Raw genomic sequence first — 57,671 nt, 5'->3', positions numbered from 1 at the left:
TGAAGGCATGCCATAACTTACCTTTAATTATATAGTTAGCAATATCTTTAACTTTTTCATCACCTAACTGGCTATCTCGAAGGCGAGATACTGCATCATATTCATAAAGGCCTTGCTGGGCTTTAGTGGTTGATTTTATATGCCATGGAATAAGATCTACTTGTAAACTTGCTGCTAGCTCTTCAGCTAACATAGTTTTACCTGTGCCTGGCTCCCCTTTGATTAATAACGGACGCTCTAGGGCGATTGCAGCATTCACTGCTAATTGTAATTCACTTGATGCTATATAATTAGTTGTACCTTGAAATGCGCTCATTGTATTTTCCAAAATCGATTATTTTTATATTAGGGTTCACCCCTAGCTATTCATAGCTAGAAAAGCTTTTATATATTCCATAAAAGCATATAAGTTATAACAAAATATAACTTCTTTTTCTGTCATAAGAGGCTAATCTTAACAAATATAATTAAGTGAACATAGTCACAGGATCTAACCATGTCTAACATATTTAAAGATAACTCTACCTCTATTGGTAATACTCCCTTAGTAAAACTTAACCGTGTAATTGCTAGTGAAAATAGTGATGGCACTCCTACAGCTACTGTTTTAGCCAAAGTTGAAGCAAGAAACCCTAGCTTTAGTGTTAAGTGTCGAATTGGCGCTAGCATGGTTTGGGATGCTGAAGAGAAAGGTTTATTAACAGAAGGTTGTGAGATTGTTGAGCCAACCAGTGGTAATACAGGTATCGCATTAGCTTTTGTAGCAGCAGCTAGAGGTTATGCTATCACCTTAACTATGCCAAGTACCATGAGCTTAGAGCGTCGTAAACTTCTTACTGCACTAGGTGCAAAAGTTGAATTAACTGATGGCGCAAAAGGTATGAACGGTGCAATTGCTAAAGCGCAAGAAATTAAAGACTCAAACCCTGAAAAGTATGTATTATTAGGTCAGTTTGATAACCCAGCTAACCCACAAATTCATGAAAAAACTACAGGTCCAGAAATCTGGAAAGATACTGAAGGTAATGTAGATATCTTCGTTGCTGGTGTTGGTACAGGTGGTACTATCACAGGTACTAGTCGTTATCTTAAGCTTACTAAAGGTAAAGCAGTTACTTCTGTAGCCGTTGAGCCTGTTGACTCACCTGTTATCGCCCAAAAGCTTGCTGGTGAAGAATTAACACCGGGCCCTCATAAAATTCAAGGTATTGGTGCTGGTTTTATCCCTGGAAACCTAGATCTTGAAATGATCGATGCTGTAGAGCAAGTATCAAATGATGATGCTATGGCAATGTCACATCGCTTAATGAAAGAAGAAGGTATCTTAGCGGGTATTTCTTCAGGTGCCGCGGTTATAGCAGCTAAACGCCTTGCAGAAAAACCAGAAAATTCAGGTAAAACCATTGTTGTTGTACTTCCAAGTTCAGCAGAGCGTTACTTATCAAGTGCTTTGTTCAGCGATAGTTTTTCAGAGAAAGAATTAGTACAGTAAAGTAAAAACACTTTACTAGTTAAAAAGGTGCTTCGGCACCTTTTTTATTTTTTACTAATTGATAAGCTGTTGTTATTACAAAACATAGGTTATGCTTGAAAAATGATATTTAACATTAAACTTCTAACAAGTATGTTCAAAGCAAAGCTATTTATTCTTCCTCTTATTTTTCTCATTAGTGCTTGTGGTGGTGATGAAAAAGAAATCACAAAAATTGATAATCCTGAGCTTGTCGCAGTCGCTTTTTTCAATGCCATATATAATGAAAAAAATACTAAAAAAGCAGCCTCTGTATGTGCCCCTAAGCTTGCTCGGTTAATCTTGCATTATAAATCTCCTAACGCCGTAGCTAGACACCTTTTTAACATGTCTTATGACAAAGTTGACATTAAGCCTGACGATAGCGGTGTAAAGCTGAGAGAGCAATTTAAAAACAAAGCAGTTATAACTCTGTATTTTGACGGTTACTACCAAGATGATCGTTTAAAAGACGTAAAACGTTTATCGTTAGTGCAAGTTGGTGGTGGAAAATGGGTAATTGAAAAGATTTTAAAAGATCCTTTTTAAGAGGTTCAAGGGTTTAATAATAAATGAACCCAAATGCTTGCTCCATAACCTAAAGCAATAATTGGCGTCCACTTCAAGTGGCCAAAAAAAGTATAAATACCTCTCGCTTGCCCCATTAACGCAACGCCTGCTGCAGAACCTATGGATAACATACTACCGCCTACTCCTGCAGTTAATGTGACTAATAACCACTGACTAGAAGACATTTCGGGATTCATCTGCAATACAGCCACCATGATAGGGATATTATCTAAAATAGCAGAAAATATCCCCACTAAAATATTGGCGATTGTTGGACCAAGCTCAAGATATAAATAATTCGATAAATGCGATAGATAGCCAATAAAACCCAAACCACCAACACACATGATGACGCCAAAGAAGAATAATAAAGTGTCCCACTCAGCACGGGCTACTTCGCGATAACTATCAAATGCGGCAACATCACCAACTTGCCCGTAGACAGGCACATCTTCTTTTAGAACCACATGTGTTTTTCGTAAGTAATAACCGAAAAACTTCAAATAAGCCAATCCGGTGATCATGCCTAAAAATGGTGGTAGGTGTAAGAAATTGTGGAAGGATATCGCGGTAATAATCGTTAGTAAAAATAACGTAATAATACGTTTAGCCCCCCTCTTCATCGTTACTTCTTCGGCAATAACGGTGGGCTTTTCATCCTTAATAGCAAATGACATCAAAATAGCGGGTACTAAGTAATTAACTACCGATGGAATAAATAAAGCGAAAAATGCAATGAAAGATAAATGTCCTTTTTGCCAAACCATCAAGGTAGTTATATCACCAAACGGACTGAAAGCACCACCAGCATTAGCCGCTACAACTATATTTACACAACTAATGCCGATAAAGTTGGTGTTACCTTTACCAACGGTTAGCACAACAGCACACATAACCAATGCCGTGGTTAAGTTATCAATGAGTGGCGAGAGAAAAAAGCTTAAAATACCTGTGATCCAAAAAAGGTGACGATAACTAAATCCTTGATTCACTAGATAACTACGCAATTTTTCAAACGCTTTTCTCTCACTCATCGCATTAACGTATGTCATGGCAGTGAGTAGAAATAAAAACAGCTCTGAAAACTCGACAAGAAAATGTCGCACAGCCTCTTCAACGATATGAGGATCGGAATAATCAGTATACTTGTATGCGACTAAAGCCCAAATGAGACCTGCGGCTAATAAGACAGGTTTAGATTTTCTAAGGTGAGTAAATTCTTCAGCAATTACTATAGTGTATGCCAAAGTAAATAAAAAAATTGCGCTATATCCAACCCAATGCGTAGTTAAATCCATAGTAAAATAGTTTTAATTCAATTCATCAGTCTTAATATTAAAAATAGACCAATTATTTCAAAGAGACAATATTGGCGGGCGATATACTCATTACTTTAGTCATAGCCAAACGTACAAAGCTTAGTGTTTCATTAACAATATAACCCTCCCAAATCTTCCCCCATATTATTCAATATAAATATATTGACCACATGGTCAAAATTAACATAACCTTCACTACGATGTAACAAAAATGAAACATCGTTCATTCACAGTTAGGTTGATTTTTTAAGCAAACATAATTTGTCAGCAAACAATTAATACCAACATGGAGAAATACAATGAATGCGTCTATTAAATGCCAACGCCGGCTTTTCGGTAATGGAAAATTAAAACTAAGCTTACTTGCAATGTGCGTTGCATCAAGCTTGACCAGTGGAAACGCCTTGAGTGCAGAAACCCTTTGGGCCGAAGATTTCAACGACAGTAGTCTTGACAATAAAGGGGCTATTTTTGACACCATAGATATGGATAACGTTAGCCGTTGGACCATTGACGTCAGTAATGCAGAGCTTAACGCTACCTCAGATTGGTTCAAAGTCACTTCTGGGGCTATAGAAGCTAGAGATATTGACGGTAGTGCAATTTGGCTATCTGAAGCAATCGATATTTCAAATCAGAGCAATGTCACTATTTCTTTAAATGCTAGTGAAATTGGTACTCATGAAGCCGCTGATTATTTTGATCTAGCTTATTCAATAGACAACGGAGAGTTTGTACTTATTGAGAACTGGCAAGGATTGGGTAATGAAAGCCATACTTTAATTGATGATTTTACTGAAGTGTCTATCGTTCAGGAAATACCAGCGGGCATGAGTTTACAAATTAAAGTTACCATGGCAAATAATTCAGGTAGTGAAAAGCTTCGTTTGGATAACATCCTAGTGACAGCTGGTAGTGTTATCGATGATGATGATAATAATAATTCAGAAACAGTCTCTAATGCTTGCTTTAATTGCCCTGATTTAACACGTATTGCCAGCGCTGAAGATTTTGATGATATGAGCTATTACGCGCCTGTTATTAATGCAATAAGTTCAGAGCAAAGTACCGAGGACATCAAAGCATATATTAATGAAGTCATCTCAGTTAACCATAAGCAATTAACCTACTCTGAAGCATGGACGGCATTAACAGTAACTGATGAAGATCCAATGGATAGTGACAATGTTATCTTGTTCTACCGCGGAATTTCAAAAGCTAAGTTTTCCAATGGTAGTGGCTCACAATCAACCGATCCTGATAACTGGAACCGAGAGCATGTTTGGGCAAAAAGTCATGGCTTCCCTAGCTCTAGTGCTTTAGCTTATTCAGACATACATCACCTTCGCCCTACCGATATTTCAGTTAATGCCTCACGAGGTAACTTAGATTTTGATAATAGCGATAACCCGTTAGCTGAATCACCCGAAAACCGTGTAGATGGTGACTCATTTGAGCCACGAGATGCAGTAAAAGGCGATGTAGCACGAATAGTCATGTATATGGACGTTCGTTATGCTGGTCTTGACTCCATCACACCAGATTTACAAGTTGTAGATAACTTAACATCAACTGGCGAAGCTAAATTAGGTAAATTATGTACTTTATTAGCCTGGAGTGAAGCAGATCCTGTTGATGAATTTGAACAACAACGAAATAACAGCATTTATGAATTTCAAGGTAACAGAAATCCATTTATTGACCACCCTGAGTGGGCTTCATTAATTTTTGGCTCAAGTTGCGATGATTCTACGCCAGAGGAGCCAACAGATCCGGTTGAGCCTCCGTCATCTGGTAGTGAACTATTTTTCTCTGAATATATCGAAGGCTCAAGTTTTAACAAAGCCGTTGAAATATATAATCCTAGTAATGAAGCTATTGCACTAGATAATTATCAATTTAATCTCTATTCAAATGGCAGCACAACTATAACCAGTAGCTATACACTCTCAGGTGAAATATTACCAGGAGACGTGGTTGTACTTGGCTCGAGTCAAATTAGTGACTCAAGTGCCCTAAATGCTTATATAGATTATTATGTCAGTGCAGTAAATTTTAATGGTGATGATTACATCGAGTTAGTACGTGATGGTAACGTTATTGATAATATTGGTACCTTTGGTGTTAGAGAAAATTGGGGAAAAGACAAAACCTTAGTTCGACTTGCTTCAGTGAGTACTGGAGACAACAACCCTAACGATACGTTTGATTTAACTGATGAATGGCAAGTTCATGACACAGATACATTCAATTTTTTAGGTAGCCACTTATCTGATGCTGAACCAACAGATCCTGAACCAGGAGAAGAGCCAGTTATCGGTATGTGTGGTGATGATGCTGATAAAATTCACGTTATACAAGGTAGTGATAATGAGTCATCGGTTATTGATGAAGTAAAAACGATTGAAGGAACAGTCACTTTAATCGCAGCAAGCTTAAACGGTTTCTTCATCCAAGAAGAACATAACGACATGGATGATAACGTACTGACCTCTGAAGGGGTGTTTGTTTACCTAAATGACAATAATAGTCTACCAACATTAGGCAATAAAGTAAGAGCTCAAGGTATCGTTGCTGAAAACTATAATCGCACACAGTTAACGGCAACCAATGGTTTCTTAGATTGTGGTGAAGGTGAAACTATCACCCCACTACAAGTTAATCTACCTGTTGAAACTAGTGATTACTGGGAGTCTATCGAAGGTATGTCAGTAAGCTTTACTAATACATTAAAAGTAACTGATACCTATAACTTAGCAAGATTTGGTCAATTAACGCTATCAAGCTCTCGTTTAATAATCCCTACTAACATCTATTCAGCAGGTAGCGAGCAAGCAATTAATTTAGCAGATAAAAATAGCCGCAATCGCATCATGCTAGATGATATGAACAATGCCCAGAACCCTGAATCTGTCATTTTCCCTGCCCCTGAATTGAGCTACCAAAACACCTTACGTTTAGGTGATTCAGTATCAGGATTAACAGGAGTAATAGACTACAGTTACAGTGAATACAGAGTATTGCCTAGCCAAGTGCCACAATTTCAAAGTACTAACGTCAGAGCAACTAAGCCAGAATTAGCCGACGGTTCATTAACTATCGCTAGTTTTAATGTTTTAAACTATTTTAATGGCGACGGTAACGGTCAAGGGTTTCCAACCGACCGAGGCGCTGATACGTTAGAAGAGTTTACTCGTCAAAACAGTAAAATTGTCGCTGCTCTAGTTGATATTAATGCTGATATTGTTGGCTTAATGGAGTTAGAAAATGATGGATTCTCTACCAATAGTGCAATTGCCAACCTTGTAGCTGAGCTTAACCTACAGTTAGGCGAAAACAGTTATGATTTTGTAAGTATAGACCAAGCAGGTGTAGGTGAAGACGCCATTGCGGTAGGCTTTATCTACAAACCCGCAACGGTTGCTTTAGTTGGTAATGCCATCACCACTACACAAGCTCCTTTTGATTACGGAAATCGTCAACCGCTTGTACAAACATTTAAAGAAATTGCCACAAAGGAAACACTAACGATTGCGGTAAATCACTTTAAATCTAAAGGTAGCTGTAGCAGCGCATCAGGTAATAACCAAGATATTGGCGATGGCCAAGGTTGTTGGAATGAACTGAGAACACAAGCAGCAAACACCTTAACGACTTGGTTAAACACAAACCCAACAGGCTCAGAAGATAAAGATTTTCTCATTATTGGCGATTTAAATGCCTATGGTAAAGAAGATCCTATTAATGCCATTACCTCGTCAGGCTATCATGATTTAGTTGCTAAACACTTAGGTGTTAGCGGGTATTCATACAGTTTTGGCGGCGAAATGGGTTATTTAGACCATGCACTGGCGAGTGATTCACTCGTAAGCCAAATAGTTGATGCAAGTGTCTGGCATATCAATGCTGATGAGCCACGTATTTTTGATTACAACACTGAATACAAGTCTGCAGAGCAACTATCGTCTTTCTATGGCAATGACGCTTATCGCGCCTCAGATCACGATCCTGTCATTATTGCGCTTAATTTAGCAAGCACTGCTGAGCTTATTGGTGATTTTGATGGTGATGCTGACATAGACAGTCAAGATGTTCGTCTGTTCTCATCAATGATCCGCAGCGGTGAAGCCAATGATAGCCGTTATGACTTCAATCAAGACAATCAAGTTAATAGCCGAGATGTAAGAGCGTTAATGAGCTTATGTACTCGTTCACGCTGCGCTACAGAATAATAATATAGAACTTTAAAGGAAATAATGATGAAAAAATTAATAGTACTACTGACAACTATCGTAATCTCATTAAACGCTCATGCAACGTTATTGTCTGTTGAGCTTAATCAAAATGATTATCAAGTTGGAGATGTGTTAACAGCTGACATTGTCATCTCAGATATTGAAGAAGATGCCTTTGGCTTTCAAAAGCTATTGGCAAGTTTTGACTTAGCTTTATCTTGGGATAACGCTATGATTAATTACACCTCAGCCTCTTTTGGCAGCAAGCTAGATGTTTACCCAGACCCTATGTTTGCAAGTGATCAATTTACTCTTGCCATGACTGATAGTATCTCACTATCAGAAGTCAGCTTTGCTTTTAGTGATGACTTATTTTTTGCTCAAGATGGACTTGATAGCTTTATTTTAGCGAGTATTAATTTTAACGTTATTGGCTCAGGTAACTCTAGCTTGTCATTTGATAGCTTTGATTTAGGCGATGATTTTGGTGATTCATTCACTATGACCACTTCAATGGACAAAAGCTATTCAGTTATGGATAACAACTCAGTTAGTGTGCCAGAGCCAAGTGCGTTAGCCTTATTGTTAATTGCTTTATTAATGCTAACAAGACAAGTAAGAGCTCGTCATTAAAAACGAGGAACGTTAAATCAATCGTTATATGATAAAAACTAAAAAGCCCTTATCAATCGGATAAGGGCTTTTTTATTTACTTAACTATTACTTTTTAACTGTTACAGCTTTAACAACATTTTACCGTTTCTTATACGCTGTGGATGATCTCCCACAGGAATACTCGCTATTTCTTTTGCTTCATCAAATGAGATCACCGAAACCCTATCTTGCTCACTGACAGAAACATAACAATATTTACCGTTTTCACTTTCCGTTGACCAATATGGCTTAGCCCCTAAAGGATCTTCTGATAATATTATTTGACGGTATTCAAACGTTTTTCTATCTACTATCGCAACATAACCAGACATTGTGGCTGCGACACATAATTTTGTCCCTTCTTGATTCATCGCTAAACCATGATGCGCTGAATTCAACTGATAATCACTATAATCTAATGCTTGAATTTTAGCTGGAATAGGTAATTCGAGTTTTCGCGTTATCTTATTTAACTGCATATCGTATTCAAAGAATCCATGAAAAAACGATACCTGTAAATACACAAAGCGTTCATCGGGTGCTAGCGCCATAGGTCTAATAGCTTTGTCTATCCATGGAAAACCAAACTCTTCAAGTTTCTCTCCCATATCAACGCGTGATATCACTTCCATAGTATTGGCATCAACTATTTGAAACCAGCGATCACCCTTTAACCAATCTAGCCATTCAGAAGAGATAAACACTTTACCAATACTGGCATGATAAATTAAGTTACCATCTTTGGAATAAGTACTTTCATGAGGTTGATCCCCAGATTCAAATTCAGCTCTAATTTTCCCCGTTGCAGTATCTATCGCTTGTACTTTACGCTCTGTCGATGCAGAAACTAAAAAGGTTTTACCATCAGGTGATATGGCTGAGTGATCAGCACGGTCCCCTGCTACCTTAGTACGCCAAACTATTTCACCACTATTGACATCAATTGCCACAACATCCGCTAAACTCGGTCGAGAGACAAAGAGCAAGCGTCCATCGTTAGAAGTAAACATATCATCAACTAATTGATCATTCCCTTCACCGATAACTTCTCTAATAAAGGTAGATTTAATACGAGGAATGATACCTGAATAGATTTCTTCCATTCTTTCTTTGCGGTCTGGCACTACATCTAAACGTTTAATTACTTCAAACGTATGTGGATCAAAAATATCAACTGTGCCTTCCCAGTTATTACCAACCATAACAACATCACGTAAAGAATCATCTTCACTCGCATGACTATTGAATGAAAACAATAACGTAAATAATAGTACAAACAAATGACTGCTCATCTTTATGCTTAATAGGGGGAATGTTTTATTCATAATTAACTTTATCTCTGTATTTTCTATGTTACTCGATATAACAAAACTAAATTTATATACATCGTAGGTTATATTCGATGTTACTGTGTGAACAGCCTCATTGCAAAATAAGTAAAAGCAATGTGCGATATTCCTCAAGTAAATGTTTAATTGTTAATAGCGACTTATGTACTTTTTATATCGTTTAGTTAGTTTGGCCATTCGCCATTGATCGATAATTAATACTACTGCGGCCGGTAATAAAGTATTTGTTTCTTTACCTTTTCCAATTCTACGTAAGTTACGCTTAACCATAGCCATCGTTGCTAACGCTTTGAGTGCTTTATTTTTCCATGATATTGAAATTACTGCTGCTTCAGCATTAGTATTTTCCTGCCACTGGTTAGGCAAGTTTGGCTGCATTGCTAAAGCGGTAGCAATTCCGACCAAGGATACATCATTGTTAAGTACATTTTCAGCAATTGGCAATCGACGTATTCCACCGGTAGTCATTACTGGAATCGACGTTTGTTTCGCTATTTGTTGAGCAAAAGATAAAAAATAAGCTTCACGTGCCAACGTACGACCATCAGAAGTTACTCCTTGCATTGCAGGTGTTTCATAACTGCCTCCCGAAAGTTCAACTAAATCGATATTTAATGGCTCTAGCATTTTAACTACTTTTAATGCGTCATCAATATCAAATCCACCTCGTTGAAAGTCAGCAGAGTTCAATTTAACAGCAACAGAAAAACCCTTACTCGTACGTGATTTAACTTCTTTAATAACACTGATTAATAACCGCGCTCTATTCTCAAGCACTCCTCCCCATTCATCTTGACGTTTATTTACCAAAGGAGATAAAAATTGCGCAAGTAAATAGCCGTGGGCGGCATGAATTTCTACACCATCAAAGCCAGCCTCCTCGGCTTTAGCTGCCGTATCACCAAAACGTTTAATAACGTCTTCAATCTGCTCAATAGTCATAGGTAAAGGCTCCCCAAATAAGGTGGATAACTTACCCATATTTAATCCAACATCTGAGGGCGCATAGACTTTACCTGCCATTTTTTTATACACCTGTCTACCAGGGTGACTAATTTGCATCCAAATCTTGGTATTATTTTGTTTAGCTTGCTTGGCCCATTTTTTAAATCGCTCTAATTGAGTAGCAGCTTCTAATGCCACTCCCCCTGGTCCTGTCATTGCCTGCTTATCAATCATCACATTGCCAGTTAGTAATAGCCCTGCCCCTCCTTTAGCCCAGTTAGCGTATAGATTAATTAACTCATCACTAGGCAGCAGTCTTTCATCTGACATATTTTCTTCCATCGACGCTTTGACTATTCGGTTTTTGGTTTCTTTACCATTTGGGAATGTGAAGGAGCTAAAAATAGGGCTATCTTGCATGTAAGTTTCTTCTATAGCTTATGAATATAAACATGATAACCTTAAAGTTAACTTTAAGGTCAAGGTGATTAAAGATGAAAATTAAACAAGCCTCTACGCTTGCCGATGTACCAACATCGACTATTCGATATCATGAGCAACGTGGCTTGCTACCAAGCACAACTAGAAATAGTAATGGTTATCGAGAATATACAGAGCAAGATGTTATAAAAATAAAATTAATTAAATTCTGCCAATCTCTTGGCTTTAATTTAACGGAAATAGCCGTGTTATTAAATGAAGAGCAAGCTAAAGATCATGAAAAAATACTCTTTAGTGTGAGCGAGAAACAAGCGGAGTTAAAAGTTGTTATTGAGCAAATGAGCCAAAAATTAATGCAATTAAGTCGTTTAGAAAAAACCTTAGCTGACAGTGGGAATGCCGGCCAATGTTTAACTACTCAAGAATTACAGTCATTAATGGATGATATAAGGGACTGTTGATCTTTCGCAGTTAAATTTTGTTCGAGATAAAAGCGTTTTAATCGCGGCGAGTAGTTTTTAGCCTAGTCATTCTAAGCAAATACTACTCAACAATGAGTAAAGCGCTTTTAGCCGAATCCTTCAGACAGCGTTTGTTGGGAGTTTTTACGGCGTTATCGCCTTTTTATGTGACGTCACATGGATGTGACTTATTAGATAATGCAGGAGCAATTATCCTGAACAACCACATGACAAAGGCTCTGCCTTGTATAAATACCCAACAATTCGCTGCAAAAACAATCTCGAAAGTTCAAAAGCCCCTAAGCAATAAGCTTTATTATTAGCTCATATTTATGGCGCATATCAATTTTAACTAAACCATAAAGATGTAACAATTCAGCACTTTAAAACTATAACCTTATAAGTTAATAACAATAAAAGGTGACCAGTAATAAGGCGGAATTGTGTAATTAAAATCTTTGATATTTTTATTTTCACCACTAATTCTTGTCAAACCTCTTGTTATTCCAATCTCAGCCATACTGCTGTTTATAGTTTCTTTATAAGCCAAGTTCATAGATTCATCAGTACTTTTACCATTCAACAAGTGTTTATAAAAACTCTGCATTGTGTTTACGGTTGTAACAGAGTCAACAGGCCATAAACTAACCACCAGTGTTTTTGCACCGGCAAGCGCAAAAGCATTAGCTAAGCCAGATATGCTTTCACCATAAAAATATTCACCACTTCCGGTATTGCAGGCAGATAAAACGACTAGCTCACTATCAATGCGTAGCTTTTTAATTTCTGATGCCGTTAAAAAGCCATCTATTTCTGTATGCCCTGTGAATGCAAGGGCTGGTTCATTTAAGTACTGGAGATCTCCATCTAAGAGTCCATGTGTGGCAACATGTATGACATTAGGTTTGAGAGTTAATTGTCTTAAAAAATTTACCTTTGTTGCCTTTTCACCCAATAAAACGGTAGAGCTATTTTTAAACTTTGTCGAAATTGATACTGCTTCATCTCTAGTCTCAGGTAAAGCAGGCAAAGACAAAGACTCATTAAGACCTAAATTTGACAATTGATATTCAAAGATAGGATCGGCAATAGCCAAAAATTTTGCATTTTCAAAACTGCTCAATCGTTTGTTTTGGCTATCTAAACTAACGAGGTAGCTGATTTGCTTGCTTACACCGATAGGGTCACCGGCATCATCAGGTAAAATACTAATTGGAAATGAGCTAAGTGAGCCATCAATGAGTAAATTTATTTTGGGGAAGCGCTTAATTTTACTCATAAATGGCTTGAGTAAAACATTTGACATAAACATCAGTTTGTCGTGCTCAAGAGTTTCTCTACTAACCACTTGATTTCGCAACTTCGACACAGATGACTGCCAATCGCTTGGTTTATCCATCAAACGCACATCTGCATCGCTCTTACTGAGTGCTATTAATGCCAAACTATCATCTAGATCAGAAATAATATAATAAAGTTCATCGTCTTTAATTCTCTCTACAATAGATTCATTATGTTCTAAAGATATTTTTAGGTAATCTTTGAGCTGTCTAGATCTCAGTCTTTCACTCGCATCAAGAACGGCTAAAAGGTTTTCTTCAGTTTTATTTCGTTGATAGATTTTTGCTTTTATTCTATATAACCCTAAGTAATTGTTTCTCAGTTTAGATCTAAAAAAATAATCTCTTAATTCTACGGGTATTGAACTTCTATTTTTTTCAGCCCAAACAATGTTTTCCAAGAATTTAGCCGCAGCCAAATCGAGTAAATCCATTTCCTCTGCTATAAGTGCTAGCACTTCATTCGCTTTAATTTTCTTTTCAACGAGTTGGTCTTGACCAAACAAAGCCGTTGACATATTTTCTAAATAAAACTGCTCAATTTTTTCTGATGTTTCAACTAAGGCGTTAGCTGTTACGAGTGCCTTTTTCATATCGTTTTTATGCAATAAGGTTATCGAGTCAATATATTCCTTATAATACTTTGCCAATTGCCTATATCTGACCCTGTTTAAAAATAAACTATCATACGACCCTGTGGTAATTTTGGAAGATAGTGTTTGCCCAAAAACAGGCATAACGGCATCAGTCGCGTGTACTTCAGCCGAGTTATTGTCAGCCCCGAGCCTAAGACTTGTTGGATCGCTCGCAAGTACCTTGAGTTTTGCTAAATTTTTATTAGAGAGCTCTGCTTCGATAACCAAATTATGATCTAGCCATACGGAGAGTAACTCATGAACTTCCAGAGCCTGCTTCCATTCTTGGTTACGTGAAAATTGTTCAAAGAGTTTAATCAGTAAATCGGTATTAATTGCAAGTTTTTGAGGATCATTTTCAAATAATTGACCAACTAAAACGGCTTCGCCTTGCTGATAGTGTGGGAAATAATACTTAAGGTAAATGTTTTTATTATATAATTTTTTTATTTTCTGCCAATGGCCTTTCCAGCTTTTTCGCTCTTGCTTAGCTAATTGACAGCTTAATTCTATTTCATATGACCGTAGTTGATTTGATAATAGTTGCAGCTTATTCCAGTGAGAGGCAGAGTCGATATCGATAAACATCAAATCTTCCTCAACCATACCTTTCCCTTCCACAGCCAGTGCATCGCAATCAGATAATTTACCGACAGAAGATAAAATATTTACTTTCTTAATTGCGTAATCAATAAATTGAAAAGTGCTGAGGCTATTCCTACTTTGTATGAGACCTTGCTCAATCAGCGGTATTGATAAAAACGGTTTGTTATGTGTACTATAAAACCAAAAGCCTGTATCAATAAACCTTCCTAAAGATAACTGGAAGTTCCAATATACATTCTCAAAGTATTGTTGTATTTCTGTCGAGGCACTAACTTGCTTGGCATACTCTTGTTGCTTTGTGGATATAAGCTGATGTGTTTTCTCATAGTTTTCTACCTGTTCACCAACGATTTTGACTGTATTTAGGACGTCGATGTTAAATCTATCCACTTCTCCTCGTTCCGCAAAAGTCGAGTAGCTTACTAAGGTAGAAAAAAAGGTTAACAATATTGAAAAGTTAACCCTATTTATCAAGTTATCTTTCATATAAGGGAGACATAAAGCGTACACTGATTTCGACAAAATCGCCTTTAGGCGAGCCTGTTCGGTATTCGAATAAACCGTTTGTGCCATGAATTTCTAATGTCTCGAACCGCCACCGTTTACCATAAGGGCTTTCTGGGTATTTCTTTAATTTTGACTTATCCACCCAGCCATATTTAGCGCCAAAGTCATCATCACTGTTAGCATTGTAATCTAAAGCTTTTTTAGCAAGACGGAATTCTTTATTAAGAGCAGGGTCTTTTATATCTTCAGCTTGGTATTGGCTTACATCAACCTTATCTATGGCATCCAATATTTCATAGAAAGTTGGCTCTTTCTCATCCATGTCATCTAACTGAGAATAATAAATTATACTTTTGAGTTTATCCAAGGGGTCGAGGGTTTTTCCTGTGACACCAACCCCATGTCGGAATAAATTAGCCCTACCAGAGCTTGGCCAGTAACCAGACTTTCTAGATAAATATTGGTGATCTTCTCCTAACTCTCTGACAAGCGCTCGACTTTGCTCTAACTGTGAAATAGAAAACGGAACCCTCATTACATAATCGCAATAGGTAACAGGAATTGTTCCATCTACATCACTATTAGTTTCTTCTCGAATGATCACCCAGCCCTCTGTTGCATCAAAGTCTAAATGTTTAACACTGAATATTTTAGCTTTATTTAAACTTCGAGCGTATTTTTTAGAGTTTCGTAAAACGGCATCCATATTTGGTGACGTTCTTGAATAGTGAGGCAAAGTTTCCTTATATAAATCAATATACTCTTTGATTATGATTTTCTTATTTGGATGCTCTTTAGCACCTAATAGCTTTTCCTTGAAACAAGTTTGCCCGTCACTTATCAGCTTTGAAAAGGTAGCCGCATTCGCATTCTTATTTTTCATCTTATTAGGTTGAATTAAATCAGGTGGATTATTAGGAAGCTTAATAAGCGAAGCACAGCCAGATAACATTAGTAACAAAGATAGAGAAGTTGCGGTCTTAATATTCATGGTATTCCTTCCTGTAACATCTTGATGAATATATAAATAGACGTTATAAGTATTATTTTTACTCAACAGAATAACAATTAACAGAATTTTTACAAGGTTAACTAACTTACGTCATTTTATAAACCTATCAATTTACAAATAGTTATTAGTCTCTCTTATGCTTTCATACTCCACATGCAACAGCGGTTATTAAAAAAATGTGTTAAGGCGAGCGCCTATTTCTAAGCAGCTTATGTTCAATTACAACTGTAAATATTAAGTTTAAAATCATAGGACAAACATATAAATGAGAGTTTGATTAACGTGGAGTATTAGCGAAACTAAATGTATTAGTGGTAATTTAATTAGATTAAAAGGTAGAAGTAATTTAAAGTAATGTTAAAGCAAGAATGTGATAATTATGATTTTCGAGGAAGGATATTTGATATAACTTATTGAGTTTTATAACATGACAGCTATTAAAGATGGTACCCGGAGACGGACTTGAACCGTCACGCTCTATGAGCGAGGGATTTTAAATCCCTTGTGTCTACCAATTCCACCACCCGGGCATCGGATAATACTTTTTATAGTAGGGTTTGGTTCCCTACTTTAACTTTGCATTAGAAACAAAATTAATATTGGAGCGGCTAACGAGACTCGAACTCGTGACATTCACGTTGGCAACGTGATGCTCTACCAGCTGAGCTACAGCCGCTTCATTAGAGCTATATACATCTTTCTCTTGGAGCGGTTAACGAGACTATTCTCATCAACATAAGTCGTGGCATTCACTTCGCTTTTGGCAATGTGATGCTCTACCAGCTTAAACCAGCCGCTTCATTAGAGCTTTTACATTTTTAGTGTCGGAAAAATCTAACACTTAAATACCTTAAATTGGAGCGGCTAACGAGACTCGAACTCGTGACATTCACGTTGGCAACGTGATGCTCTACCAGCTGAGCTACAGCCGCTTCGTAGATATTTATTCGTTCATTTCGTTAAAAATGAGCGCGCATTCTAGCGTAAGTAATTTTCTTTAACAAGACAAAATCAACACTAAAACGACTTTTTTACTCAACATCATTGTTGATGAAATGGTACCCGGAGACGGACTTGAACCGTCACGCTCTATGAGCGAGGGATTTTAAATCCCTTGTGTCTACCAATTCCACCACCCGGGCAAAATGGAGGCGGGTCCCGGAGTCGAACCGAGGTCCACGGATTTGCAATCCGCTGCATAGCCACTCTGCCAACCCGCCATTTTATCAACACGAGTTGAGTGATTTACAAACTAAAAATTGGAGCGGCTAACGAGACTCGAACTCGTGACATTCACGTTGGCAACGTGATGCTCTACCAGCTGAGCTACAGCCGCTTCATTAGAGCTTGCAATCAATCGAAATAAATTTCGATTCACATCCTTATAAATAACAACTCAGTAACAGTAACTTACTGCATAACCTGCTTTGCTTGTTGTCTCCCTGTCAACGGAAACGCATTCTACATCGAATTAAGTAACAGTCAACTATTAAATTCTTTTTTTATTTTAACTGCTCAAAAAGCAGCTAATTTGGTGTTTTTTTTTACCTTTAAGCTTGAAAATAGAGTTGTTCAAGCCATAAAGACTTGTTCGTTCCTAATTGCCTGTCTTTAATTCAGGCCATGCTGCTTTAAAATAGTCGACTAAAGTTGAAAGTGTTAATACTGTCGCAACAAAATAGAAAAAATAAGCGGCATAATTTATGACTTCATGGGGTAAATAGAATAACACTAATGGGATATCATAGTCTGGACGCCAAATTAAGCCCATAATACCTAACATCTGTGCAGCTGTTTTATATTTACCCATTTCAGACACTGCAATGACATCACGCTTACCACGAGAAGACATAAACTCACGTAAAGCACTGATAAATATTTCACGGGCAACCATAATAATGGCTGGAATAGCGACCAACCAACTTTGATAATCTTGAACTATCATCACCAAGGCGGCAACAACCATCAACTTATCAGCTACAGGGTCAATAAAGGCTCCAAAAGAAGACGACTGATTTAACTTTCTTGCTAAATAACCATCTAAAGCATCACTGATAGACGCTGTCCAAAAGATAGCAAATGCGCCAAAATGGCTCCAAGATAAGGGTAGATAAAAAACGAGAATAAAAACGGGGATCAAAACGATCCGAAATAAAGTGATTTGGTTAGGTATAGTCCACATGGCTTTTTACTTCAGCATTTAGCTTCACAGCAAGTATTTTGCACACTAGTTTACACAAGTTCACACGCTAGATACAATCACTTGTCATGCAAAGCATCATAAATATTTTTTGCTAATATTTTACTAATGCCTGGTACCTTTTCTAAATCTGCCAATTCAGCCTTATTCACTTCCTGCATACCACCTAAAAAAGTCAATAATGCTTGTCTTTTTTTAGCGCCTACGCCCTCGATTGATTCTAAAGTGGATTTTTTACTGGCTTTTTGTCGTTTTGCTCTATGACCGGTTATAGCAAATCGATGTGACTCATCTCGAATATGCTGAACTAGATGTAATGCCGGAGAAGTGGCCGGTAATGAAATTAACTGATGACTACCAGCTAGTATTAGAGTCTCCAGCCCCGGTTTTCTTGATTCTCCCTTGGCAACACCCACTAGTAGCGGTGTAACGGTTAGGTTTAATTGAGCAAAAAAATCTTCTGCTTTTGCTAATTGCCCCTTTCCCCCATCGATAAAAATGATATCAGGCATTTTTTTTAAAGAATCAATGTCATCAGCTTTAATTTTTCCATAACGCTTATTTAATGCAAAAGCCATTGCAGCATAATCATCCCCCGGTGTTATACCATGAACATTATAACGACGATAATCAGATTTTAATGGTCCTTCTTGGTTAAAAACAACATTAGAAGCAACTGTTTGCTGTCCCATAGTATGGCTTATATCAAAGCATTCAATGCGATGAATACCATTAGCAAGTTCAAAAACTTCATTCAAGGCGACAAAACGCGCCTGCATAGACTCTTTATGGCTATTTCGGGTGACCAATGCAGTTTGTGCATTAGTATTGGCTAACTTTAAATATTGTGCTCTCTCAGCACGCAATCGGTGGGATATCTTAACGTCATGCTCAGCTTGGTTAGACAATAACTCTGTTAACGTTGTATGTTGCTCTAGTGCTTCACTGACAACCACTTCTTTGGGGATATTTCCTTGACCATTATTTAAGGGCTCTTCAGATAAATAATGTTGAGCAATGAAAGCTTCATAAATATCATTGTCTGTTGATTGTGCTGGTACCGTCGGAAAGTAACTTTTACTCCCTAATATTTTATGCTCACGAATACACAATAAATGGACACAAACCTGCGATTTAAAACGGTATAACCCAAGTACGTCCATTTCTGCAGCAATACCACTCACATATTGTTGTTGTTGTACTTTTCTTAAGGTGGTGATTTGATCTCTAAATTTAGCCGCTTGTTCAAAATCTAATTGCTCACTTGCCTCCCCCATCCGTTTCACCAGTTGCTCAGTGACGGCAGAGCTTTTACCCTTTAGGAATAGTTTTGCTAAATCAACTTGTTGTTGGTAATCATCAATTGAAACTTTATCAACACAGGGGGCTAAGCAACGTCCTAATTGATGTTGAAGACACGGCCTAGAGCGAGCCCGATAATAACTGTCTTCACATTGTCTAATTGGAAATATTTTTTGCATTAACCGCAAGCTTTCCCATACAGCACCAACACTAGGGTACGGTCCGAAATAATCACCCTTAACTCGTTTACCGCCTCGATGTAATCCTAATTTAGGGTGTTTGTGTGCCGTGATCAGTAAATAAGGATATGACTTATCATCACGCAATAAAATATTATATTTAGGCTGATATTTTTTGATGTAGTTGTTTTCAAGTATTAACGCCTCCCCTTCTGTATGGGTGACGGTTACATCAATCGCGCAAATTTGGCTCACTAACACTTTAGTTTTTACTGAGCCGAGATCTTTTCGAAAGTAACTGGCTAAACGTTTCTTTAGTTGTTTAGCTTTACCGACATAAATAACCGTTTGCTCATCGTTATACATACGATAAACACCCGGTTGCTCTGTTACGGATTTAAGAAAAGCCTCATGATCAAAATTCGGTTTTTCGGTGGTACTTAAATCACTCAAAACTATAACTGTTCAGTTTTTAACATGCCATGGCGTATGGCTAAGTGAGTAAGTTCAACATCGTTACCAACATCAAGTTTTTCAAACATGCGATAACGATAGCTATTGATGGTTTTAGTGCTCAAATTAAGGTGCTCTGAAATATCAGGCACTTTCTCACCACGGGTGATCATTAGCATAATTTGTAACTCTCGATCAGACAGAGAGCTAAAAGGGTTTTCTTCAGCAGATTTAAATTGACTCAACGCCATTTGTTGAGCAATTTCAGCCGGTAAATAGCGTTGACCACTTTTTACCGCACGAATTGCATTAACCATTTCTTGCGGGGGCGTGCCTTTAGTTAAATAGCCAGAAGCACCTATTTGCATTACTTTAGTTGGAAAAGGATCTTCACTATGAGCTGTAAGTACAATAACTTTAGCATCAGGAGTAAAACGTAATATCTTTTTAGTTGCTTCTAAACCGCCCATTCCAGGCATATCCATATCCATTAAAATAACATCGGGCTCAGTTTGACGACAAAATTTTACCGCTTCTTCGCCAGTTTTACATTCATCAATGACCTTAAAGCCTTTTACTTCATTCAATATTTTACTGATACCAGTTCGCACTAACTCATGGTCATCAACTAATAATATATTTATCAATGGAATTTGCCCTTTTGGCTATTATTACAATTCATTATCTTTTAACCAACTGTTTAGTAGACCTATTTGTCCGTTTTTATATGCCGCATAAGTAAGTCTCACCGCGTTGCTCAATATAATTGAGTCAGACCAGTTAGTCTGTTCAGAAATAAGCTGATAGCATACTTTCGCCTCTGGCGTTAAGTAACCACGCATTTCTTGTTTGCCACGTTCTTTTTGTCGTTCACGATAACGTTTTTGCTTTTCAGCATTGGTCATCGCTTTTTTTTTCTTTTTAACCGTGTCGTCCATTTTAATCTCTATTACGATTTACCCTTCGACAATGACTCACTATGTTACTCTGCCTTGCTGAATTTGCAATAAAGTCTTTGATAAAATCAGTACAAATTAGGCACACTAAGAGATGATTTATGTCATGAAAATGTATTTTTTAACTGTTCAGAGTTGTTTAGTGTACAAGTGTTCGCTAAAGTAGCGACCTAGAAATTTATTCGATACTCAATGTAGGCAATTAATATGGCAATGGCACAACAGAATTCATACAGTAAAGAAGATTTAGTTAAAGCTGGTACTGGTGAAATGTTTGGTGAGGGTAACTCACAACTTCCTAGCGACAATATGTTAATGATGGATCGCATCGTTACTATTACCGAAGATGGCGGAGAACACGGTAAGGGTTATATCCTTGCTGAATTAGATATTACCCCTGATTTATGGTTCTTTGACTGTCACTTTAAAGGTGACCCTGTTATGCCAGGCTGTTTAGGCTTAGATGCTATGTGGCAATTAGTAGGCTTCTTTTTGGGCTGGTCAGGCGGCCCTGGTAAAGGACGTGCTTTAGGTGTAGGTGAAGTTAAATTTACCGGTCAGATTTTACCTACTGCTAAAAAGGTGACTTTTAAGATTGATATGAAACGCGTTATTAAGCGTAAATTATTTATGGGACTTGCCGATGGCAGCGTTAGCGTAGATGGTCGTGAAATATATACCGCTAAAGATCTTAAAGTTGGTTTATTTGCAGATACTACCAGTTTTTAATATTACGCATATTGTTTCATTGTAAAATTAATATGCTCTAATATGCTTATTAATCAATATTTACAATACACAAAAAATTAAGCCCAGCTGTTGCTGGGCTTTTTGCATCCAATAAATCTAATAGACTTAAAATCAATAAATCACTCGGTTGTTTATTTAAATAAGCCTTGCTGTTTATCTTCTATGGCTTCACGCCAACCGCCTAACCATTGTGACTTAATTGTTGCGCTCTGGTAAGGGCAATGTTCTTTTGAACGTCCAGATATACCTGCTTGGTAACCTCTTGTATGAGCCCTATCTTGGCGGTCTCGTTTTTGCCTTTTCATCATTAATTCACGCTCCTTTATTTTTATCATCTCCATACTAAACCTAGTTAAGGATCAGCTAAAAAACAACCTATCAAGGTGATAAAAGTTAAGAGAGTTATTAAGCATTTGATTGGCTGAGAAATTTATTTATAAATAAAAAAAAAGCACCTTAATGGTGCTTTTTAATAGAAACAATACTGAGTATTTCGAATCTAGTTAATTTAAGTACTTTCTACGGAAAGCTAAAATAGCGACTAATAACCATGCACTAGCAACACTAACACTTGCTCCTTGGCGTTTCACTTTTCCTTCCTCTTCAGCAGTACACACTTCACCTGTATCAGGGATAGGATTTAAACTAATAGCACGTACCACGTCTTCGCGTAATGGGTCACCGTTATCATCTAACATAACCTCACCTTTAGCATCACGGCGATCTTCTTTAACAATAGCTGTTGCTGAAATCAAACCTGAATCGGTGATACCTCGTGCTTCAATAATGTCATAAGTTTGACGTAACGCACATGGAATTTGATCATTTAAATTAGTGAAAATATCGTCATTCATATTGTAAACAAATGCCGCTGTTCGACGAGGGTTTATTACTTGACCATTAGAGATACTCTCTTGATGTGTTTCAATTTCACCTTCACCAACAATTAAACCGTTATTATTTATTGCTCTCGCCGTACTATCTGAGCCATTAAAAAAGTCATCCGGTAAAATCATTTCTACTTCATCTTGGCTGACGTTTGTATCTACATAAAAGAATTTATTAACTGCAGCGCCATTAATGGCTTTAGTAATATGACCTACGGCAATACCCGCATCGTTGATATCATATGCGCGCGAACTAGCTTCATCATTTTTATGTTCGCCGGATAAATCGATAACATCACCGTTTTTATATACCACGGCATAATGGTAGTTTCTTCTTTCATCCTCATCTGGATTTGTCACACTTTCGTCATTAAACCCATCTGCATAGCCAACTGCAACACCATTATTGTTTACGGCTAACGCATAGCTAGAATAAGGGCGAATATCATCAGGGTGTGGTGTTACTAATAAGCCAAGTTGCTCAACTACAGGGTCACCTGTCGGTGATAACGTCGCTTTTAATGCCATGGTATGAAAAATATCAGACGTGGCTCGTAGTTGCCTATCAGCAATACACGCTTCTAAAGTCATTGCACCTGGAACCACCTCAGGATCAGCACAACCACCATCATCACTGGTTATTGAATTATCAAAAGCTTCAGAAACTTTATAACTACTAAAGCCGACAGCGACACCAGATTCACTGACATCTAAAACCGCAGAAACACCACCCGTGTGAATAGTTTCAATTGGAACAATTTCGAAAATTTCAGCTCCTAAATTATAAGAGAAAAAACCTCGAATTCCATGTTCAGTAAGCCAGTATATATGCTCAACACCATCAGAGTCAGTATGTGGTTCACTAGGCAAATAAGGCGCTGTTGCAGTACCGTAAGAGATACCGCTATCGGTTATACCACTAACAATATCTACCGTTGAACGAGTCAGGGTATCTGTGCCATCAAATGTGACATCCCAAATTGAGTAGTCTTTACTTTCGCCGCCAGAGTTGGTCATGGGAATGGTATCGCCCACTTTCTGATATTCAAAGTCTAAGCCTTTACCGCCTGAGGTATCTTGTAACCACCTCACCACCCAAGCTAAGTCATTCGCCGTAGGGTCACCCGCTCTTAAGGCATCGCCATCTTCGATGAAATCTAAGCCATTAACACTAAGGTATCGAACAAAAACATATTGCTCTATAGCATCAAAGTCGTCTTCGTCTAAATAGTCATATTGCACAGGAAAGTTATATAAATTTGTGCCTGATATCGCCATTTCACCTGAACTATTTTGATGTTGTGCGTAAGAATACTTAAGTGTACTCACGGCCTGTTTATCAACTAATTCATAGGTAGCAGCATTAACATTGCTAATAATACTTACATTTAAGGCTGTAGTTATACCTACAGCCAGTACTGATTTTACAAATTTGTTCATTCGACTACTTAACTCTTACTTTAAAATTCAAATTAATTACTGCTCATCTAGCGCTTGCCACCTAGAATAGGCAAGGTCGAGTTTTGACTCATTTTCCGCTAGCTGGTTCAATATATTTTTAGTGTGCTGCCCATCTTGACTAAAAAAGTCAGCTTGGTTCACTTGTTCTTGTAATTTTTCGATATTATTTTCTAAGTTATCAATAAGTTCTGGTAACTCTGCTAACTCACGACTTTCTTTAAACGATAGTTTCTTTTTAGTTGCTGGTTTAACAGGCACGGGTGTCGGTTTAACGGTTTGCGTTTTATGCTGTTTATTTGCAGATGCTAATTGTAACTGTCTTTGTTCTTCTTTTAACGCAAGATAACTATCAACATCATCATAGCCACCAACAATCTGATTAATACTACCTGTACCATCAAAATATAAACAGGTATTAACACAATTATTAACAAAATCTCGATCATGGCTGACTAAAATAACTGTTCCTGCATAATTTGCAACTACTTCTTCTAAAAGCTCTAATGTTTCTATATCGAGATCGTTGGTTGGCTCATCGAGAATAAGTAGGTTGCTTGGGCGTAAAAATAACCTTGCTAATAATAAACGATTTTTCTCTCCACCAGATAACGCTCTAACCGGTGTACGGGCACGTTTGGGACTGAAAAGGAAGTCTTGCAAATAACCAAGCACATGGCGAGTACGCCCGTTTACCATCACCTCTTGTTTGCCCTCACCGACAATATCTTGTACTGTTTTGTTAACATCAAGGGCTTCGCGATGCTGGTCAAAATAAGCGATTTCTAAGTTAACCCCAGAGCGCATTTTACCGCTACTGGCTGCTAACTTTTCCATGATAAGTTTAATTAGCGTTGACTTCCCTGTACCGTTAGCACCAATAAGAGCTAATCTGTCATTACGACTGATCAGTAAATTCAGCTTATTGATGACGACTTTATCACCAAATGCTACGGTGACATCTTCAGCCTCAAAAACAAGTTTGCCTGAGCGCTCTCCTTGGCTAATATTCATAGTACTTTGATTACGTACTTCACGACGTGCTTTACGTTCAAGCCTAAGCTTTTCTAATGACCTAACTCTACCTTCGTTGCGGGTACGACGAGCTTTAATACCCTGGCGTATCCACACTTCTTCTTCGGCAAGCTTTTTATCAAATAAAGCATTTTGCTGAACTTCAACTTGCAAGTCGTGTTGTTTTTGTTCGATATATAAATCGTAATCGCCGGGGTAACTTTTTAATTGTCCGCGATCGAGATCTAAAATACGCGTTGATAAACCACGAATAAACGCCCTATCATGACTAATAAATATAATAGTGCCTGAGAAGTCTTTTAAAAACTTCTCTAACCATAAAACACTTTCAATATCTAAATGGTTTGTCGGCTCATCAAGTAACAATATATCGGGGTTAGTAACTAAGGCCTTGGCAAGTGCTAATTTTCTTAACCAACCACCTGATAAGTCGGAAATTTTAGCATCAGCATTGAGTGATAAGGTACTCATTACTTGTTCAATACGTTGCTCGTCTTGCCAAGCTCCTGCTTGTTCAAGTTCATCTTGTACTTTTGCTAATTTATTAAGGTTTTTTTCACTTGGATCTTCACCAATTAAATGAATCAAGCCATGATAACGGCTGATTAAATCGGCATTTTCTTTCACCCCTTGAGCAACAAAGTCAAAAACACTTGAATCAGATGACTCAGGTGGATCTTGCTCCAACATCGCTAATTGCATAGTGTTTGATTTTAGAATTTGCCCATCATCAAGGTTTTGCAAGCCCATTAAGACTTTCATTAAGGTTGATTTACCAGCGCCGTTACGGCCTACCAAACAAATGCGCTCACCTGTTTGAACACTTAACTCAGCTTTATCTAAAATTTTATCTTCACCAAAAGCAAGTTCACCATTGGCTATTCTTAATAATTCCATAATATTTCTCTTGTCAGGCTGTCGCCTCACCTACCACTATAATTTTTGGACTTGTTCGGCACTAAAAGGCCAGAATAATTTTTTGTTATCACTCGAGTCATTGAACAAGCGCTCTAGTACAGGTATATGAACACCATAGAGCTCAACCAAGGTTTTTGTTTCGTGAGCAACACTTTCTTGCTCCACTATATCTATTTCTTCAAACTCATCAGCTTTTAACACTGCTGAACATATTGCTAATGCCTGCTCACATAAATGACAGCCATCGCTAGAATACAAATTATACTTTTTCATGACCTGCTCTATGGTTTTTTAGTAACTCGGCTAATCGACCAGCTGTTATGAATATGCTTATTACGAGCAAAATCTTTATCTCGAGTTACGTCAGACATGGCTTTTGCTTGTAAACCTAATTTTTCCATGGCATCAAAGTCCATTTTAAAATTGCGTTTATTGTTAGTGAAAAATATCTCGCCATGCTCTGTTAACGATTTTAATGCGTCGGTTATTAATGACACATGATCACGTTGCACATCAAAACTATCTTCCATACGTTTAGAGTTAGAAAAAGTTGGCGGGTCAATAAAAATCAATTCAAACTTTTGTTGATTATTTTTAAGCCACTCTAAACAGTCAGCTTGCACAAACTGATATTTATGGCCATTAAGTTTATTTAAGGCAAAGTTATCTTGCGCCCAATTGAGATAAGTATTCGACATATCTACTGTGGTTATTTCGCTTGCACCATGCAAAGCTGCTTGTACTGAAACTGAGCCAGTATAAGCAAATAAATTTAAGAGACTTTTCCCTTTGCTTTTCTTGGCAACAATTTGTCTTGTTTTACGGTGATCTAAAAATAAACCGGTATCGAGGTAGTCCCATAAGTTTATTTTAAATAAAGCACCATGCTCATTCATGGTAATAGACTGTTTAGACTTATCGACACGTTGATATTGGTTACTACCTTTTTGTTTAGCACGCGTTTTCAATACAACCTTATCGGTAGGTACTTCTAATACTTTCGGTGCCCAGTAAATAACTTCTTGTAAACGTTTACTGGCTTTATCAGCATCAATAGTTTTAGGCGCTGCATATTCTTGAATTACAAGATAGTCACCATAAACATCAACAGCAACATTGTATTCAGGAATGTCGGCGTCATACAGTCGGTAACACTCTATTTCAGCTGATTTTAACCATCCTTTAAGGCCTTTACGGTTTTTCTTCAACCGGTTTGCAAAGGCACTGTCTTGCTCAGCAAAGTTAGCATTAGGGTTAACGGCATCTTTAGCCAGCTGCTTTTCATTAACATTGTAAAGCGCGAGTTGACAATCCAGAGGGCCATTTTTAAATTTATAACGCTTAAAGCTTGATAGCTTCAACATGGAAAGCAAGTCGATATTGCCTGTTAAAATAGCTAAACGCCAATCCATAAATTGTGTTTTTAGTTTTTGCCCGAACAAGACAAAGTTTTCAACCAACTCAGGTAATTCACCAATACGCTCACCATAAGGAGGGTTAAATAAGATGGTTCCGGCTTGGCCAAAGGTATTATTCATGTCATTCGTATTTTGACATTTAAATTCGATAAAACGTTGTAGACCAGCATTACGAGCATTTTGTTGTGCTGTTTTTAATACACGTGCATCTAAATCGATACCGAACACTTTCAAACTACTAACATTAGCCTGCTCAAGAGCATTTTCTGAGCTTTCTATTGCTTGAGATAATTGCCCTTGCCATAACTCATCATCATGTTGCTGCCAGGCATCGAACCCCCAGCTTGCACGATTAATGCTTGGCGCTTGCTTAGTTGCCATGGCAACTGCTTCAATAAGTATGGTGCCAGAGCCACACATTGGATCAACTAGCGGTTTCGAACTGTCCGCCAACCAACCAGAACGTAAGATTAACGCTGCAGCTAAGTTTTCTTTTAACGGTGCCGCACCTGAATGTTCTCGATAACCTCGTTGAAATAAGCCGCGACCAGAAAAATCTAAATAAATGCTAACTTGATCTCTTAATAAACGAGCTTGAAAACTAATATCAGGAGAAGATTTATCAACATTTGGCCTTTCTAAACCTTGTTCTCTGAATTGATCGACAATAGCATCTTTAATGGTTAAACCACCAAATTGACTATTACGAATTTCTTCACTATAACCCACAAAATCGATTGCAAAGCTTGTTTGAGAGTCAAAGTGTTCTAACCAATTAATACTACTTGCGCTAGAGAATAATTCGTCTTTATTCTTTGCTTCACCCTCACCTATTTTCAACATGACTCGAGTGGCTAATCGAGTCCATAATGAAAATTTATAGCCTAGTGCTAAAGAAGCGGTGAAATAAACACCTTCGGGCTTTTGTACTACTTGCTCTGCGCCTAACGTAGTGATTTCTTCAGCGAGTAACACTTCAATACCTGGAGAGGTTAACGCTAAAAATTGTAAATTGGGTTGTGCCATGGTGTTATTCCTAATAAATACTGCGCGGGATTATAACTAAAGTAGGCCTATACATAAACAACACTTGGTTAAATTATTATAAAGCCATCCTTGTTTCACTCTAGATACAATCATTAGCATAACTCGCTTTCGAGGTTACAATGCCCTTGTTACCTTTAAACCACCCCGATTTACTCATCACTCCAATACACAAAGTAGATTTCAAATTACTAAAATCACTTCTTCTTCATTGAATTTAAACATATTATTCACATAATTTATCAGTTGAATTTATGTAAATCTCGCTAGCGATATTATTTAAAAGCACTTACACTCAATAGATAACCAGATGATTTTCTAATTCAATAACAATAAGCTATGACCAGCAAACGTAATTATATAGATAGCCAGAATGCTTTAGTTCTCACCGGTGGTGGTGCTCGTGCCGCTTATCAAGTGGGAGTACTATCTGCTATCGCTAAATTTGTCCCTAGAAACCATGGTATTCCCTTTCCAATTTTATGTGGTACATCGGCAGGAGCAATTAATAGTGCCGCGTTAGGTTGCTATGCTTCATGCTTCCATTTAGGAGTAAAAAAACTCGAATGGGTATGGAAAAACTTAGATACGGCAAAAATTTATCATAATAATGCCCAAGGGGTATTTGGCCATATTGGTCGTGGTATGCTAGCTAGCTTCCAAGCTGATTACGCCAACAAGTCGCCTCATAGCTTACTAAATAGTGCGCCTCTTCGAGGCTTGTTAAAACAAGTAATGGACTTTAAGCGCATAGATCATAATATTCTGCGAGGCTATTTATCGGCCGTTTCGGTAACCGCGTCAAGCTACAGCACGGGTGATTCAATCAGTTTTTATCAATCTAGTGATGATATTTTGCCTTGGCAAAGAGCCAAACGCTCTGGTAAACCTAGCCAATTAAACAGTGAACATTTAATGGCTTCAGCAGCTATTCCCATGGTATTTCCATCGGTAAAGATAAAGAACCAACACTTTGGTGACGGCTCTGTTCATCAATTATCGCCTTTAAGCCCTGCAATTCATATGGGAGCAAAACGTATTTTTGTTATCGGTGTTGAACAGCCTAAAGAGCCTTTACATGCAAATGAAAACAATCCCCACCCGCCAACCACTGCAACAATAGCAGGTCATTTACTCGACTCTATTTTCGCTGATACCATCAGCAGTGATATCGAAAGAATGACTCGAATTAATAATACCTTAAAACTGATACCGGCGAAAAATAGAGAGAATGTTGATGGTTTGAAGCATATCGACAGCTTAGTGATTAACCCTAGTCATGACTTTAACGCCATTGCTGTTAAGTATTATGAGGAATTGCCGTTACCCGTACGAGTTTTATTACGCAGTTTGGGCATTAGCAATGATGCAGAGTCAAGCCTCATCAGCTATTTATTGTTTGAAAAAAACTTTTGCGGTGAATTGATAAAACTCGGCTTTAATGATGCGATGGAAAAAGAACATCAAATAAAAAACTTTCTTCATTTATACCCTGCAACCAGTCACAGAAAGCAAACAAGAGCAACACCTTAATCTGTTGCTCAAGCTATAAGTTTATTTAGGTGAAATTACGAGGATATTGCTTAAACACCTTCTTGTACATAACGTTCAGCACGTTCTACTCGTCTTGGCTTACCACGTACAACTAAGGTGTCTTGTGCTTGTAAAATAGTCTCTTCTTCAGGTGATTCACATTCAATATTATCACGACGTAAAGCAATAATATGAACGCGGCGACTGGGTAAATTTAATGAAGCTAAGCTTTGCCCACAACCAAATGAGTCTTCATTGATCAAAATAGCATGGGCAAACTCAATCCGGTCAATGGCCTCAGGACTCATATCGGTATGCTCCCCTTGGAAGAAACCGTGTAAATGATTGTAATGATTTTTTCGCTCTTTTTGTACACGGCGCATTATCCGAGAAAATGGTACGCCAGTTAACGAAAGTACTTGAGAAACAAGCATCAAGCTTCCTTCTAAGCTTTCAGGTACCACTTCATTAGCGCCAGCATCATAAAGCATATCTAGTTGATCATCGTTTCTTGTTCTCACTAAAATAGGCACAGAGGGAGCTAAGGAGCGTACTTTTTGAATAACCTCCACCGATTGTTTATCTTCGCCAAAGGCAATAACCACAAGTTTAGCTTTCAAAAGGTGGGCGGCAGATAGTAACTCCGTTTGCCTTGATGAGCCAAAAAGTACATTTTCACCTGCATCTCGGGCTGTTTTTGTTCGTAAAGGGTCAATATCAATAGCCACAAAATCAATTGATTCCTGTTTTAAAAAGCGGCTAACGGTTTGGCCTATACGTCCAAAACCACAAATAATGACATGATCACTTAAATCTTTATTTTCAGGTAATTGCTCTAGGTCGTGACTGTCGGATGGCTTTTCTTGACTTAAAAATACAGCCCAAGATCTTGCATGGTCTATCATATATGGAGTAATAGCCATGCTAACAACGCCTGCCCCTAACAACATCGAAGAAACATCACTTGGTAGTAATTCCACTTGATTGGCTAAAGCGATTAATACAAAACCAAACTCTCCCATTTGGGCAAGCATTAGCCCAGATGCCCAAGCATCTTTACTCGACTCCCCCGCCCTGACGGCTAGTATTTTGATCACCATTAACTTAACCAACATAAAGGCTACCATGATACTAAGTAAACTAAGTGGCGAAGACAGTAAAACAGCTATATCTAACTTCATACCGACAGTGATAAAGAACAAACCTAACAAAATATCTCGATAAGGCCTAATATCCGCTTCAAGCTGATGTTTATATTCACTTTCCCCAAGCATCATACCGGCAAGAAATGCTCCAAGAGCCATGGATAAACCAAACCATTGAGTTAGTGCTGAAGCAAGTAACGTCACTAATAATGTGGTCAATACAAATAATTCATCCGTTCTAACCTGAGCAATAATATTAAAGACTTTAGGTAATAACCATTTGCCAATGAAAAGCAATAAAGTAACGACTACGACACCTTTTAGCATGGCTAACAATAACGCTAAAATCATCGAATTTTCGCCGTCAGTGGCTAACATAGGAATGATGATTAACAAAGGAACAACGGCAACGTCTTGAAATAATAAGATAGCAACAGATAATTGACCTGATTTACGCTTCATCGCTCCCGTTTCACTTAATTGTCTAATAACAATAGCGGTTGAAGATAACGCTAAAATACTGCCAACCACGAAGGCGGATTCAAAACTTAAGCCAAAGAACATACCTGCAATTAAAAAAATGACTAGCGATATGCCAACTTGTAAACTTCCCACCGCTAACACTAAATGGCGCATTGCCATCAATCGAGGTAATGAAAACTCTAAACCTAGCGTAAACAGCAAGAAAACAATGCCCAATTCGGCAAAATGATCATAATCAACTTGTTCTTGAGCGATATTTAAACCGTGTTCACCCACTAACATACCCGCGACTAAATAAGCGAGTATTGCTGGTAACTTCAAGCGTCGAAAAAGCCACACTATCAATACGGCACTAGATAAAATAGCTAAAATTTCAAGATGACCGCTCACATACATTCCTTAATGCTAAACGTCTAAACTTTGGCTAGTTGCCACCCGGCAATGATTTGCCGCCAAAGTTATGACTAAAAGAGTTGATAAGCACATACAAGCTTATTAGTGGTAATTTTGGCAATAATTAAATGAATAATCAAATAGTTAAATTAATTAAATAAAGCTTAGCTATGACTCCGCATTAAATTACATTCTGGAACAGTAATTGCTTCAACACAGATATAAAGTGGAAAAGACCCCATATAAGCACAGCAGGTAAGTTAAGCCATTCAGCTTACCAATAACGAAAGAGTGAGGAACAAGTATGCAAACTCTCAATATACTTGATAATCCATCGACGTCTCTTAATGTTTTCAATGCTTTTGAAAACAATAGACGTAAAAATAACAAAAATAATATTGGTTTATTAGAACAATTACAGACCACCCTTGATTTAGACAAATTACTTGATATTTTTGCTATGGAAGCTGCTCGTTTTGTTAATTTTTCAGGGTTGTATTTTAAAAATCAAACCATCAGTAAATCTTTGATCGGTAGTAAAAAGGCTAAACAAGAACGTCAGTTTGAACTTAAACTCAATAATGAGTTTATTGGTACGCTAAGCTACGGCCTTAATAGCCCTATTAGCTTGTCACACTATCAAGAATTGACACGTATTCATCAAATTTTACTTTATCCGCTTAAAAATGCTTTGCAATATCATCAAGCAATGCAACTTGCTATGCAAGATAGTTTGACGGGACTCGGAAATCGTCGTTATTTTGATGAACAGTTAAAGCGAGCCATGCACAATGCAAACCGAAATCAGGGACAAGTTGGTTTAGTGTTAGGGGATTTAAATAAATTTAAAATAATCAATGACACTTATGGCCATGGCACAGGTGATCAAGTTTTAAGGCAGTTTGCGAGTATACTTCGAACAAGTATTCGTGACTCTGATAGTGTTTTTCGTTTTGGTGGTGATGAGTTTGCTATTATTGTTGAAAACGCCAGTGAATACGCATTAGATATTATTCAAAATAGAATTGATAGCTCATTAAAAAGTAATGCTCTTTTGGCAAAGTACCAAGTAGGTTGTAGCCTTGGTACTACCTTTATGAACCGTGCTGATAACGAGCACACTTTATTTGAACGAGCTGATCAGGCTTTGTACCGACAAAAAATGAATATGTCTCAACGCTTGAGTGTCGTTTAGTTTAGTATAACTTTCTGGTTATACTAGCGCTGCTCTAACGTCAGCTCCAATAAAGCTTGCTGACGTTCATATTGACTTGCCCCCACCAACAAACGGCAAAACCTGACCGTTTTGGCAAAGTTATTTACCCCTAATAAAGTTAAAACCGATTGAAAGTATTGTAGGTTTAACGAAAATGTTTGGCAGTAATGGTGTATTGCTTGTTCAATATTAGGATAAGTTACACCATCAAAAGTAAAATAGTCATGCTGATATTCATTGATAAGTTCAACGCCACCAACAATGATAGGCCAACCTTGGTAATTAACTCTTCCTTTAGCGACTTCATACATAAACCAAGCACTTCGCTGAAAGCCGGCAAAGTTTCCGTCTTCAAATTCACTTTCAGCTAACTCAGCTTCTGTCCAATTAATCCCTATGGCTAAATCTTTTTGATATTTTTTTACTAAATAATGTTTAACGGCGGATCTTGCCGTCCAAATAGAAAAGACTACTACTTGTTTCTTAGCCGTTGAGATATGAGCCTTTGCCACTTGGCAACACTCTTCACAGCTTGGTAAGGAAAATTGTGTCTCGTGACTTTCACTAATTTGATTAAGAAAATTATTGCTTGGGCAGTTAAAAACAACATGGTTTGGCTCACCACAAAACCAACAATGACGCCTTTTATTAAAAGGCGTTTCAGTACTAATCTCTAGTAGTGCTCCATACTCATCTTGCCGCTTACTCAATGGGCTATCGCTTTTTCTTTATTTTGGCATTATATTTTTTATTAGCACTTGGCTTTCTATTCGCATTCTTTTTAGCAAGCGCTTGGTTCTTCTCTTGCGTTGCACGATATCGATTTTTACTCGCGCGTTTTTCACTTTCTTGATGATAGGCAAGCGCCTCATCTCGTTTCAATTCATAGCCAGGTACGACAATTCGTTCAAATTTTCGGCCTATCAGCTCTTCAATATTTTCTAAGAAGCGTTCATCTTTAGGGCTCACTAATGAAATAGCAGTGCCCGACTTCCCTGCTCGACCTGTGCGACCTACGCGGTGAACATAATCTTCTGCTAGAAATGGTAAATGAAAATTAACAACATAAGCTAAGTCTTCAATATCTAAGCCACGAGCAGCAACATCGGTTGCAACTAAGACCCGAACCTTACCTTCACTAAAGTCAGCTAATGCTTTATTACGTGCACCTTGCGTTTTATCTCCATGGCAAAGCGCAGCTTTAATACCATCAAGCTTTAATTCTTTAGCGAGAATATTAGCGCTTTCTTTTGTACCGGCAAATACCAGCACTTGTTGCCAGTTATTCACGCCAATTAATTCTGACAATAACTCCCTTTTACGCGCTTCACTAACCCAATAAACCGACTGTTTAACTTTACCTGAGGTCGAATTCTGTTTAGCTACTCCAAGCGTTTGTGGTGTTTTAAGAATTTGTTTAGCTAAAGACTTAACTTTATTTGAATAAGTAGCAGAGAACATAAGCGTTTGATGATTACGTTTCATTGCTTGCATCAATTTTTCAATATCAGACAGAAAACCCATGTCTAACATACGATCCGCTTCATCAAGCACTAAAAATTTAACTTGTGATAAATCAACATTACGTAGAGTAACATGCTCCAATAAGCGACCCGGTGTAGCAATTAGTACATCAACACCTTGTTTTAAGAGGTTAGTTTGCGATGCCATTTTGCCACCGCCATAAACTACGCCAATTTTTATAGGTAAAAACTGGCTATAGGCTTTCATATTTTCAGCAACTTGTGCTGCTAACTCTCTTGTTGGAGTTAAAATTAAAGCTCGGGTGTTATGGCTAAAACCTTCTAAAAGCTCCTTTTTCTCACTCGTTTTAGTTAATGCTTCTAAAATAGGTAAACTAAACGCCGCAGTTTTCCCAGTACCAGTTTGAGCACTAGCTAATAAATCTGCACCTGTGCGGATCATAGGGATAGCTTGTTGCTGAATTGGCGTTAAATTTTTATAGCCACAGGCTTTTACCGCTTTTAATAGCTCTGCAGATAAACCAATTGCATCAACACTCATAAATCACCTATTAAATAAATCCAAAAATAAAGACGCGGATTATATACTTATGTGAAGAGATAAACAAAAGCCCTAACAATAAAATTGTTAGGGCTTCTAAATAATACTGATTAATAGTTTTTTACTTATAACGCTCTAAAAATTTGCTCTGTGGTTTCTTTTGCATCCCCAAACAACATTTGAGTGTTATCTTTAAAGAAAAGCGGATTTTGAACACCTGCATAACCAGTGCTCATTGAACGTTTAAAGACGACTACTTCTTTTGCATTCCACACTTCTAATACCGGCATCCCCGCAATAGGGCTGTTAGGATCTTCATTAGCAGCTGGGTTCACCGTGTCATTCGCGCCAATAACTAGCACAACATCTGTCTCAGGGAAGTCATCATTAATTTCATCCATACCTAAAACAATATCATAAGGTACTTTCGCTTCGGCAAGTAGTACGTTCATGTGACCAGGCAATCGCCCTGCAACAGGGTGAATAGCAAAACGAACATCGATACCTTTATTGATTAATTGTTGAGTCATTTCATAAACAGGATATTGCGCCTGCGCTACAGCCATTCCATAACCTGGGGCAATAACTACAGATTTAGCGCCACGTAATAAATCCGCTACGGCTTCTGCTTGAATTTCTCGGTGTTCTCCGTAATCTTTATCTTCATCAATAACCACTTCTGTGCCGAAACCGCCAGCAATAACACTAATAAAAGAGCGGTTCATGGCCTTACACATAATGTAGGATAAAATAGCCCCCGACGAACCCACTAATGCCCCCGTGATTATTAACAAGTCGTTACTTAACATAAACCCTGCCGCAGCCGCAGCCCAGCCGGAATATGAATTAAGCATTGAAACAACCACCGGCATATCTGCTCCACCAATAGAGGCAACCAAATGCCAACCAAAAGCTAAGGCAATTATCGTCATTAATAACAGTGGTAAATTACCACCACCATTTTGTACAAAAATAATCATTAAAATAAATGAAATAACCCCTGCCGCTAAATTCATTTTGTGTCGGTGAGGTAACATTAATGCGCTTGAGCTAATAGAGCCTCGTAACTTTGCAAAAGCAACGATAGAGCCGGTAAATGTAACCGCGCCAATAAATATACCTAAAAAGATTTCCGTTAAATGAATATTCATCGCCGTTTGCTGCACAGCGGTAAGAATAACACTATGCCCTGCATCAAAATAACTATTGAAGCCAACTAACACAGCTGCCAAGCCAACAAAACTATGCAAGATTGCGACTAATTCAGGCATTTGTGTCATTTCAACTTTGTTCGCTAACCTTAGTCCAATACCAGAGCCAATGACCATAGCAATAAGGATCACTAAAACATTAGAAACCCTTGGGTCAATAATAGTGGTTAGCAAAGCTATCGCCATACCTATCATGCCGTATAAATTGCCTTGTTTGGCTGTTTCTTGCTTACTTAATCCTGCTAAACTAAAAATGAACAGTAATGCTGCCACCACGTAGGCTGCACTAATAAAACCATTCGACGCTATTTGTGTAGATTCCATACTGTTCCCTTACTTACTAAACATTTTTAACATACGGCTAGTCACTTTAAAGCCACCAACAATATTTATTGTGGCGACTAAAGTTGCTATACCAGCTAACACTTGTACTAAAAGATTATCTGAGCCTATTTGTAATAAGGCCCCCACAATAATAATTCCTGAAATAGCATTAGTGACGCTCATTAATGGCGTATGTAGAGAATGACTAACATTCCAGACTACGTAGTAACCAATAACACAAGCTAAGACAAACACAGTAAAGTGAGTAAGAAAATCAGCAGGTGCAACACTGGCTACCCAACCAAACATTGCAATGCCAGCAGCCATGAAGGCATATTTTTTAGTGGACGACTTTTCTTCATCCTCTGCTTCAGCAGCCGATTCAACGGTTGATTTTGGCGTAGGTGTTGCTGCAGGCTTCGGTGCTGCACTTACTTGAATTGGTGGTGGTGGAAAGGTAATTTCTTCATCTTTAACAACGGTCATATTGCGAATAACAATATCATCGAAATCAATATCAAGTTTTCCGTCTTTATTTTTACACAGTAATTTCGCTAAATTGACTAAATTATTAGAATAAAGCTGCGAGGATTGATTAGGTAAACGCGAGACCAAGTCCGTATAACCTATAACTTTAACATCATGAGCATTAACAACTTTTCCAGCTTCAGTACTTTCACAGTTACCACCGCCAGCAGCTGCCAAATCAACAATAACACTACCGGCTTTCATTGATTTAACCATCTCTTCAGTAATAAGTTTAGGTGCCGGCTTTCCAGGTATCATGGCTGTGGTAATGATAATATCAACGTCTTTGGCTTGCTCTGCAAATAGTGCCATTTCAGCATCGATAAAGGCTTTACTCATTTCTTTAGCATAACCATCACCAGAGCCAGTATCTTCACTCTCTTCATAATCTAACTCGAGGAATTCAGCCCCCATACTTTCAATTTGCTCTTTCACTTCAGGGCGGGTATCAAAAGCCCTTACTATCGCGCCTAAGCTACTAGCAGTGCCAATAGCAGCAAGTCCTGCTACGCCTGCGCCAATAATCATTATTTTAGCCGGAGGCATTTGTCCAGCCGCAGTAATTTGACCAGTAAAAAAACGGCCAAAATGATGAGATGCTTCAATAACAGCGCGATAACCTGCAATATTAGCCATAGAGCTTAAAGCATCCATAGACTGAGAGCGTGTCATGCGTGGTACCATTTCCATGGCTAAAGTGGTAATTGATTTAGCACTTAATGCTTCTAATAAATCAGGACTTTGAGCGGGGGCGATGAAACTAATGAGTGTGGCTCCATCATTCATTAATGCCACTTCATCAAGCGTTGGCGCATTAACTTTTAAAACAATATCACTTTGCCAACATTTCTTCTTAGCAACTATTTCTGCGCTAGCATGACTGTATTCTTCATCAGTAAAACTTGCTTTGGTACCTGCACCTTTTTGCACCTGAACCATAAACCCAAGTTTACTTAGTGCGCTGGTCGAGCTTGGTGAGCCGGCAACACGGTTTTCACCTTTTAAAGACTCTTTAGGAATGCCAATGATCATAAAACACCTTTTAAACAGTTGATAAAAAAGACTAACTGTTCAATGTTTTACCACTTATCGTGTTATTTTTAAACTCAATTTGTGAAATAACTAATAACAAACTTGCTTATTAATCCATTCGTTATAAAATTACTTTAGGGCTTACCTAAGTTAGCACATATCTAGTTAAGGCCTTATAGAGAGGGCTGTAATCTTGTTTAAAATTATCTTTTTGATCCTATTGTTATCCCTATGTTCAGCCGAACCAGTTTTAGCTAAAAATACTATTAAGTTAGGTATTTCAAATGCACAAACTGGCCCGACAGCTCAGCTAGGCATTAAACTCAATGCCGGTGCCAACGTTTATTTTGAACAATTAAACTCTCTGGGTGGCATTAACGGTCAAGCTGTTCAATTAATAAGTTTAGATGATGGTTACGAGCCAGAAAATACGATAAAAAACACCTTAACTTTAGTTAACCAAGAAAAAGTGTTAGCACTTTTTGGTTATGTTGGCACACCAACATCTCATGCTATTTTACCTATATTGAAAAAAACTAATATTCCTTTCCTGATGCCATTCACTGGTGCTGATTTTTTACGTTCACCAATAGTGAAAAACATATTCAATTTACGTGCTAGTTATTTACAAGAAGCTCAAGCACAAGTTAACTATTTAGTTACAGAAAAAGGCTACAAGCGAATTGCCTTAGTCATACAGGCAGATGAATTTGGCCTAGCCGCACAAAGAAGTTATGTAGAGATATTAGCCAAATACAACATAAAGCCAATACTTAATGAGCGCTTTAAACGTAACTCCATCGATATTGATAATGTCTTAACGCATCTAAAAACAAAACCATTAGATGCCATTATTTTTGTTGGTACTTATCAGCCTTTTAGTCACTTGATCAACTTGAGCTATGAGCAAGGAGTTCGCCCCTTCTTCAGCTCACTCTCGTTTGTATCTAGCCAAGATGTTTTTTCAAGATTAGCTTATAAAAGTAAAGTGTTAATAAGTGAAGTAATGCCTGAGCCTAGTCAATGTCAATGGCAGATTTGCCACAAATTTATTAACGATATGCGCCAAGCTGGCTACCAAGAATTAAATAGATTGCAATTAGAGGGTTATCTCAACGCCCACATATTTACCTTAGTTGCTAGACAATGTGGCGAAAAATTAACCCGCCATTGTTTAATGGAAAAATTTGAATCTTTTACCCTTAGCCAAGAAGGTCTAAATATTCAATTATCACCAAATAATCATCAAGGCTTAAATCAAATATATTTATCTTTTAGCGAAGCGGAACGAGCAGTTCAATGAGTAAGTAATTAAGTTACTCTATTTAGGTTTACTTATCGACCACGTTTCAAAAAGAGCTGAGCTGATCACTAGCCCTCCTCCAATAACCGTTAATATACTCACTCGTTCATTAAGTAATAAAAAAGCTAATACACTACCGTATAAAGGCTGTAAACAAGCAATTAGGCCAACAGTAGTTGCTGATAAATGGCGTAAAGAAGAAGCGAATAGCGCATGCGGCATTGCAGTAAAAACAACACCGACAAGTATAATAAGTAACCAATCCTGTTCTGAAACTTGCGCTACAGGCACTTCAATAAATAAAGCTAGCATAAGAAAAGCGACTAATGCCTGATAAAGCATGGTATGCGGGCCTGAATAGTGGCTAAAGTAATTCTTGTGAAGCACGTTCCTTAGCGCAAAGAAGAATGCCGAGATAATACCTGAGATTATGCCAAGCGTAACTTGATTACCTAGATGAACTTCGGGGATAAGTAAAAAAACACCAAACAGGACGATAAAAGCAATAATAACATCTTTGACTTGTGGCTTACGCCTAGCATTAGTTCGGTTTAACAAGGGCTCTAAAAACACCGTGATTACTGGGTAAGTAAAAAATGCAATAATGCCAATAGTCACTCCAGCCATTTGCATTCCAGCAAAATAAGTAACCCAATGAATGCCTACCACTACACCAAGCAATATTGCAATACCATAGTCTTTGGCACTGGCTAAAGTTATTTGCTTTTTTTGCAGGTGTAATAAAACAAATAAAGCCATTGCAGCAACAGCTGTTCGATAAACCGTGATGTCTAATGCAGGCAAACCGATGAGTTTAGAAAATAAAGCCGTACCACCAAAAAGCAATACAGAGCAATGTAAAAAGAAAAGGCTTTGTTGTTGGGCTGTCATAAAATTAAAGGCTATCGTGGCAGTGAGATAATAGTTGAGTAGTGCTAATCAAGATCATTAAGTGGCCAGGTAACGATGTAATCTTCAAAATCTTCCAAAGCTACATCATCATCTTTGACAATTTTTCCTCGAATTGACATACCTGCTTTATGCATGGCTGATTTTTTTCCTTTATGTAATAAAGGGTGCCAAGATGGCATACCTCGTCCTTCTTGAAGACGTCGATAAGTACAGCTTGGTGGCATAAAAAACACATCCGACAGGTTTTCTTGCGTTAAGCGCACACAATCAGGTACCAAAGTTGTTCGTTTCTCATATTGACTACATTGACAACTTTTTTCATTGATCAAATAACAAGCGATATTTGAGTAAACAACTTGCTCGCCATCTTGTATATGATTGGTGGGTTGTAATTCACTTTGTTCATCAGTGTCTACATCATCAATAAATTTATTCAAACAACATTTAGCACATCCATCACAAAGTGACTCCCATTCACGGCGAGTCATCTGTGCTAAAGCTTTACTTTCCCAAAAAGGAATGTTTTCAGTGTTTTCTATCATAGTAAATTTATTGCTTAATTAATTGGTGGAAACTTGATTCGATCTGATAAATGGCCAACAGAACTCACAAAGTAATAAGATAGATTCCAATGCATTAAGCTTTTATAGTTATCATACGCTAGGTAGGCTCTACCATTTTCATCATCAGGAAAAACCAATGCCGCTTTAATATCAACGTTAGGTAAATTTGTACCATCGGTACGGCGAACCCCTAGTGACTGCCATTGAGATAACGTTTTCTCTGTATTCGACCAAGCTTTTAACCAGTTTTTACGACTGCCGGTATTTTTAGGGATTGCTAAACTCATATCAAAGTTTTCAGGTAACTTAACCTGACGACCCCAAGTTAACTCATCATTCCAACCTTCCTTTTGTAAATAATTAGCCATAGAAGCAAAAATATCTACTTGGTTATTCCAAATATCTTTCTTGCCATCACCGTCGCCATCAACGGCATAAGCTAAGAATGAGGTCGGCATAAATTGATTTTGCCCCATAGCGCCAGCCCAGGAGCCTTTCATTTTATCAGCGGTGATATGGCCTTCATCTAGAATCGTTAATGCTGCCCATAACTGCTTTTTGAAAAAAGCTTCACGGCGACCTTCATAGGCAAGTGTTGAGAGTGCAGAAACCACACTATAACCACCGGTAAATTTACCAAAGTTTGTTTCAAGCCCCCACAACGCCACAATAAATCGCGGTTGGACACTATACTCATTTCCTATCTTCACCAGTAATTCTTGATGTTCTTTATATAAATCTCGAGCCTTCTTCACTTTCCAGCTTGGTACTCGCTTGGGCAAATAAGTATCTAGAGTTTCCACTTTCTCTGGCTGTTTACGATCTGCTTTTACTGCGCGTTTATGAAACTTAATATTGGCAAAACTCTCATCAATTAAACTTTGTTCAAAGCCTTGTGATATCGCTTCTTGTTTTAGTTCGTCGACATAAAGTAAAAAACCTTCTTCTGAAAGCTCTTTAGCTTGAGCACTACTTAAAGGAATAATGACAGTACTACTAATCCACATGGCTAATGAAATAACTCGACTAAAAATCATTGGCTATTCTCCTTGTTGCTTTTGTTTATCCATCGCTGATTTATGCTGTTTCAATAAATCTTCTTTTGGTGGTGGCAATTGCAAGTAGTACCCTTGTTCATTAAGACTAGCTTTCACTTTATCCAAATCGGCAAACGCCAATTTATCTTTCGTGGCAAGGTTCGTTAAAGTAACTAAAGTCGGAGTACCAAAAGTTAGCATCAAAGCCTCAGGAACGTTGGTAAAGTCATCGCGTGTTTTAACAAACAGGTAAGTTTGATCTTTTTTGGCACTTTTATATATGGCACATAGCATAATGGAGACCTATGGGGTTATTTGTATAAAATGAATAAGAGTCATTAATATATCACGCTGTACGGCTAATATGCGATACAATGACACAATAAATTACATACTTTAGGTAAACCAATGAAAGCTCCTTTATACGATGAAATTCTAGACATATGCCATAGTATTGCTAATGCATCAGCTAATAATGATGATGACGCCAGAAGTGATGCTTGCAAAAATCTGCAAAAACTTTGTGCTACCAACCAAGGCACTCCAAAAGATCACCCTTTACAATGGGAAGCATTAGCTGATTTTACCGAAGATGGTGATTTAGCGATGGATATCTATGAAATAGCTTTAAACAGTGCCAGTTCATTGAAGCTGCCAACCTTTACCGCTTCTATTTATCTCGCCATGGCGCAAAGACAACAAGAGTTTGAAGAGTCAGATAAAGCCATGGATTTTGCTAAAAAAGCAGAGCAAGCAAGTGAGACTATTGATAATGTCGAGCTAAAAGAAGAAATTAAAACTTTTATCGCTAGCCTTTAAATCCAAGTTCAGCATATTCTAGCAAGGCTTTACCAAATAACTCATTGCGCCAAAGTGTTAAAATATCTGGGCAATAGCCCGTATCTACACTCAACTTTTTTGCCTCATTTAAATCAAAATGCCAGCTTAAAAACTGGTTGATTTGTTTTTTTGAGGCTAAATTCTCCACAGATATATCGTGTTTTTCACTCACTGAAAGTATAAAAGTTTTCACTTTTTTAAATACCTGCTTGTAGCCTGGATACTCATCTAATCGCTGTATTTTTGTAGGGTAATCGTGACTATTAACTTGTGATGCTTTTTTTAATACTGACAACATCGCTTTACCTTTATGTCGAATATCAAGTACTTCAGCGCCGTCAAGTCGACTCATTGCAGCATAATTTTGTGGATTACTTTTAGCTACAGCCATTAAAGTATTTTCTTTAACAACAAAACCTAAAGGTAAATCCCGAGTTTTAGCTTGTTGATATCGCCACTGAACGAGATGTTGCAAACTATTTAATTGTTGTGCGTTTAAACGCCACGCCATTTTTATTTGACGGTAAAGCTGGCTATCATCAATCGGAGTGAATTTTCGCTCAATTAATAAAGATGTCTCTTGCTTGGCATACTCAACACGTTCAACCGCCTGTAGCTCCTTTAAAAGCTTTGGGTAAATTGCAAATAAATGCTCGACATCAGCACTTGCATAATTTAGTTGCTTTTGGCTTAAAGGCCTTTTGGTCCAATCGGTACGAGATTCTGATTTATCAAGTGCAATTCCTGTGAAGTGCTCTACCATTGCAGCATAACCCATTGATAAACCATGACCTAAAAATGACATCATAATTTGGCTATCAATTAAGTTCACAGGTTTACATTTAGCGCTAGTTAAAAACACTTCTAAATCTTCTGAGCACGCATGAAGTACTTTAATGATATTCTTGTTGGTGAGTAATTGCCAAAATGGTGATAAATCATCAATGGCAATGGGATCAATCAAGGCTAATTGTTTACCATCAAATACCTGTAGTAAACCCAATTTCGGATATAAAGTACGGGTACGTACAAATTCAGTATCAACAGCTAAAACACTCGCTTTACTGTATTGTTGACAGAGTAATTCTAAAGTTTCATCATTTTCAATTAGTTGATACTGCATAGTCCATTCTTTATTAATTACAAATCGATTAAAGTACTAAGGGCTCACCTTGGTGTTATTTTATTGTGAGCCACAAGCAATTATTTTCGTCTACGACGCGTTGCCTGTTGATGACGTTGTTGATGCTTTTTAACAGAACGACGAATTCGTCGACTCTTAGCATTATCCATCGCTTTTTCATCGACTTTAACTTTAGATTGCGTTTCAGGTTTTAGCTGAACTAACTTACGGTAATAATTTACTTCTTTTAAACCTAACTCAGTCCAACCACCTAGAGGTAATTGTCGCTGCATATCCATATCACCATATCGGACACGAATTAATCGACTAACTTGTACTTCTTGGCTTTCCCATAAACGACGAACCTCGCGATTACGTCCTTCAGAAAGCACCACATGGAACCAATGATTACGCCCTTCACCGCCACGGTAAGTTATTTTTTGAAAACGTGCTGGACCATCTTCTAATTTCACGCCGGTACGAAGGGTTTGTAACATGGCTTCATTAATTTCACCAAAAACACGAACCGCGTATTCACGTTCTACTTTTTGAGAGGGATGCATCAAGCGATTAGCAAGTTCACCATCGGTGGTAAATAAAAGCATTCCAGAGGTGTTTATATCTAATCTTCCCACGGCAACCCAACGACCACTATCTAGTGGTGGTAAGCGGTCGAATACTGTTGGTCTACCCTCAGGATCTTTACGGGTACACATTTCCCCTTCAGGCTTGTTGTACATTAAGACTCGGCAAATATCATCATCTTGTGCTGTTAGCTTTACTTGATGACCATCAATACGAATTTGCTCACTACCATCAATTCTGTCACCTAAAAATGCGGTTTTACCATTAACGCTAACACGACCTGAGCTGATCATCGTTTCTAATTCGCGACGTGATCCTTTACCTGCCCTAGCTAATACTTTCTGAAGTTTTTCAGAGTCTTTCACGGTCGATTTTTGAAAGTCTACTTTGACTGGCTTTTCAACTTCTTTTTTACCCTTTCCTTGACCTTTCCCCTGATTAGGCTTGCTCAAGCCTTTTTTAGTGGTACCTTTCTTACCTACGCCACGACTGCCGTATTTATTAGCAGTTTTACTTTCGCTAGCATCGCGTTTACTCGTTGTTTTTTTCTTGTCTTGTGACATCATTTTTACTCTGTTACGTCAGTAGCGACTCCCTTGAAGTATACTTCTGACTCATTTAGGCATTATTAAAAGTTTTTGAAAGCTACTATTGAAAAGGTGAAGGGTCTCCTTCCCCAACTCTAATCACTCCAATTTCATCATTAGAGAAATCAACTACTGTGGTAGGGTGCTCTCCTAAATGGCCACCATTAATGATTAAATCCACTTGGTGCTCTAATAAATCACGAATACTTTCAGGATCATATTCTGCCATACTTTCACCCGGCATGATCAAACTGGTAGACATTATAGGCTCTGCAAGTTCTGCCAACAAGGCTTGGCAAATATTATTATCAGGCACACGAATACCAATAGTTTTCTTTTTAGGATTAAGTAAGCGTTTAGGTACTTCTTTGCTACCTTTAAAAATAAACGTGTAAGCGCCTGGGGTGTTGGCTTTTAACAAACGGTAAGCACTGTTATCAACACGAGTGTACTCAGAGAGCTGCGATAAATCCTGACAGACAAGCGTGAAGTTATGCTCTTTACTAATGTCTCTAATTTGGCAAATGCGCTCTAATGCTTTTTTATCACCTAAATGGCAGCCTAAAGCATAACCAGAATCGGTTGGATAGACGATAACACCACCTTGATTAATAATAGATACTGCTTGTTTCATCAAGCGACCTTGCGGATTATCTGGGTGTACATAAAAAAACTGACTCATGATATTTTCCTATCAATAATAGCGTGCTCTACAACTTACGACCAAAGTGCCCATATAGGTTTGGCATTATCTGGCAACATCAAATTGCGCCCTAAATCTGACCATTTATTAGGCTGGTGAAAATCAGATCCTGTTGATGCGTACAAATCATATTCTAAACAATAGTTTAGCATTGTTTGTCTTTGTTGGGGATTCATTTGTGGTAAAACTACTTCTAACGCATCCCCTTGTACTTCTTTAAAATGAACAATTAAGCGCCTTAGCCATTTAGCCGATAAATCATAACGAATTGGATGTGCCATTACTGCAGTACCACCTGAGGCATGAATAGCTGCAATAGCGTCTTCAATAGAGCACCAATTGGGCTTCACATAGGCTCGTTGGACGTTACGACCTTTTTTACCTAAATATTGATCAAAAGCTTTTTGCATCGTACTTACATGACCTTGTTGATATAGTACTTTTGCAAAATGTGCTCTAGTAATTGAACCATCGCCAGCCAGTTCTTTAGCATCCGAATACGCATTTGGAAACCCACACTTAGCCAATTTCTCACCTATTGAAATAGCCCGTTGCTCTCTCGCGTTTTGCTGTTCCACAATTAACGTTTGTATTGACTCATGCTCAACATTAATATTTAAACCAACAATGTGAATTTCAAAGCCCTGCCACGCAGTTGAAACTTCGATACCTGAAATCAAAGTAATTGGAATATTTTTTTCCAATATATACTCTTGTGCTATATCAAAACCCGCGACAGTATCATGATCAGTAATAGCTAAAACGTCTATCTGATAGTTTACAGCCCTATCTATCAAGGTTTGCGGCGATAAACTACCATCAGAGCAATGAGTATGACTATGCAGGTCAATGCGGCCATGAGGAGGGCCATCATTTTTTTTAATAGCAAGAGGAAAATCAGTGGTTGACAGCAACGCCATAATAAGGTCTTCTATAGGGGATGTTTGCAAGCGACTATGTTGTAGTGCAAGTTTACTGATAAGAGCGAAACAATGATACTAACAAAGCAATTAAATTTAACACTAAGCCAACAACGTTGGTGGTGGCATAACTCTACTTAAGTGGGTTGTGATGATTGCGTGTATCTCGCTAAAAGCTTTACTAAAGCTAAGCGGATAAAATACAAATTTCAAAACCCGCTAAAATTAGCGGGTTTTCTGCATTTTAAGACCGTAAGATTTAACATAAAATACTCAGAGATAAATACAATGAACAAAACAAGAACATGGTTTCTTTGGTGGCTACAGCCTATCTACGCTGGATGACTTCACTTTTAAGATAATCAATAAAGAAGAAAATAATGACACAAATTAAACAAAATACCGCTAAAGTTATCACATTAACTGACAGCACAAACTACCAAAGCGATCCGTTAAGTGTTTATCAACTGCTTTGCCAGAATAAAAATAATAATCTATTACTCGAATCAGCAGAAATAGATCAAAAACATTTATTAAAAAGCTTATTGTTAACCGATGCAGCTTTAAAAATAGTCTGCAATGGTAATACTGTTACTTTTACTGCCTTGACCCTTAATGGCCAGGCTGCTTTGCAGTTTGTCACCAGTCAACTATCAGCACATGCGACACTTACGCTTTCTAAAGATAAACAAAGCTTAACAGCCATTTTTCCCGACACACCTACTGAACTTGATGAAAAGTCACGTCTAATGGCGGTAAACCCTTTTGAAAGCTTACGATTATTTAAACGAATCGAAAACAGCGACAAGCATCATTTCGCAATTTTTCTAGGCGGTGCTTTTGCATTTGATATGATCAGTATCAGTGAAGATTTACCTGCAGTTACTGATGGCGATAATACTTGTCCTGACTTTGTTTATTATTTAGCTGAAACACTTGTCGTTATAGACCATGAAGAAAAAAGTACAGAAGTTATCGCTAATAGCTTCTCCTGTTCGGATGCTGACGAAGAGACACAAAACAATGTTCAGCAACAATTAACGCAGCGCGTAGCTGAAATAAAACAATTATTATCCGGTGATGTTACAGCCGAGCAGGTTGCACACTTAAGTGCAATAAATAAGGACAATACATCAAACGCTCAAGAAGTTTCTGTAGATATCAGTGACCAAGAATTTTGTCAAAATGTTGAGCAGTTAAAAGAAAACATCCGCGCCGGTGATATTTTTCAAGTAGTGCCATCAAGAACGTTTTCATTGCCCTGCATTGATAGTATTGCTGCTTATCAAGCGTTAAAAATCAGTAACCCAAGTCCATATATGTTTTACCTTAAAGATAGCGACTTTTGCATGTTTGGTGCCTCCCCTGAGTCGGCAATCAAATACCAGCAGAATTCCTCTGAAGGTAAACGACAAGTTGAGATATACCCTATCGCTGGTACTCGTCCTCGAGGGTTTAATAAAGATGGTAGTATTTCTTTAGATTTAGACTCACGTATAGAGCTTGAATTACGACAAGACAAAAAAGAGTCCGCTGAGCATATTATGCTCGTTGATCTAGCTCGCAATGATATTGCTCGCGTATGTAAAGCAGGTACTCGCCATGTAGCAGACTTATTAAAAGTTGACCGTTACTCCCACGTTATGCATTTAGTCTCAAGAGTGTGTGGGACGCTATTAGAAGAATTAGATGCATTACATGCGTATCAGGCATGTATGAATATGGGGACGCTTTCTGGTGCGCCTAAAGTAAAAGCGACTTCACTTATCCGAGAAATTGAAGGAAAACGTCGTGGAAGTTATGGCGGAGCCGTTGGCTATCTAACCGGAGAGGGGGAAATGGATACCTGTATTGTTATTCGCTCGGCATTTGTTAAAGATAATATTGCTCAGGTACAAGCTGGTGCAGGTGTTGTCTATGACTCAATTCCTCAAGCTGAAGCCGATGAAACAAGACAAAAAGCGCAAGCGGTGATCAGTGCTGTGCTTAGCTCAAATAAAGGAGCAAGATAATGTCATCGATAAATGTTAGCCAAAATACAAAGTTATTTATGCTCGATAATCTTGACTCATTTACCTATAACCTAGTAGATGAATTTCAATGCTTAGGTTTTGAGCCTACAGTTTATAGAAATACATTAGATGCCGAATTTATTTTCAATCGAATGCTAGAACATGCAGAGCAAACTGACGAAAACATTATATTAGTATTATCTCCAGGTCCCGGTGAACCAAAGAATGCCGGTTGCTTAATGGCATTAATTAAACTGTGTGCTGGTAAAATTCCTATGCTAGGTATTTGTTTAGGTCATCAAGCCTTAATAGAGCATTATGGTGGCAAAGTCGGCCGTGCTGATGAAATAGTACATGGTAAAGCCTCAGCAATTAACCATTGCGGCGAAGGCGCTTTTATCAATATTCAAAACCCATTACCGGTTGCTCGTTATCACTCTCTCGTGGCGACAGAAGTCCCTAACTCGATAAAAGTGATTGCAGATTATAATACTATGCCGATGGCTATATGCCGAGAAGTCGATGCCGTATTAGCTTACCAATTTCACCCAGAATCAATTTTAACAACTTTTGGCGCAACATTATTAGCGCAAAGTTTTGACTATTTATTGGCTTTAAGCGAGCGCTTAAATACCAAAGTAAAAGGAGCATAATATGAGTAATACTAACCCTTTACCTCAGTTAGTAGATAACCAAGATATCTCGCAACAAGACACTGAACAGTTTTTCCAACAAGTACTAAGTGGTGATATTGAACCAGCTTTACTCGCCAGTGTATTAACGGCATTAAAAATTAAAGGTGAAACACCAGAGGAAATTGCCGGTGCCGCTGTTGCCATCAGAGAAGCCGCGACCAGTTTTCCGCAAACAAACTACGCCGTTGCTGACTGTGTTGGTACGGGTGGCGACGGTGCTAATACCATTAATATTTCGACAACGGCAGCGATATTAAGTGCGGCCTGTGGTTTAAAAATGGCAAAACATGGTAATCGTAGTGTTTCCAGTATGTCTGGCTCAGCTGATTTATTGGAAGCCTTTGGTGTAAATCTTAATATGTCACCTACAACGGCTAAGCATTGTTTAGATGAAGCCAATTTATGTTTCTTATTTGCTCCTGCTTATCACAGTGGTTTTAAGCATGCCGCCCCGGTAAGAAAAGCCATGGGGATTCGTACCTTGTTTAATATACTTGGTCCCTTGGTAAACCCTGCATCTCCACAAGTTATGCTATTAGGGGTGTACACACCTGAATTATTAAAGCCAATTGCACAGGCGCTATTGCTAACGGGCGTAACTCGCGCTTTTGTAGTACACGGCAGTGGCTTAGATGAAATAGCATTACACGGTGACACTCAGGCTATTGAAATAAAAGATGGACAATTGATTGAGCGAACACTTTCACCACAAGGTTTTGGCCTGAACAACTTCAGCCTAGAAGAGATTAAAGGTGGCACACCACAAGAAAATGCCGATATCATCAAGGCGATATTATCGGGTGAAGGACAAGAAGCTCATAATGCTGCTGTAGTGATTAACTGTGCAGCACTACTGTATTTACATGATAAGGCTAGTGATTTGAAAACAGCAGCACAGCAAGCAGCTGAAGTATTAAAAAGCGGTAAAGGCATAGATACCTTGTTGCAATTAGTCGCTTTATCAAATAAGGAAACTTGCTAACATGGCAAATATATTAGAAAAAATCGTCGCTGATAAGCGTATTGAGATAGACGCCCTTAAAGTTGCTAAACCACTTGCAAGTTTTATCGATGAACTAACCCCAACAACAAAAGACATGTACGCGGCACTTCGTCGTACAGAAGATAAGCCTGAAGCAGGTTTTATTTTAGAATGTAAAAAAGCTTCTCCGTCAAAAGGCTTGATTCGCCCTGACTTTGATGTGAAGTCCATTTGCCAAACCTATGATAAATATGCAGCTGCAATCTCTGTACTCACTGATGAAAAGTACTTTCAAGGTAACTTTGACTACTTAAAGTTAGTAACAGAAACCGTTAGCTGCCCAGTGCTTAATAAAGATTTTTTTGTTGATACTTACCAAGTACATTTAGCCCGACATTATGGCGCTGATGCTATTTTATTAATGCTGAGTGTCTTAAGTGATGATGAATATCTTGAGTTAGCCGCAGTAGCCCAGCAATACAATTTAGCTATTTTAACTGAAATATCCAATGAGCAAGAGCGAGATCGTGCGATTTCACTCAACGCCCAGATGATCGGTATTAACAACCGAGATTTACGAGACCTCAGTACAGATATCTCAAAAACGTTTGATTTTGCGCCTACTTTACCTGATGACAGAATTATCATTTCTGAGTCAGGTATCTACACGAACGCTCAAGTACGGGAATTGGCCCCCGCTGTCGATGGATTTTTAGTGGGTAGCTCGTTAATGGCGATGGATAATAATCGTTATAATGATATTGATTTAGCTTGTCGAAAACTTATTTTTGGTAATAATAAAGTGTGTGGTTTAACCGCACCTGAGTATGCCAAAGTTGCTGCAACATCAGGGGCTAGATTTGGTGGACTAATTTTCGCTAAAAAATCCCCCCGCTTTGTCACAGAAAAACAGGCACAAAACATTATAACGCCAACGTTAAATCAGCCTCATTTAGAATACGTAGGTGTATTTGTTAATCATGAGCTAAATGAAATCACCAAGTTAGTGAAAAGCTTAAACTTATTTGCTGTTCAGCTTCATGGTAATGAAGATGATGAATATATTAACACGCTCAAGCAAATGTTCGCTGATAATGACTGTGACGCATGTGAAATATGGCAAGCCAGTGCCGTTTTAGATCACGTGCCTGCGTTAAGCTCGCAAGCTAAATACCATGTATTAGATGGTAAGTCTCCAGGAAGTGGCCAAGCTTTTGATTGGCAATTGTTAGCCGAATGCGAGCAAGACTTATCAATGAGCTTATTAGCCGGAGGCCTCAATAATGACAACATTACTGACGCCTTAATACAATTAAACAATGTAGATTTATTTGGCTTAGATCTCAACTCAGGTGTCGAAACAAGTCCAGGCATCAAATCTAATGAAAAACTAAGCCAAGTTTTTGCAAAAATCAGGAATTATTAAGACAATGAAAAACACGACAAAAGAAACTTTACCTGCCTATTTCGGCGAATTTGGTGGCATGTTTGTTGGGGAATTATTAGTCCCAGCCTTAGAACAACTGGAACAAGCCTTTATTGAATCTCAATCTGATGAAGCTTTTTTAACTGAGTTTAATAACCTACTGACAAAATATGCAGGTCGTCCTACACCACTAACTTGCTGTAGAAATATAGTTAAAAACCCCTTAGCAAAAATTTATTTAAAACGAGAAGATTTATTGCATGGCGGCGCACATAAAACTAACCAAGTACTGGGTCAAGCGCTACTGGCAAAACGCATGGGTAAAACAGAAATCATTGCTGAAACGGGTGCTGGGCAACATGGTGTAGCCACAGCTATTGCCTGCTCTTTATTGGGATTAAAATGTAAAGTATATATGGGTGCTGTCGATTGTGAACGTCAACAGCCAAATGTATTTCGAATGAAACTAATGGGCGCAGAAGTTATTCCGGTAACCGCTGGCTCAGGTACTTTAAAAGATGCTGTTAATGAAGCATTACGTGACTGGTCAGCTAATTATGAAAATGCTCATTATTTACTAGGCACTGCTGCTGGACCTCACCCATTCCCAACCATAGTTCGCGAATTCCAAAAAATGATTGGTGAAGAAGCAAAAGTACAATTTCTTGAAGAAGAAGGCCGCTTACCAGACTATGTTATTGCTGCAGTTGGAGGTGGCTCAAATGCTATCGGCATGTTTAATGATTTTATTCAGCATGAAGAAGTAAAACTTATTGGTGTAGAAGCCGGTGGTAAGGGTATTGATACTAACCAACACGGCGCGACTTTAGTTGCAGGTAGTAAAGGCATGCTACACGGCAATTACACCTATATTATGCAAGATAAATACGGCCAAATTGAAGAGTCATATTCAATCTCTGCTGGCCTTGATTACCCTGCAGTTGGCCCTCAACATGCCTTTCTAAAAGAAACTGGTCGCGCACAGTATGTGCCAATTAATGATGATGAAGCCTTAAACGCTTTTCAAACACTTGCGCAAAGTGAAGGGATCATTCCTGCACTTGAATCGTCACACGCCTTAGCTCAAGCGTTAAAAATGGCCGAATCCGCAACAAAAGAAACTATTTACCTAGTAAACTTGTCAGGTCGAGGTGATAAAGATCTTGCCCACGTACATGCCGTTTTACACCCTAATGAACCAACAGGTGAAGCATCAAGCGTTAAGCACCGAGGAGAAGCATAATGACCCAGTTAATAGAAAAACAAGCAGGTTATCGTTATCAAGATGCTTTTTCAACATTAAAATCTACATCAGAAAAGGCTTTTATTCCTTTCGTAACGATAGGCGACCCTAATGCCGAACAGTCGTTAAAAGTGATAAAGACCTTGATTGATGCTGGCGCAGATGCGCTTGAATTAGGGATCCCATTCTCTGATCCTAGTGCGGATGGTATTACTATCCAAATGGCCGGTCTAAGAGCGTTAAACTCAGGTATCAACACCGATATTTGTATCGACATATTAGCTAAAGTGCGTGAGTATGCGCCAAATATCCCAATTGGCTTATTGCTTTACGGAAACCTAGTTTTTGCTCGAGGTATTGAGAATTTCTACCGTGATATGGCTGCAGTAGGTGTTGATTCGGTTCTGATTGCTGATTTACCTATTCGTGAAAGTAAGCCTTTTAGAGAAGCGGCTTTAAAGCATGGTGTAGCGCCTATTTTTATTGCTCCACCTAATGCCAGTGAAGAGAGTTTACGCGAAGTATCATCTTACAGCCTTGGTTATACTTATGTATTGAGTCGTGCTGGTGTAACGGGTGTTGATGCTGTTGCTAAATCAGCAGACGTAGATTCACAATCAAACCCTGCCGAGCAATTGATATCTACTTTGAATGAATATCAAGCTGCTCCACCTGTATTAGGTTTTGGTATTTCAGCGCCTCAACAAGTCAAGGATGCGTTAACTGCTGGTGCTAGCGGCGCAATAAGTGGCTCTGCTGTGGTTAAAATAATTGAAAATAATCTTGATGATCATACCGCCATGTTAACAGCCTTAACTGATTTTGTTACGACAATGAAAGCTGCAACTAAATAAACCAACCGTTCAAAATATTGCTAACTGCAGCTATTTAGTAGTTAGCAATTCTTCTTATTGTCATAAAACTATCATGTAAAAGTCTTAAAGTTACGCTCGTAATGTATTATGAGGTAACGTTATGAAAGCAATTGTTCAAGAAATTATAGAAAACAAGCGGATCACAACCGTATTCCAGCCCATTTTTGATATCGAACATGAAATTATTGTCGGTTATGAAGCACTAACTCGTGGTCCCAAAGACTCTAAGTTATTCTCACCTGAAAAACTTTTTGATAAAGCTGAAGAGCATAACTTACTCTCTGAATTAGAGTTACTTTGCCGCGAAAGTGCTATTAACCGATTTGTCGAATTAAAATTAACCGGCAAACTTTTTTTGAATATTTGCTTAAATGTTATGCTTACCAATGATCATCCTTATGGTGAAACTATAAAGTTGGTAGAAAAAGCAGGCTTATCTCCCCAGCAAGTCGTTATTGAAATCAGTGAGAAATCCCCTTTCCCTGAAAGTGACATATTACTCAAAGCATTGAACAAGTATCGCCAGTTTGGCTTTGACATCGCCATTGATGATTTAGGTGCTGGCTATTCAGGCCTTAAACAATGGAGTTATCTACGCCCAGATATTGTTAAAATCGACAGATACTTCATTGATCAATGTGATCAGGATGTCATGAAACGTGAGTTTTTAAAGATTCTATTTGAATTAGGTAGAATATCTAACGCCTATATTATTGCCGAAGGTATAGAAACTAAAGAGGAGTTTGAGCTATTACGTGAATTAGGCATGGTTTACAGCCAAGGTTACTTTTTAGCAAAACCAAACGAATTTCCAGCAAGAACTTATCCCGTATTAGACATCGACACTTATACTGATAAAGAATCTAGATTAGGGACTATAGCGTCATTAGTTACTTCAGCGATTACCGTTGAATATAACCAAAGTGTTAATGAGACTTATGATATTTTTACAAACACACCGCATTTACAAGCGATACCTGTTTTAAATAATAATAAGCCAGTGGGCATGATTTACAGAAATGAACTAATGGAATCATACTCTGATATTTACGGCAGAGCGTTGTTTGCTCGAAAACTAACAAAAGATATCATGTCTTCGAGTCCGATGATCATCGATCATTCTATGCAACTTGAGCAAGTAAGTGCCCTACTCACCGCAAGAGCAAATTATGAATTTACTCATCCTTCAATCATTATAGAAAAAGGTAAATATCTAGGTGTTGTTTCACCTCGAGATCTACTCAGGAGCATTACCGATTCGAAACTTGAACAAGCTCGTTATGCTAATCCGCTGACAGGCTTACCAGGCAATGTAGTAATTGAAAAAGAAATAGATTACATGCTGAGTAAGCAACGAGACTTTCAGTTAGCATATCTCGACTTAAATCATTTTAAGCCTTTTAATGACATCTATGGCTACGCTAAAGGGGATCTTTTACTTAAAGCATTAGCAAATTGCATAATGTTAAACACAAATAATAAATATTGTTTTGTAGGACATATCGGTGGTGACGATTTCATTATTATGTTTAAAAATAATAAAGTTGAAGCTATTTGTCAGAAAATATTAAAAGATTTTGCAGAGCAAAGTATGTCTTTTATTTGTGATGAACATCAGCAACAATCTGGCTATTTTGCTATGGATAGAAGTGGTAAAAAGATTTTTCACCCTTTGGTAAGTTTAGCAATAGGTGTAATACAGCCTGATTCTAAAAGTTATAGCTCTTACCACCAAATTGCTGACCTAGCCTCAAAAGCAAAATCGGAAGCTAAAAAATTATCAGGTAATAATTTATTTATTTGTCGAAGACGTAATATACAGCATTGTGAATTACCTGAAAATACAGATCCCTTAGGTAATAATGATCATGCGGCATAAAGTTTTAACATTCTAATAGTTAGGATAATTGTCGCTAAACTAAGACTACAAAAAAGAAGCATCAATAAATATTCAAACCACCTTGTGAGTAGTTTTTTTATTCGAGAAAATAAGAATATTTTTTTCTTATTCTTGATATCACTACTAACAAATGCATGTAGAATAAAATTTAACAAAGCCGTCCATGCGAGTAACAACAAGTTGAGCATCGTTATATAATGCTCAGATTCAGTATTATCGGCTTTAAGTATAATTAACCTATAAAGAATATTGATAATAAGCAATACAGATATTACATAAAGGGCTTTTCGATAGGGGTGCAATATTAAAGATGTTTTTTTCAACCAAGAAATCATTTTTAAACTAGAGAATATTTTAAGTTGTAAGGGGCTGGTTTATTCATTTAACCATTCAATTGCTTTTTGATGTTCTTCGAAAAACTCGACGTCACCTGATATGAACCAAGAGCCAATATTAGCGATAATTTCTTGCCAATGTTTATGGCCATAAATAGCGACTCTATCAAACTCACTACCATGTTTTACCCCTAATTTAAAATCGTCCCATGCCGCCCTTAATTCCCAGCCATGCATTTCAGTAACATCAAATATGGCTTTAATTCGAGCCGTAGGAACTTCTTTCATTGCGGCATCTATCATGGGTGTTATGACTTCATAATCTTCGTGCGTCAATTTACCTATCACTTTGAGAGATAAAAAAACATTAGAGTCGATCCGTTCGATACCGATAGTTAAACCATGCCGTGAAGTTGTCATCTTGAACCCTTTAATGAATATAAAAGTTGAACTCAATTAATATAAAGTGATAACCAATTATGAGTCAAGGCTCCCATAAAAAACAGGCATAAAAAAATGCAGCTCTAAGAGCTGCATTTTCATAACTAGCTTTGTGCATCCTGCACTCTATTCAGTGTTCTCATTAATCCGTTAAATACTATCCTTAGCTATTTCTTAAAAAGAAATCCTCTTGAGTAATCCCTACTCTTCGTCCTTAGTTTCATCCATAATTCATCCTTAAAAAGTTAATCCATTAACTTATCCCTTGCTGCCTCCTAGACATAATCTTCCTGATCTCAATGTTCCATCATCGAGTCACATCCTTGTTTATCTTCCTGTAGTGAAATCCTATCACTAAAACTAAATCCATTAGTTTTCCCTAAAAGAGCTACTTGCTCTGTGTCTTCCTGACATGTTTAATAATACACTGCCTTTTGATTTTTCGAAGCAAGTTACAAATCGTTTTTATTTGTAATCTAAGTGAAAAAAGAACAATAAAAATTATAAACACTATTTATCAGGTAGTTACATAATCAGAAGGCAATATTACCTTGAACGAAATTGAAATTTCTCACACGCACGTAAGACATGTCTTACAAATTTAACAGCATTTCGGAATGCAATACTTAACCAGCTAGTCATGCTGAAAGATTACCAATGACACTACAGCTGATATTCATACTACCTATCAATTTGAGGAGACCAGAACGAGAGGATAAACGATTTAAATTGATTTCTTTTCCTAATTTATGAATGAGTTGATTATTATCGTTATATCGTTCATTTCAGATTTAAAAACTTATTTAGACTCTTTCTTATTAGCGATTAAAACATAAGTTTTATTGGTGAAGTTATCAAACTGATCTATAAGCTTACTACCTGTTAGTGCAAGGAAATATAGCAAAAAGCCGACTTATTCGCTTATTATCATGAAAGGTCTTATATAAAGAAAAGTTTAGCAATGTTCTACTCTCACATGGGCTTGCTTTGTATAAGTCACACTACCATGGTGTGGTGCTGCTCTTACAATCATGGCTGATTTTTTACTCAAACCCAAAAAAGCAAAAAGCCCGTCACTTTCGTAACGTGCTTTCCTGTACCTCAGCACAAATTAT

General features: G+C 37.8%; 46 protein-coding genes, 6 tRNA genes and 1 pseudogene (1 of these 53 running past the window's edge). 18 read left to right on the top strand and 35 right to left on the bottom strand.

The window, feature by feature from the left end; all coding sequences use genetic code 11:
* On the bottom strand, positions 1-316 hold the beginning of the coding sequence (locus tag AC27IF_RS17100) for an AAA family ATPase (protein ID WP_487055552.1). The gene continues 530 nt to the left of window position 1, outside the view; the window shows 316 of its 846 coding nt (coding positions 1-316); the start codon lies at positions 314-316; its stop codon lies off the left edge, out of view.
* A 180-nt stretch (positions 317-496) separates the two neighbouring features.
* On the opposite strand from AC27IF_RS17100, the gene cysK reads away from it, so the two are divergent.
* Both cysK and AC27IF_RS17090 read left to right on the top strand, forming a co-directional pair.
* Positions 497-1,492 carry a cysteine synthase A gene (gene cysK / locus AC27IF_RS17095; RefSeq protein ID WP_487055551.1) on the top strand — a complete coding sequence of 332 codons (996 nt, stop codon included), beginning with the start codon at positions 497-499 and terminating at the stop codon, positions 1,490-1,492.
* Between the two features lie 102 nt (positions 1,493-1,594).
* The gene (locus tag AC27IF_RS17090) at positions 1,595-2,059 is read left to right on the top strand and encodes a hypothetical protein (RefSeq protein ID WP_487055550.1); all 465 of its coding nucleotides are present in this window, start codon (positions 1,595-1,597) and stop codon (positions 2,057-2,059) included.
* A 5-nt stretch (positions 2,060-2,064) separates the two neighbouring features.
* Here AC27IF_RS17090 and nhaD read toward each other — a convergent pair whose 3' ends face one another.
* Positions 2,065-3,378: a sodium:proton antiporter NhaD gene (gene nhaD / locus AC27IF_RS17085; RefSeq protein ID WP_487055549.1), complete on the bottom strand. Its 1,314-nt coding sequence runs from the start codon at positions 3,376-3,378 to the stop codon at positions 2,065-2,067.
* 320 nt (positions 3,379-3,698) lie between these two features.
* On the opposite strand from nhaD, the gene AC27IF_RS17080 reads away from it, so the two are divergent.
* Both AC27IF_RS17080 and AC27IF_RS17075 read left to right on the top strand, forming a co-directional pair.
* Positions 3,699-7,631, top strand: a complete 3,933-nt coding sequence (locus tag AC27IF_RS17080) for an ExeM/NucH family extracellular endonuclease (protein WP_487055548.1) — start codon at positions 3,699-3,701, stop codon at positions 7,629-7,631.
* Between the two features lie 27 nt (positions 7,632-7,658).
* Positions 7,659-8,267, top strand: coding sequence for a PEP-CTERM sorting domain-containing protein (locus tag AC27IF_RS17075; protein WP_487055547.1), 609 nt, complete (start codon positions 7,659-7,661; stop codon positions 8,265-8,267).
* A gap of 101 nt (positions 8,268-8,368) precedes the next feature.
* Here AC27IF_RS17075 and AC27IF_RS17070 read toward each other — a convergent pair whose 3' ends face one another.
* Complete coding sequence (locus AC27IF_RS17070) at positions 8,369-9,580, bottom strand: YncE family protein (RefSeq protein ID WP_487055546.1); 1,212 nt, start codon at positions 9,578-9,580, stop codon at positions 8,369-8,371.
* A 186-nt stretch (positions 9,581-9,766) separates the two neighbouring features.
* The gene (locus AC27IF_RS17065; protein WP_487055545.1) at positions 9,767-11,002 is read right to left on the bottom strand and encodes an NADH:flavin oxidoreductase/NADH oxidase family protein; all 1,236 of its coding nucleotides are present in this window, start codon (positions 11,000-11,002) and stop codon (positions 9,767-9,769) included.
* Positions 11,003-11,076: 74 nt separating this feature from the next.
* On the opposite strand from AC27IF_RS17065, the gene AC27IF_RS17060 reads away from it, so the two are divergent.
* On the top strand, positions 11,077-11,484 hold the full coding sequence (locus AC27IF_RS17060; RefSeq protein ID WP_487055544.1) for a helix-turn-helix domain-containing protein: 408 nt from the start codon (positions 11,077-11,079) through the stop codon (positions 11,482-11,484).
* Positions 11,485-11,576: 92 nt separating this feature from the next.
* Positions 11,577-11,794 (top strand): annotated as a pseudogene (locus AC27IF_RS17055) (hypothetical protein).
* Positions 11,795-11,881: 87 nt separating this feature from the next.
* On the opposite strand, the gene AC27IF_RS17050 reads toward AC27IF_RS17055, so the two are convergent.
* The 12 genes from AC27IF_RS17050 to AC27IF_RS16995 form a co-directional block, all read right to left on the bottom strand.
* A complete protein-coding gene (locus AC27IF_RS17050) occupies positions 11,882-14,455 on the bottom strand; it encodes a CHAT domain-containing protein (protein WP_487055543.1) in 2,574 nt (857 codons plus the stop codon).
* Between the two features lie 85 nt (positions 14,456-14,540).
* Positions 14,541-15,563, bottom strand: a complete 1,023-nt coding sequence (locus tag AC27IF_RS17045) for a hypothetical protein (protein ID WP_487055542.1) — start codon at positions 15,561-15,563, stop codon at positions 14,541-14,543.
* Between the two features lie 465 nt (positions 15,564-16,028).
* Positions 16,029-16,114, bottom strand: a tRNA-Leu gene (locus tag AC27IF_RS17040).
* 70 nt (positions 16,115-16,184) lie between these two features.
* Positions 16,185-16,260: transfer RNA gene (locus AC27IF_RS17035), tRNA-Gly, on the bottom strand.
* A gap of 180 nt (positions 16,261-16,440) precedes the next feature.
* Positions 16,441-16,516 (bottom strand) — tRNA-Gly (locus AC27IF_RS17030).
* A gap of 124 nt (positions 16,517-16,640) precedes the next feature.
* A tRNA-Leu gene (locus AC27IF_RS17025) sits at positions 16,641-16,726 on the bottom strand.
* A gap of 4 nt (positions 16,727-16,730) precedes the next feature.
* Positions 16,731-16,804: transfer RNA gene (locus AC27IF_RS17020), tRNA-Cys, on the bottom strand.
* A gap of 40 nt (positions 16,805-16,844) precedes the next feature.
* Positions 16,845-16,920, bottom strand: a tRNA-Gly gene (locus AC27IF_RS17015).
* A gap of 261 nt (positions 16,921-17,181) precedes the next feature.
* The gene (gene pgsA, locus AC27IF_RS17010) at positions 17,182-17,766 is read right to left on the bottom strand and encodes a CDP-diacylglycerol--glycerol-3-phosphate 3-phosphatidyltransferase (RefSeq protein WP_487055541.1); all 585 of its coding nucleotides are present in this window, start codon (positions 17,764-17,766) and stop codon (positions 17,182-17,184) included.
* Positions 17,767-17,843: 77 nt separating this feature from the next.
* On the bottom strand, positions 17,844-19,718 hold the full coding sequence (gene uvrC / locus AC27IF_RS17005; protein WP_487055540.1) for an excinuclease ABC subunit UvrC: 1,875 nt from the start codon (positions 19,716-19,718) through the stop codon (positions 17,844-17,846).
* Positions 19,719-19,720: 2 nt separating this feature from the next.
* Positions 19,721-20,365, bottom strand: a complete 645-nt coding sequence (gene uvrY / locus AC27IF_RS17000) for a UvrY/SirA/GacA family response regulator transcription factor (RefSeq protein WP_487055539.1) — start codon at positions 20,363-20,365, stop codon at positions 19,721-19,723.
* 24 nt (positions 20,366-20,389) lie between these two features.
* On the bottom strand, positions 20,390-20,656 hold the full coding sequence (locus AC27IF_RS16995) for a hypothetical protein (RefSeq protein WP_487055538.1): 267 nt from the start codon (positions 20,654-20,656) through the stop codon (positions 20,390-20,392).
* A gap of 231 nt (positions 20,657-20,887) precedes the next feature.
* Here AC27IF_RS16995 and fabA point away from each other — a divergent pair, with 231 nt between their 5' ends.
* Complete coding sequence (gene fabA, locus AC27IF_RS16990; RefSeq protein ID WP_487055567.1) at positions 20,888-21,403, top strand: bifunctional 3-hydroxydecanoyl-ACP dehydratase/trans-2-decenoyl-ACP isomerase; 516 nt, start codon at positions 20,888-20,890, stop codon at positions 21,401-21,403.
* A 152-nt stretch (positions 21,404-21,555) separates the two neighbouring features.
* Here the strand turns inward: fabA and rmf are convergent, their stop codons facing one another.
* From rmf to rlmKL, 5 genes are all read right to left on the bottom strand, one after another.
* Complete coding sequence (gene rmf, locus AC27IF_RS16985; protein WP_487055566.1) at positions 21,556-21,729, bottom strand: ribosome modulation factor; 174 nt, start codon at positions 21,727-21,729, stop codon at positions 21,556-21,558.
* 198 nt (positions 21,730-21,927) lie between these two features.
* Positions 21,928-23,751, bottom strand: coding sequence for a DUF3466 family protein (locus tag AC27IF_RS16980; protein WP_487055537.1), 1,824 nt, complete (start codon positions 23,749-23,751; stop codon positions 21,928-21,930).
* 36 nt (positions 23,752-23,787) lie between these two features.
* The gene (gene uup, locus AC27IF_RS16975) at positions 23,788-25,701 is read right to left on the bottom strand and encodes an ATP-binding cassette ATPase Uup (RefSeq protein ID WP_487055536.1); all 1,914 of its coding nucleotides are present in this window, start codon (positions 25,699-25,701) and stop codon (positions 23,788-23,790) included.
* A gap of 36 nt (positions 25,702-25,737) precedes the next feature.
* Positions 25,738-25,995: a glutaredoxin family protein gene (locus tag AC27IF_RS16970; RefSeq protein ID WP_487055535.1), complete on the bottom strand. Its 258-nt coding sequence runs from the start codon at positions 25,993-25,995 to the stop codon at positions 25,738-25,740.
* Positions 25,996-26,003: 8 nt separating this feature from the next.
* The gene (gene rlmKL, locus AC27IF_RS16965; RefSeq protein WP_487055534.1) at positions 26,004-28,166 is read right to left on the bottom strand and encodes a bifunctional 23S rRNA (guanine(2069)-N(7))-methyltransferase RlmK/23S rRNA (guanine(2445)-N(2))-methyltransferase RlmL; all 2,163 of its coding nucleotides are present in this window, start codon (positions 28,164-28,166) and stop codon (positions 26,004-26,006) included.
* A gap of 357 nt (positions 28,167-28,523) precedes the next feature.
* Between rlmKL and AC27IF_RS16960 the strand changes: the two genes are divergently transcribed.
* Positions 28,524-29,717, top strand: a complete 1,194-nt coding sequence (locus AC27IF_RS16960; protein ID WP_487055533.1) for a patatin-like phospholipase family protein — start codon at positions 28,524-28,526, stop codon at positions 29,715-29,717.
* A 50-nt stretch (positions 29,718-29,767) separates the two neighbouring features.
* On the opposite strand, the gene AC27IF_RS16955 is transcribed toward AC27IF_RS16960, so the two are convergent.
* Positions 29,768-31,735, bottom strand: coding sequence for a monovalent cation:proton antiporter family protein (locus AC27IF_RS16955; RefSeq protein ID WP_487055532.1), 1,968 nt, complete (start codon positions 31,733-31,735; stop codon positions 29,768-29,770).
* Positions 31,736-32,042: 307 nt separating this feature from the next.
* Between AC27IF_RS16955 and AC27IF_RS16950 the strand changes: the two genes are divergently transcribed.
* Entirely contained in the window at positions 32,043-32,933 is an 891-nt protein-coding gene (locus AC27IF_RS16950) for a GGDEF domain-containing protein (RefSeq protein WP_487055531.1), read from the top strand.
* 23 nt (positions 32,934-32,956) lie between these two features.
* Here the strand turns inward: AC27IF_RS16950 and AC27IF_RS16945 are convergent, their stop codons facing one another.
* From AC27IF_RS16945 to AC27IF_RS16930, 4 genes are all read right to left on the bottom strand, one after another.
* The gene (locus tag AC27IF_RS16945; protein ID WP_487055530.1) at positions 32,957-33,664 is read right to left on the bottom strand and encodes a hypothetical protein; all 708 of its coding nucleotides are present in this window, start codon (positions 33,662-33,664) and stop codon (positions 32,957-32,959) included.
* A 4-nt stretch (positions 33,665-33,668) separates the two neighbouring features.
* On the bottom strand, positions 33,669-34,979 hold the full coding sequence (locus AC27IF_RS16940) for a DEAD/DEAH box helicase (protein ID WP_487055529.1): 1,311 nt from the start codon (positions 34,977-34,979) through the stop codon (positions 33,669-33,671).
* 125 nt (positions 34,980-35,104) lie between these two features.
* Positions 35,105-36,514: a Re/Si-specific NAD(P)(+) transhydrogenase subunit beta gene (pntB, locus tag AC27IF_RS16935; RefSeq protein ID WP_487055528.1), complete on the bottom strand. Its 1,410-nt coding sequence runs from the start codon at positions 36,512-36,514 to the stop codon at positions 35,105-35,107.
* A 9-nt stretch (positions 36,515-36,523) separates the two neighbouring features.
* Entirely contained in the window at positions 36,524-38,074 is a 1,551-nt protein-coding gene (locus tag AC27IF_RS16930) for a Re/Si-specific NAD(P)(+) transhydrogenase subunit alpha (protein WP_487055527.1), read from the bottom strand.
* A 193-nt stretch (positions 38,075-38,267) separates the two neighbouring features.
* Here AC27IF_RS16930 and AC27IF_RS16925 point away from each other — a divergent pair, with 193 nt between their 5' ends.
* On the top strand, positions 38,268-39,377 hold the full coding sequence (locus AC27IF_RS16925) for an ABC transporter substrate-binding protein (RefSeq protein ID WP_487055526.1): 1,110 nt from the start codon (positions 38,268-38,270) through the stop codon (positions 39,375-39,377).
* Positions 39,378-39,395: 18 nt separating this feature from the next.
* On the opposite strand, the gene AC27IF_RS16920 is transcribed toward AC27IF_RS16925, so the two are convergent.
* The 4 genes from AC27IF_RS16920 to AC27IF_RS16905 are packed head-to-tail and all read right to left on the bottom strand — an operon-like array spanning position 39,396 to position 42,183.
* Complete coding sequence (locus AC27IF_RS16920) at positions 39,396-40,268, bottom strand: DMT family transporter (RefSeq protein WP_487055525.1); 873 nt, start codon at positions 40,266-40,268, stop codon at positions 39,396-39,398.
* A 44-nt stretch (positions 40,269-40,312) separates the two neighbouring features.
* On the bottom strand, positions 40,313-40,831 hold the full coding sequence (locus AC27IF_RS16915; protein WP_487055524.1) for a YcgN family cysteine cluster protein: 519 nt from the start codon (positions 40,829-40,831) through the stop codon (positions 40,313-40,315).
* 14 nt (positions 40,832-40,845) lie between these two features.
* Positions 40,846-41,859 carry a lytic murein transglycosylase gene (locus AC27IF_RS16910; protein WP_487055565.1) on the bottom strand — a complete coding sequence of 338 codons (1,014 nt, stop codon included), beginning with the start codon at positions 41,857-41,859 and terminating at the stop codon, positions 40,846-40,848.
* A gap of 33 nt (positions 41,860-41,892) precedes the next feature.
* Entirely contained in the window at positions 41,893-42,183 is a 291-nt protein-coding gene (locus AC27IF_RS16905) for a YcgL domain-containing protein (RefSeq protein WP_487055523.1), read from the bottom strand.
* Between the two features lie 114 nt (positions 42,184-42,297).
* On the opposite strand from AC27IF_RS16905, the gene AC27IF_RS16900 reads away from it, so the two are divergent.
* Positions 42,298-42,708, top strand: coding sequence for a hypothetical protein (locus AC27IF_RS16900; protein WP_487055522.1), 411 nt, complete (start codon positions 42,298-42,300; stop codon positions 42,706-42,708).
* On the opposite strand, the gene rnd is transcribed toward AC27IF_RS16900, so the two are convergent.
* From rnd to rnm, 4 genes are all read right to left on the bottom strand, one after another.
* Positions 42,698-43,852, bottom strand: coding sequence for a ribonuclease D (gene rnd, locus AC27IF_RS16895; protein ID WP_487055521.1), 1,155 nt, complete (start codon positions 43,850-43,852; stop codon positions 42,698-42,700). The genes AC27IF_RS16900 and rnd overlap by 11 nt on opposite strands.
* An 80-nt stretch (positions 43,853-43,932) precedes the next feature.
* On the bottom strand, positions 43,933-45,000 hold the full coding sequence (rluB, locus tag AC27IF_RS16890; RefSeq protein WP_487055564.1) for a 23S rRNA pseudouridine(2605) synthase RluB: 1,068 nt from the start codon (positions 44,998-45,000) through the stop codon (positions 43,933-43,935).
* A gap of 85 nt (positions 45,001-45,085) precedes the next feature.
* Positions 45,086-45,706 (bottom strand): L-threonylcarbamoyladenylate synthase, encoded by a 621-nt coding sequence (locus AC27IF_RS16885; RefSeq protein ID WP_487055520.1) that lies wholly within the window; start codon positions 45,704-45,706, stop codon positions 45,086-45,088.
* A 35-nt stretch (positions 45,707-45,741) separates the two neighbouring features.
* Positions 45,742-46,647, bottom strand: coding sequence for an RNase RNM (gene rnm, locus AC27IF_RS16880; RefSeq protein WP_487055519.1), 906 nt, complete (start codon positions 46,645-46,647; stop codon positions 45,742-45,744).
* A 380-nt stretch (positions 46,648-47,027) separates the two neighbouring features.
* On the opposite strand from rnm, the gene AC27IF_RS16875 reads away from it, so the two are divergent.
* From AC27IF_RS16875 to AC27IF_RS16845, 7 genes are all read left to right on the top strand, one after another.
* Positions 47,028-48,659 carry an anthranilate synthase component 1 gene (locus AC27IF_RS16875; RefSeq protein ID WP_487055518.1) on the top strand — a complete coding sequence of 544 codons (1,632 nt, stop codon included), beginning with the start codon at positions 47,028-47,030 and terminating at the stop codon, positions 48,657-48,659.
* Complete coding sequence (locus AC27IF_RS16870; RefSeq protein WP_487055517.1) at positions 48,659-49,312, top strand: aminodeoxychorismate/anthranilate synthase component II; 654 nt, start codon at positions 48,659-48,661, stop codon at positions 49,310-49,312. Before AC27IF_RS16875 ends, AC27IF_RS16870 begins: the two co-directional genes overlap by 1 nt.
* A 1-nt stretch (position 49,313) precedes the next feature.
* Positions 49,314-50,336, top strand: a complete 1,023-nt coding sequence (gene trpD / locus AC27IF_RS16865; RefSeq protein WP_487055516.1) for an anthranilate phosphoribosyltransferase — start codon at positions 49,314-49,316, stop codon at positions 50,334-50,336.
* A gap of 1 nt (position 50,337) precedes the next feature.
* A complete protein-coding gene (gene trpCF, locus AC27IF_RS16860; RefSeq protein WP_487055515.1) occupies positions 50,338-51,762 on the top strand; it encodes a bifunctional indole-3-glycerol-phosphate synthase TrpC/phosphoribosylanthranilate isomerase TrpF in 1,425 nt (474 codons plus the stop codon).
* A gap of 4 nt (positions 51,763-51,766) precedes the next feature.
* The gene (gene trpB, locus AC27IF_RS16855) at positions 51,767-53,005 is read left to right on the top strand and encodes a tryptophan synthase subunit beta (RefSeq protein WP_487055514.1); all 1,239 of its coding nucleotides are present in this window, start codon (positions 51,767-51,769) and stop codon (positions 53,003-53,005) included.
* Entirely contained in the window at positions 53,005-53,859 is an 855-nt protein-coding gene (gene trpA / locus AC27IF_RS16850; protein ID WP_487055513.1) for a tryptophan synthase subunit alpha, read from the top strand. The genes trpB and trpA overlap by 1 nt, the downstream gene beginning before the upstream one ends.
* Positions 53,860-53,980: 121 nt before the next feature.
* Positions 53,981-55,759, top strand: coding sequence for an EAL domain-containing protein (locus tag AC27IF_RS16845; protein ID WP_487055512.1), 1,779 nt, complete (start codon positions 53,981-53,983; stop codon positions 55,757-55,759).
* 395 nt (positions 55,760-56,154) lie between these two features.
* Here the strand turns inward: AC27IF_RS16845 and AC27IF_RS16840 are convergent, their stop codons facing one another.
* A complete protein-coding gene (locus tag AC27IF_RS16840; RefSeq protein ID WP_487055511.1) occupies positions 56,155-56,535 on the bottom strand; it encodes a SpoIIAA family protein in 381 nt (126 codons plus the stop codon).
* Between the last annotated feature and the right edge of the window lie 1,136 nt (positions 56,536-57,671).

This window comes from Colwellia sp. KS18-150 (assembly GCF_057551365.1).
The sequence above is the reverse complement of the archived record's forward strand: the minus strand, read 5'-3'. Positions and strand labels throughout refer to the sequence as shown.

What these genes read in the sequence shown, in the direction of transcription:
- cysK (WP_487055551.1), top strand. Translation starts at nt 497, where the DNA reads ATGTCTAACATATTTAAAGATAACTCTACCTCTATTGGTAATACTCCC.
- AC27IF_RS17090 (WP_487055550.1), top strand. Translation starts at nt 1,595, where the DNA reads ATGATATTTAACATTAAACTTCTAACAAGTATGTTCAAAGCAAAGCTA.
- nhaD (WP_487055549.1), bottom strand. Translation starts at nt 3,378, where the DNA reads ATGGATTTAACTACGCATTGGGTTGGATATAGCGCAATTTTTTTATTT.
- AC27IF_RS17080 (WP_487055548.1), top strand. Translation starts at nt 3,699, where the DNA reads ATGAATGCGTCTATTAAATGCCAACGCCGGCTTTTCGGTAATGGAAAA.
- AC27IF_RS17075 (WP_487055547.1), top strand. Translation starts at nt 7,659, where the DNA reads ATGAAAAAATTAATAGTACTACTGACAACTATCGTAATCTCATTAAAC.
- AC27IF_RS17070 (WP_487055546.1), bottom strand. Translation starts at nt 9,580, where the DNA reads ATGAGCAGTCATTTGTTTGTACTATTATTTACGTTATTGTTTTCATTC.
- AC27IF_RS17065 (WP_487055545.1), bottom strand. Translation starts at nt 11,002, where the DNA reads ATGCAAGATAGCCCTATTTTTAGCTCCTTCACATTCCCAAATGGTAAA.
- AC27IF_RS17060 (WP_487055544.1), top strand. Translation starts at nt 11,077, where the DNA reads ATGAAAATTAAACAAGCCTCTACGCTTGCCGATGTACCAACATCGACT.
- AC27IF_RS17045 (WP_487055542.1), bottom strand. Translation starts at nt 15,563, where the DNA reads ATGAATATTAAGACCGCAACTTCTCTATCTTTGTTACTAATGTTATCT.
- pgsA (WP_487055541.1), bottom strand. Translation starts at nt 17,766, where the DNA reads ATGTGGACTATACCTAACCAAATCACTTTATTTCGGATCGTTTTGATC.
- AC27IF_RS16995 (WP_487055538.1), bottom strand. Translation starts at nt 20,656, where the DNA reads ATGGACGACACGGTTAAAAAGAAAAAAAAAGCGATGACCAATGCTGAA.
- fabA (WP_487055567.1), top strand. Translation starts at nt 20,888, where the DNA reads ATGGCACAACAGAATTCATACAGTAAAGAAGATTTAGTTAAAGCTGGT.
- rmf (WP_487055566.1), bottom strand. Translation starts at nt 21,729, where the DNA reads ATGAAAAGGCAAAAACGAGACCGCCAAGATAGGGCTCATACAAGAGGT.
- AC27IF_RS16980 (WP_487055537.1), bottom strand. Translation starts at nt 23,751, where the DNA reads ATGAACAAATTTGTAAAATCAGTACTGGCTGTAGGTATAACTACAGCC.
- uup (WP_487055536.1), bottom strand. Translation starts at nt 25,701, where the DNA reads ATGGAATTATTAAGAATAGCCAATGGTGAACTTGCTTTTGGTGAAGAT.
- AC27IF_RS16970 (WP_487055535.1), bottom strand. Translation starts at nt 25,995, where the DNA reads ATGAAAAAGTATAATTTGTATTCTAGCGATGGCTGTCATTTATGTGAG.
- rlmKL (WP_487055534.1), bottom strand. Translation starts at nt 28,166, where the DNA reads ATGGCACAACCCAATTTACAATTTTTAGCGTTAACCTCTCCAGGTATT.
- AC27IF_RS16960 (WP_487055533.1), top strand. Translation starts at nt 28,524, where the DNA reads ATGACCAGCAAACGTAATTATATAGATAGCCAGAATGCTTTAGTTCTC.
- AC27IF_RS16950 (WP_487055531.1), top strand. Translation starts at nt 32,043, where the DNA reads ATGCAAACTCTCAATATACTTGATAATCCATCGACGTCTCTTAATGTT.
- AC27IF_RS16940 (WP_487055529.1), bottom strand. Translation starts at nt 34,979, where the DNA reads ATGAGTGTTGATGCAATTGGTTTATCTGCAGAGCTATTAAAAGCGGTA.
- pntB (WP_487055528.1), bottom strand. Translation starts at nt 36,514, where the DNA reads ATGGAATCTACACAAATAGCGTCGAATGGTTTTATTAGTGCAGCCTAC.
- AC27IF_RS16930 (WP_487055527.1), bottom strand. Translation starts at nt 38,074, where the DNA reads ATGATCATTGGCATTCCTAAAGAGTCTTTAAAAGGTGAAAACCGTGTT.
- AC27IF_RS16920 (WP_487055525.1), bottom strand. Translation starts at nt 40,268, where the DNA reads ATGACAGCCCAACAACAAAGCCTTTTCTTTTTACATTGCTCTGTATTG.
- AC27IF_RS16915 (WP_487055524.1), bottom strand. Translation starts at nt 40,831, where the DNA reads ATGATAGAAAACACTGAAAACATTCCTTTTTGGGAAAGTAAAGCTTTA.
- AC27IF_RS16910 (WP_487055565.1), bottom strand. Translation starts at nt 41,859, where the DNA reads ATGTGGATTAGTAGTACTGTCATTATTCCTTTAAGTAGTGCTCAAGCT.
- AC27IF_RS16905 (WP_487055523.1), bottom strand. Translation starts at nt 42,183, where the DNA reads ATGCTATGTGCCATATATAAAAGTGCCAAAAAAGATCAAACTTACCTG.
- AC27IF_RS16900 (WP_487055522.1), top strand. Translation starts at nt 42,298, where the DNA reads ATGAAAGCTCCTTTATACGATGAAATTCTAGACATATGCCATAGTATT.
- rnd (WP_487055521.1), bottom strand. Translation starts at nt 43,852, where the DNA reads ATGCAGTATCAACTAATTGAAAATGATGAAACTTTAGAATTACTCTGT.
- rluB (WP_487055564.1), bottom strand. Translation starts at nt 45,000, where the DNA reads ATGTCACAAGACAAGAAAAAAACAACGAGTAAACGCGATGCTAGCGAA.
- AC27IF_RS16885 (WP_487055520.1), bottom strand. Translation starts at nt 45,706, where the DNA reads ATGAGTCAGTTTTTTTATGTACACCCAGATAATCCGCAAGGTCGCTTG.
- rnm (WP_487055519.1), bottom strand. Translation starts at nt 46,647, where the DNA reads ATGGCGTTGCTGTCAACCACTGATTTTCCTCTTGCTATTAAAAAAAAT.
- AC27IF_RS16875 (WP_487055518.1), top strand. Translation starts at nt 47,028, where the DNA reads ATGACACAAATTAAACAAAATACCGCTAAAGTTATCACATTAACTGAC.
- AC27IF_RS16870 (WP_487055517.1), top strand. Translation starts at nt 48,659, where the DNA reads ATGTCATCGATAAATGTTAGCCAAAATACAAAGTTATTTATGCTCGAT.
- trpD (WP_487055516.1), top strand. Translation starts at nt 49,314, where the DNA reads ATGAGTAATACTAACCCTTTACCTCAGTTAGTAGATAACCAAGATATC.
- trpCF (WP_487055515.1), top strand. Translation starts at nt 50,338, where the DNA reads ATGGCAAATATATTAGAAAAAATCGTCGCTGATAAGCGTATTGAGATA.
- trpB (WP_487055514.1), top strand. Translation starts at nt 51,767, where the DNA reads ATGAAAAACACGACAAAAGAAACTTTACCTGCCTATTTCGGCGAATTT.
- trpA (WP_487055513.1), top strand. Translation starts at nt 53,005, where the DNA reads ATGACCCAGTTAATAGAAAAACAAGCAGGTTATCGTTATCAAGATGCT.
- AC27IF_RS16845 (WP_487055512.1), top strand. Translation starts at nt 53,981, where the DNA reads ATGAAAGCAATTGTTCAAGAAATTATAGAAAACAAGCGGATCACAACC.
- AC27IF_RS16840 (WP_487055511.1), bottom strand. Translation starts at nt 56,535, where the DNA reads ATGACAACTTCACGGCATGGTTTAACTATCGGTATCGAACGGATCGAC.